At 64.3% G+C, this 55,120-nt stretch carries 56 protein-coding genes and 1 pseudogene (2 of these 57 cut by a window edge); 28 read left to right on the top strand and 29 right to left on the bottom strand.

The window, feature by feature from the left end:
* The 5 genes from V6M89_RS16640 to V6M89_RS16620 all read right to left on the bottom strand — a co-directional run.
* A protein-coding gene (locus V6M89_RS16640; RefSeq protein ID WP_332854206.1) for a sulfatase family protein crosses the window boundary here: on the bottom strand, nt 1-205 show its 5' end (the start). 1,211 nt of this gene lie to the left of the window's left edge; only the first 205 of its 1,416 coding nucleotides appear in the window; it begins with the start codon at nt 203-205; its stop codon lies beyond the left edge, outside the window.
* Nucleotides 206-218: 13 nt separating this feature from the next.
* A complete protein-coding gene (locus V6M89_RS16635) occupies nt 219-2,666 on the bottom strand; it encodes a TonB-dependent receptor (RefSeq protein WP_332854205.1) in 2,448 nt (815 codons plus the stop codon).
* A 126-nt stretch (nt 2,667-2,792) separates the two neighbouring features.
* Nucleotides 2,793-4,202, bottom strand: coding sequence for an aryl-sulfate sulfotransferase (locus V6M89_RS16630; protein ID WP_332854204.1), 1,410 nt, complete (start codon nt 4,200-4,202; stop codon nt 2,793-2,795).
* A gap of 188 nt (nt 4,203-4,390) precedes the next feature.
* Nucleotides 4,391-4,729: a P-II family nitrogen regulator gene (locus V6M89_RS16625; RefSeq protein WP_020705920.1), complete on the bottom strand. Its 339-nt coding sequence runs from the start codon at nt 4,727-4,729 to the stop codon at nt 4,391-4,393.
* A gap of 112 nt (nt 4,730-4,841) precedes the next feature.
* Nucleotides 4,842-6,905, bottom strand: a complete 2,064-nt coding sequence (locus V6M89_RS16620) for an NAD(+) synthase (RefSeq protein ID WP_332854203.1) — start codon at nt 6,903-6,905, stop codon at nt 4,842-4,844.
* Nucleotides 6,906-7,032: 127 nt separating this feature from the next.
* On the opposite strand from V6M89_RS16620, the gene V6M89_RS16615 reads away from it, so the two are divergent.
* Nucleotides 7,033-8,160 (top strand): GNAT family N-acetyltransferase, encoded by a 1,128-nt coding sequence (locus V6M89_RS16615; protein ID WP_332854202.1) that lies wholly within the window; start codon nt 7,033-7,035, stop codon nt 8,158-8,160.
* 9 nt (nt 8,161-8,169) lie between these two features.
* On the opposite strand, the gene V6M89_RS16610 is transcribed toward V6M89_RS16615, so the two are convergent.
* Entirely contained in the window at nt 8,170-8,802 is a 633-nt protein-coding gene (locus V6M89_RS16610; protein WP_332854201.1) for an HdeD family acid-resistance protein, read from the bottom strand.
* Nucleotides 8,803-9,049: 247 nt separating this feature from the next.
* Between V6M89_RS16610 and V6M89_RS16605 the strand changes: the two genes are divergently transcribed.
* Nucleotides 9,050-9,640 (top strand): Crp/Fnr family transcriptional regulator, encoded by a 591-nt coding sequence (locus V6M89_RS16605; RefSeq protein WP_116989620.1) that lies wholly within the window; start codon nt 9,050-9,052, stop codon nt 9,638-9,640.
* A gap of 53 nt (nt 9,641-9,693) precedes the next feature.
* Here V6M89_RS16605 and ppa read toward each other — a convergent pair whose 3' ends face one another.
* Entirely contained in the window at nt 9,694-10,236 is a 543-nt protein-coding gene (gene ppa, locus V6M89_RS16600; protein WP_008447002.1) for an inorganic diphosphatase, read from the bottom strand.
* Nucleotides 10,237-10,788: 552 nt separating this feature from the next.
* Here ppa and V6M89_RS16595 point away from each other — a divergent pair.
* Nucleotides 10,789-11,553 carry a DUF899 domain-containing protein gene (locus V6M89_RS16595; RefSeq protein WP_332854200.1) on the top strand — a complete coding sequence of 255 codons (765 nt, stop codon included), beginning with the start codon at nt 10,789-10,791 and terminating at the stop codon, nt 11,551-11,553.
* The gene (locus tag V6M89_RS16590; protein WP_332854199.1) at nt 11,540-11,809 is read left to right on the top strand and encodes a hypothetical protein; all 270 of its coding nucleotides are present in this window, start codon (nt 11,540-11,542) and stop codon (nt 11,807-11,809) included. Before V6M89_RS16595 ends, V6M89_RS16590 begins: the two co-directional genes overlap by 14 nt.
* Nucleotides 11,810-11,838: 29 nt before the next feature.
* Here the strand turns inward: V6M89_RS16590 and V6M89_RS16585 are convergent, their stop codons facing one another.
* The 4 genes from V6M89_RS16585 to hemC are packed head-to-tail and all read right to left on the bottom strand — an operon-like array spanning nt 11,839 to nt 16,019.
* Complete coding sequence (locus V6M89_RS16585; RefSeq protein ID WP_332854198.1) at nt 11,839-13,035, bottom strand: heme biosynthesis protein HemY; 1,197 nt, start codon at nt 13,033-13,035, stop codon at nt 11,839-11,841.
* A gap of 2 nt (nt 13,036-13,037) precedes the next feature.
* On the bottom strand, nt 13,038-14,183 hold the full coding sequence (locus tag V6M89_RS16580) for a uroporphyrinogen-III C-methyltransferase (RefSeq protein ID WP_332854197.1): 1,146 nt from the start codon (nt 14,181-14,183) through the stop codon (nt 13,038-13,040).
* Nucleotides 14,180-14,983, bottom strand: coding sequence for a uroporphyrinogen-III synthase (locus tag V6M89_RS16575; RefSeq protein WP_332854196.1), 804 nt, complete (start codon nt 14,981-14,983; stop codon nt 14,180-14,182). The genes V6M89_RS16580 and V6M89_RS16575 overlap by 4 nt, the downstream gene beginning before the upstream one ends.
* A gap of 7 nt (nt 14,984-14,990) precedes the next feature.
* Nucleotides 14,991-16,019, bottom strand: coding sequence for a hydroxymethylbilane synthase (gene hemC / locus V6M89_RS16570; protein ID WP_442881979.1), 1,029 nt, complete (start codon nt 16,017-16,019; stop codon nt 14,991-14,993).
* 148 nt (nt 16,020-16,167) lie between these two features.
* Here hemC and ppc point away from each other — a divergent pair, with 148 nt between their 5' ends.
* From ppc to V6M89_RS16530, 8 genes are all read left to right on the top strand, one after another.
* On the top strand, nt 16,168-18,996 hold the full coding sequence (gene ppc / locus V6M89_RS16565) for a phosphoenolpyruvate carboxylase (protein WP_332854195.1): 2,829 nt from the start codon (nt 16,168-16,170) through the stop codon (nt 18,994-18,996).
* A 563-nt stretch (nt 18,997-19,559) separates the two neighbouring features.
* Nucleotides 19,560-20,492: a hypothetical protein gene (locus V6M89_RS16560; protein WP_332854194.1), complete on the top strand. Its 933-nt coding sequence runs from the start codon at nt 19,560-19,562 to the stop codon at nt 20,490-20,492.
* Between the two features lie 79 nt (nt 20,493-20,571).
* Nucleotides 20,572-21,087, top strand: a complete 516-nt coding sequence (locus V6M89_RS16555; RefSeq protein WP_332854193.1) for a nuclear transport factor 2 family protein — start codon at nt 20,572-20,574, stop codon at nt 21,085-21,087.
* An 8-nt stretch (nt 21,088-21,095) separates the two neighbouring features.
* The gene (locus V6M89_RS16550) at nt 21,096-22,052 is read left to right on the top strand and encodes a hypothetical protein (RefSeq protein WP_332854192.1); all 957 of its coding nucleotides are present in this window, start codon (nt 21,096-21,098) and stop codon (nt 22,050-22,052) included.
* Nucleotides 22,053-22,071: 19 nt separating this feature from the next.
* Nucleotides 22,072-22,797 carry a DsbC family protein gene (locus tag V6M89_RS16545; RefSeq protein WP_332854191.1) on the top strand — a complete coding sequence of 242 codons (726 nt, stop codon included), beginning with the start codon at nt 22,072-22,074 and terminating at the stop codon, nt 22,795-22,797.
* 99 nt (nt 22,798-22,896) lie between these two features.
* Entirely contained in the window at nt 22,897-24,018 is a 1,122-nt protein-coding gene (locus V6M89_RS16540; protein ID WP_332854190.1) for a PAS domain-containing sensor histidine kinase, read from the top strand.
* A 40-nt stretch (nt 24,019-24,058) separates the two neighbouring features.
* Nucleotides 24,059-27,025 (top strand): sensor histidine kinase, encoded by a 2,967-nt coding sequence (locus tag V6M89_RS16535; RefSeq protein ID WP_332854189.1) that lies wholly within the window; start codon nt 24,059-24,061, stop codon nt 27,023-27,025.
* Nucleotides 27,026-27,088: 63 nt separating this feature from the next.
* Nucleotides 27,089-27,868, top strand: coding sequence for a 3-hydroxybutyrate dehydrogenase (locus V6M89_RS16530; RefSeq protein WP_332854188.1), 780 nt, complete (start codon nt 27,089-27,091; stop codon nt 27,866-27,868).
* Between the two features lie 75 nt (nt 27,869-27,943).
* Here the strand turns inward: V6M89_RS16530 and V6M89_RS16525 are convergent, their stop codons facing one another.
* Complete coding sequence (locus V6M89_RS16525) at nt 27,944-28,363, bottom strand: hypothetical protein (RefSeq protein ID WP_332854187.1); 420 nt, start codon at nt 28,361-28,363, stop codon at nt 27,944-27,946.
* Between the two features lie 176 nt (nt 28,364-28,539).
* On the opposite strand from V6M89_RS16525, the gene V6M89_RS16520 reads away from it, so the two are divergent.
* Nucleotides 28,540-29,229 (top strand): hypothetical protein, encoded by a 690-nt coding sequence (locus V6M89_RS16520; protein WP_332854186.1) that lies wholly within the window; start codon nt 28,540-28,542, stop codon nt 29,227-29,229.
* A gap of 66 nt (nt 29,230-29,295) precedes the next feature.
* On the opposite strand, the gene rpoD is transcribed toward V6M89_RS16520, so the two are convergent.
* On the bottom strand, nt 29,296-31,788 hold the full coding sequence (gene rpoD / locus V6M89_RS16515) for an RNA polymerase sigma factor RpoD (protein WP_332854185.1): 2,493 nt from the start codon (nt 31,786-31,788) through the stop codon (nt 29,296-29,298).
* A 472-nt stretch (nt 31,789-32,260) separates the two neighbouring features.
* Between rpoD and V6M89_RS16510 the strand changes: the two genes are divergently transcribed.
* The 5 genes from V6M89_RS16510 to arr are packed head-to-tail and all read left to right on the top strand — an operon-like array spanning nt 32,261 to nt 35,889.
* A complete protein-coding gene (locus tag V6M89_RS16510) occupies nt 32,261-32,740 on the top strand; it encodes a ProQ/FINO family protein (protein ID WP_116989601.1) in 480 nt (159 codons plus the stop codon).
* Between the two features lie 10 nt (nt 32,741-32,750).
* On the top strand, nt 32,751-33,407 hold the full coding sequence (locus V6M89_RS16505; protein WP_332854184.1) for a 3'-5' exonuclease: 657 nt from the start codon (nt 32,751-32,753) through the stop codon (nt 33,405-33,407).
* Nucleotides 33,408-33,455: 48 nt separating this feature from the next.
* Nucleotides 33,456-34,172, top strand: a complete 717-nt coding sequence (locus tag V6M89_RS16500; RefSeq protein WP_332854183.1) for a c-type cytochrome — start codon at nt 33,456-33,458, stop codon at nt 34,170-34,172.
* A 10-nt stretch (nt 34,173-34,182) separates the two neighbouring features.
* Entirely contained in the window at nt 34,183-35,457 is a 1,275-nt protein-coding gene (locus tag V6M89_RS16495; RefSeq protein ID WP_332854182.1) for a cytochrome c, read from the top strand.
* 15 nt (nt 35,458-35,472) lie between these two features.
* Nucleotides 35,473-35,889, top strand: a complete 417-nt coding sequence (arr, locus tag V6M89_RS16490) for an NAD(+)--rifampin ADP-ribosyltransferase (RefSeq protein ID WP_332854181.1) — start codon at nt 35,473-35,475, stop codon at nt 35,887-35,889.
* A gap of 27 nt (nt 35,890-35,916) precedes the next feature.
* Here arr and V6M89_RS16485 read toward each other — a convergent pair whose 3' ends face one another.
* The 5 genes from V6M89_RS16485 to V6M89_RS16465 form a co-directional block, all read right to left on the bottom strand.
* Nucleotides 35,917-36,627: a hypothetical protein gene (locus V6M89_RS16485; RefSeq protein ID WP_332854180.1), complete on the bottom strand. Its 711-nt coding sequence runs from the start codon at nt 36,625-36,627 to the stop codon at nt 35,917-35,919.
* Nucleotides 36,628-36,658: 31 nt separating this feature from the next.
* Nucleotides 36,659-37,360 (bottom strand): YjjG family noncanonical pyrimidine nucleotidase, encoded by a 702-nt coding sequence (locus V6M89_RS16480; protein ID WP_332854179.1) that lies wholly within the window; start codon nt 37,358-37,360, stop codon nt 36,659-36,661.
* Nucleotides 37,357-37,755: a VOC family protein gene (locus V6M89_RS16475; protein ID WP_332854178.1), complete on the bottom strand. Its 399-nt coding sequence runs from the start codon at nt 37,753-37,755 to the stop codon at nt 37,357-37,359. Before V6M89_RS16475 ends, V6M89_RS16480 begins: the two co-directional genes overlap by 4 nt.
* Nucleotides 37,756-37,781: 26 nt before the next feature.
* Complete coding sequence (locus tag V6M89_RS16470) at nt 37,782-38,903, bottom strand: type IV pilus twitching motility protein PilT (RefSeq protein ID WP_332854177.1); 1,122 nt, start codon at nt 38,901-38,903, stop codon at nt 37,782-37,784.
* A gap of 76 nt (nt 38,904-38,979) precedes the next feature.
* On the bottom strand, nt 38,980-39,624 hold the full coding sequence (locus V6M89_RS16465) for an SAM-dependent methyltransferase (protein ID WP_332854176.1): 645 nt from the start codon (nt 39,622-39,624) through the stop codon (nt 38,980-38,982).
* Nucleotides 39,625-39,844: 220 nt separating this feature from the next.
* Between V6M89_RS16465 and V6M89_RS16460 the strand changes: the two genes are divergently transcribed.
* Nucleotides 39,845-40,624: a head GIN domain-containing protein gene (locus V6M89_RS16460; RefSeq protein WP_332854175.1), complete on the top strand. Its 780-nt coding sequence runs from the start codon at nt 39,845-39,847 to the stop codon at nt 40,622-40,624.
* On the opposite strand, the gene V6M89_RS16455 is transcribed toward V6M89_RS16460, so the two are convergent.
* Nucleotides 40,596-41,633 (bottom strand): Rpn family recombination-promoting nuclease/putative transposase, encoded by a 1,038-nt coding sequence (locus V6M89_RS16455; protein ID WP_332854174.1) that lies wholly within the window; start codon nt 41,631-41,633, stop codon nt 40,596-40,598. The genes V6M89_RS16460 and V6M89_RS16455 overlap by 29 nt on opposite strands.
* Nucleotides 41,634-41,747: 114 nt before the next feature.
* On the opposite strand from V6M89_RS16455, the gene V6M89_RS16450 reads away from it, so the two are divergent.
* Nucleotides 41,748-43,034 (top strand): Xaa-Pro dipeptidase, encoded by a 1,287-nt coding sequence (locus tag V6M89_RS16450; protein WP_332854173.1) that lies wholly within the window; start codon nt 41,748-41,750, stop codon nt 43,032-43,034.
* A gap of 30 nt (nt 43,035-43,064) precedes the next feature.
* Here V6M89_RS16450 and V6M89_RS16445 read toward each other — a convergent pair whose 3' ends face one another.
* Genes V6M89_RS16445 through purU form a run of 4 tightly spaced genes read right to left on the bottom strand, consistent with a single transcriptional unit; the run spans nt 43,065 to nt 45,455 of the window.
* Nucleotides 43,065-43,556, bottom strand: coding sequence for a YcnI family copper-binding membrane protein (locus V6M89_RS16445; protein ID WP_332854172.1), 492 nt, complete (start codon nt 43,554-43,556; stop codon nt 43,065-43,067).
* Complete coding sequence (locus V6M89_RS16440) at nt 43,556-44,002, bottom strand: copper chaperone PCu(A)C (protein WP_332854171.1); 447 nt, start codon at nt 44,000-44,002, stop codon at nt 43,556-43,558. Before V6M89_RS16440 ends, V6M89_RS16445 begins: the two co-directional genes overlap by 1 nt.
* 23 nt (nt 44,003-44,025) lie before the next feature.
* Nucleotides 44,026-44,568: a YaeQ family protein gene (locus V6M89_RS16435; RefSeq protein WP_332854170.1), complete on the bottom strand. Its 543-nt coding sequence runs from the start codon at nt 44,566-44,568 to the stop codon at nt 44,026-44,028.
* 17 nt (nt 44,569-44,585) lie between these two features.
* The gene (gene purU / locus V6M89_RS16430) at nt 44,586-45,455 is read right to left on the bottom strand and encodes a formyltetrahydrofolate deformylase (RefSeq protein ID WP_332854169.1); all 870 of its coding nucleotides are present in this window, start codon (nt 45,453-45,455) and stop codon (nt 44,586-44,588) included.
* A 124-nt stretch (nt 45,456-45,579) separates the two neighbouring features.
* Between purU and V6M89_RS16425 the strand changes: the two genes are divergently transcribed.
* The 3 genes from V6M89_RS16425 (at nt 45,580) to V6M89_RS16415 (ending at nt 47,640) form a co-directional block, all read left to right on the top strand.
* Nucleotides 45,580-46,608 (top strand): NADP-dependent oxidoreductase, encoded by a 1,029-nt coding sequence (locus tag V6M89_RS16425; protein ID WP_332854168.1) that lies wholly within the window; start codon nt 45,580-45,582, stop codon nt 46,606-46,608.
* Between the two features lie 105 nt (nt 46,609-46,713).
* Nucleotides 46,714-47,157 (top strand): TIGR01841 family phasin, encoded by a 444-nt coding sequence (phaP, locus tag V6M89_RS16420; RefSeq protein WP_332854167.1) that lies wholly within the window; start codon nt 46,714-46,716, stop codon nt 47,155-47,157.
* A gap of 120 nt (nt 47,158-47,277) precedes the next feature.
* Nucleotides 47,278-47,640, top strand: coding sequence for a KGG domain-containing protein (locus tag V6M89_RS16415; protein WP_332854166.1), 363 nt, complete (start codon nt 47,278-47,280; stop codon nt 47,638-47,640).
* A gap of 22 nt (nt 47,641-47,662) precedes the next feature.
* Here V6M89_RS16415 and V6M89_RS16410 read toward each other — a convergent pair whose 3' ends face one another.
* Nucleotides 47,663-48,487, bottom strand: a complete 825-nt coding sequence (locus V6M89_RS16410; RefSeq protein WP_332854165.1) for an inositol monophosphatase family protein — start codon at nt 48,485-48,487, stop codon at nt 47,663-47,665.
* Between the two features lie 97 nt (nt 48,488-48,584).
* Here V6M89_RS16410 and V6M89_RS16405 point away from each other — a divergent pair, with 97 nt between their 5' ends.
* Nucleotides 48,585-49,382 (top strand): helix-turn-helix domain-containing protein, encoded by a 798-nt coding sequence (locus tag V6M89_RS16405; RefSeq protein ID WP_332854164.1) that lies wholly within the window; start codon nt 48,585-48,587, stop codon nt 49,380-49,382.
* Here the strand turns inward: V6M89_RS16405 and V6M89_RS16400 are convergent.
* From V6M89_RS16400 to modA, 4 genes and pseudogenes are all read right to left on the bottom strand, one after another.
* Nucleotides 49,383-50,196, bottom strand: a pseudogene (locus V6M89_RS16400) (TOBE domain-containing protein).
* Nucleotides 50,186-50,887 carry an ABC transporter ATP-binding protein gene (locus V6M89_RS16395; protein WP_332854163.1) on the bottom strand — a complete coding sequence of 234 codons (702 nt, stop codon included), beginning with the start codon at nt 50,885-50,887 and terminating at the stop codon, nt 50,186-50,188. The pseudogene V6M89_RS16400 and the gene V6M89_RS16395 overlap by 11 nt, the downstream one beginning before the upstream one ends.
* 2 nt (nt 50,888-50,889) lie before the next feature.
* Nucleotides 50,890-51,576, bottom strand: a complete 687-nt coding sequence (modB, locus tag V6M89_RS16390) for a molybdate ABC transporter permease subunit (protein WP_332854162.1) — start codon at nt 51,574-51,576, stop codon at nt 50,890-50,892.
* Nucleotides 51,577-51,579: 3 nt separating this feature from the next.
* Nucleotides 51,580-52,323 carry a molybdate ABC transporter substrate-binding protein gene (modA, locus tag V6M89_RS16385; protein WP_332854161.1) on the bottom strand — a complete coding sequence of 248 codons (744 nt, stop codon included), beginning with the start codon at nt 52,321-52,323 and terminating at the stop codon, nt 51,580-51,582.
* A 146-nt stretch (nt 52,324-52,469) separates the two neighbouring features.
* Here modA and V6M89_RS16380 point away from each other — a divergent pair, with 146 nt between their 5' ends.
* The 3 genes from V6M89_RS16380 to V6M89_RS16370 all read left to right on the top strand — a co-directional run bounded on the left by V6M89_RS16380 (nt 52,470) and on the right by V6M89_RS16370 (nt 54,662).
* Nucleotides 52,470-53,273 (top strand): AraC family transcriptional regulator, encoded by an 804-nt coding sequence (locus V6M89_RS16380; protein WP_332854160.1) that lies wholly within the window; start codon nt 52,470-52,472, stop codon nt 53,271-53,273.
* A gap of 58 nt (nt 53,274-53,331) precedes the next feature.
* A complete protein-coding gene (locus V6M89_RS16375) occupies nt 53,332-54,225 on the top strand; it encodes a TIGR02285 family protein (RefSeq protein ID WP_332854159.1) in 894 nt (297 codons plus the stop codon).
* Between the two features lie 71 nt (nt 54,226-54,296).
* A complete protein-coding gene (locus V6M89_RS16370; protein WP_332854158.1) occupies nt 54,297-54,662 on the top strand; it encodes a cupin domain-containing protein in 366 nt (121 codons plus the stop codon).
* On the opposite strand, the gene V6M89_RS16365 is transcribed toward V6M89_RS16370, so the two are convergent.
* Nucleotides 54,659-55,009, bottom strand: coding sequence for a VOC family protein (locus V6M89_RS16365; RefSeq protein WP_332854157.1), 351 nt, complete (start codon nt 55,007-55,009; stop codon nt 54,659-54,661). The genes V6M89_RS16370 and V6M89_RS16365 overlap by 4 nt on opposite strands.
* 77 nt (nt 55,010-55,086) lie before the next feature.
* On the opposite strand from V6M89_RS16365, the gene V6M89_RS16360 reads away from it, so the two are divergent.
* On the top strand, nt 55,087-55,120 hold the 5' end (the start) of the coding sequence (locus tag V6M89_RS16360) for a M48 family metallopeptidase (protein WP_332854156.1). The gene runs 476 nt beyond the window's last position; 34 of the gene's 510 nt are visible here — the first part of the coding sequence; the start codon lies at nt 55,087-55,089; the stop codon falls past the right edge of the window.

Below are 55,120 nucleotides of genomic sequence, written 5' to 3'. Positions count from 1 at the left end.
TACCCTGCCCGGCCAGCCTGTCCAGGTTGGGCGTGCGGAAATCGGTCTGGCCGTAGACGCCCAGGTCGGCGTGCCCCAGGTCATCGGCCAGGATGAAGATGATGTTCGGCTGCTCCTTGCCGGCGGCCAGGCCATTCGGCAGAACGCCGGCCAGCGCCAGCGCAGGCAGGGATTTAAGTACGCGGCGGCGGGTGTTATTCGTCATGCATGGTCTCCAATCAGAAATCCGCGCGGGCGGTCACGCCAACCTGGCGGGGCGTTCCGATCACGGCGTTATAGGCACTCGGGCTGGTGTTCCAGGTGCTGGTGTAATAGGTCTTGTCGAACACGTTCTTGGCCCAGACCGAGATATCCCAGCGGGTCTGGCCGTTCTTCACTTTCACGCCGGCCGACAGATTGGTCAGGCTGTAGGCAGGAATGCGCGAGTACTCCGAAGCATCCAGCGTACCGTAAGTCCCGCTGCGGTAGGCGTAATTGATGTTGCTGTAGCCTTCGACATTGGCCTCCAGCGTAGTCGCGTATTGCGCGCTGAGGTTGCCGATCCAGCGCGGCGCATTGACCAGCGCGGCGCGGCCCGACAGATCGCACGATGCGCCGGGACGCTCGCTCGGGCACGGCGCGTTCTTGTACTCCTTGTACTTGACGTCGTTGAACGAACCGTTGGCGCCCAGCGTGAAACCACGCACCACGACAAAGCTGGTGTCCAGCTCCAGGCCGCGGCTGCGCACGTTGCCGGCGTTGGTCAGGTAGGACGTGGCGCTGACCGGATCGTAGGCATTGCTCTGGTAGCCCTTGACCTCGTTCCAGAACAGGCTGGCGTTGACTTGCGCGCGGCGCTCCAGCAGGTTGCTCTTGATGCCCAGCTCCAGGTTGTTGGCCTTTTCGTTGTTGACCCTGAGCGAGGACACACCCGCCGCGCCCGGCACCGACAGGTTGATGCCACCCGATTTCTCGCCGTGCGACAGACTGCCGAAGGCCAGTACGTCGGTATCGACCTTGTAGGCCAGCGTGAGCAGCGCCGATGGGCTCAGGTTGTTGAGGTGGACGTCGCCGGAGTTGTAAACGCCGTAGCGGGCGTTGCGCGATGCCAGCGCCGGGCCGGTGACGACGGCGCCGCCGATCGGCGCATCGCGCGTCACCTGGGCGATCTTGTCTTCGTAGGTGGCGCGCAGGCCGCCGGTCAAATCCCACTTCGGATCGATGTGCCAGATCGACTGGCCGAACAAGGCGTAGCTGTTGACGCGCAGGTGGCCGTTGCCGATGCTGGTGACATTGCTCCAGGCGCCGGCCGGCGTGGCGTTGAACTTGTCGGCCAGCGGCCCGTTGTAGGTGAAGTTGACGTTGTCCAGGTTCTGGTAATAGTAGTACGCGCCGAGCACCGATTCCACCGGCCGGCCCAGTGGCGTTGCAAGGCGCAGCTCCTGTGTGAATTGGCGATGGCGCGCGGACGAACCGACGTTCAGCACGACCGGCACGTCGAGGCCGTCGTCATTGTGCGGCGTGAAGTTCCAGAATCGGTAGGCGCTGATGGAGGTGAATTTGTAGTCGTTGTCCAGCTTCCAGTTGACCTCGCCCGAGACGCCGCCCTGGTGAACGTCCACATGCGAGCCGCTGTCCAGGTTGACCTGGCGCTTGGTCGGATCGGTGATCGGGTGGCCGCCGACGGCAGCGGCCTGCGACAGGAACTTGCCGCCAGGGCCGGCGCTGTAGAAGATCAGCGTGCCGTTGTTGGAATCCTCGACGTTGTAGTCGGCGATCAGGCGGGCGCTGACTTTGCTGTTCGGTTCCAGCAGCAACTGGGCGCGCACGCCTTCGCGGTCGCCGCCCTGCACTTTGCTGCTGTTGTAGACGTTGGTGATGTAGCCGCCCTCATGCGTCTTGTAGACGGCGATGCGGCCGGCCGCCGTGTCCGAGAAGGCGCCCGACAGCACGGCCTTGGCCTGAACGTAGTCCTGCTGGCCGAGCGACAGCTGGGCGCTGTTCTCGCTGCGGAAGGTCGGCTGCTTGGTGGTGATGTTGAGCACGCCGGCGGTGGTGTTCTTGCCGAACAGCGTGCCTTGCGGACCGCGCAACAGTTCCAGCTGCTGGATGTCCAGCGCATCGAAGGCGGCCATGCCGGGACGGGCCAGGTACACGTTGTCGAGATAGACGCCGACGCTGCCTTCCAGGCCGTCGCTGGCCGGGTTGTTGCCGAGGCCGCGGACGGCAAAGCTCATCTGGCGCGCGTGGACGTAATTGACGGTGGTGCTGGGCAGCAGTTGCTGCAAGTCCTGCACGCGGTAGACGCGGTTGCCTTCCAGCGCGCTGCTATCGAGCACGCTCATCGACGTTGGCACGCTTTGCGACGTCTCGTTGCGGCGGCGCGTGGAGACGGTGACGCGGGCCACCACTTCCAGCGAAGCGTCGGCGGCGGCGGTGGCGCTCGTGGCAGCGGCCGACGGCTCGGCGCCTTCAGCGGCAGCCTCCGCGCCGGCAGCAGCGCCGTTCGCGGCGGCAGTCCCGGTTGCGCCGGCGGCGGCTTCGGCGGTTGCACCGGCGGCGGCAGCAGCGACGGAGGCCGCCGATAAGCCCAGCGCCGCGGCGTTCTGCGCCTGCACCGGCGCAGCGGCGACCAGCAGGAGTCCATATGCCGCAGCGACGGCGGCGGCCAATTTATTCTGTTGCATAGCAGTCTTCCATTCAAATTAACGGGCGTGAACCGCCCCGCACCCCGGCTTGGCGGCCGGCGCGTTCTGTTGTTGTAGGTAGGTGATGGCGCCGCAACGATGCGCGGCGCGGGGGCGTGTTCGCGCTTAGTTCGTGACTACGCGGAACTTGCCTGGCTCCGGCGGCGTGACCGCTTTTTCGGAACGCGGAGTGCCTTCCGGCACCCAGTTGTACGGCACCGGTTGGGCGCGGTACAACCAATTACTCAACACCGGCTTGCCCGCGCCGGCTACCGGCGTCGGCGCGAAGTACGGGCTGACGTATTCCCAGGCGATGTCGCCCTTGCTCGTGACCTGGAAGATGCGGCCGTTCATGCCTTCATCGATCAGGGTATTCCCGTTCGGCAGGCGGCGCGCGCTGCTGATGAAAGAACTGTAGAAACTCCACTCCGGTCCGTTCGAATCGCCGCCCGTGTATTCCCACACGATCTGCTTGGTGACAGGATCGATCTCCAGCACCCGTGAGCGCGGCTGCACGCCAACGCTGACGCGCGGATAGCCCGCCTCGCCTTGGTTGTCGAACACGAGGATGTTGCCGGCGCCAGGCAAGCCCGGCTCGATCAGGTGCGCATCATGCTGGCCGATGATCTGGTCCACCGGGCGCGGCAGCACGCGCGGACCGCGCACCTGCGCCGGATAGTCCGGCCCCAGCGACCACACCACTTTGCCGGTCTGCTTGTCGAGGATGACGATGAAGTTGGCCTCGCGCGAATCGATCAGGATGTTATCGGGATTGAAGCGCTTATCGCCCGCATCGAACCAGCGGTTCGGCCCCAGCACCGACATGTTGTTGACGTGTAGGTAGTCGAACGGCGCAGCCTTGCCACGCGGCGAGTAGCCGTTCTTCACCAGCTTCAGCGATTCCGGCTTGAAGCCGAATTCATCCAGGTGATCGGAGGCCAGCCACTTCCAGACGATGTCGCCGCCCGGCGTGACCTCGTAGATCACATCGTCCAGCACCTGCGGCGCGGCGAAGCCTGCCAGCGGATGCACCAGGTTGGCCAGCACCAGCGTATTGCCGTTCGGCAGACGGCGCCAGTCGTGGTGCTGCTTGGCGCTGCCGCCGGGTACTTGCGAAGAAGCCTTGCCTTCCACCGGCGCGGCATACGCATCCCGCGCGCCGCCGGCCGCGCCCCATTGCCAGACGACCTTGCTGTTCCAGTCCAGTTCACCGATGGCCTGGTTGCGCAGGCCGTTGCCCTCGTTGGAGGTGCCGGTGGTGCTGGCCAGCTGCACCAGCACGTGGCCGCGCTTGCCGCCGGTCAGCGCAGGGTTCAGCAGCACCGGCGGGAAGCCTTCGGCGTTCCAGCGGTGTACCTCGTTGCCGTTCATGTCGATCAGATGGGTGTTCTTGTCCTGGCCGCTGAAGATCACGTAGCTGTTGTACGCGGTGGCAGTGTCGTAGCGGGTGACGCCGGTAGGATAGACGCTGGGCGCGGCGCCCAGGTTGGCTGCAACGGTGAACAGCGACAGTGCGGCGAGTGTACGAGTAGTCATGACACGAGTTCCCAGTGAGTGGACAGTGTGTCTATATTACTAATCCACGTAGAAAACTCGAACTAATATAACCAAACATCGATATACAAAAAATGCCGAAGAACCCCGCATGCGTTTAGCGATACGCTGACTGCGCCGCTTAGGGGTCAGACCCCGTCCGGGGTCTGACCCCGCTTGGCCGTGCGGGTTTAAACGGCTTCGGCGCCGGTCTCGCCAGTGCGGATGCGGATGACCTGCTCAACGTTCTGCACGAAGATCTTGCCGTCGCCGATCTTGCCGGTGCGGGCGGCTTTGATGATGGCATCCACCACCTGCTCGGCCACGCCGTCGTCGACCACGACTTCGACTTTAACTTTCGGCAGGAAATCGACCACGTATTCCGCGCCACGATACAGTTCGGTGTGGCCTTTCTGGCGGCCGAAACCTTTAACTTCGGTAACGGTCAGGCCGGTGACATTAACTTCGGCCAGTGCTTCGCGCACCTCGTCCAATTTGAACGGCTTGATCACAGCGGTAATCTGTTTCATGACTTCTCCTTATTTTGTTTCAACGAAAATCTGGTGCCGGGCGTGCCGCGAGCGATTACTTTGTATTGTAATCGACGCGCACACGCTGTCCATCAACGTATGCGAATACCTGTCAATTCCCTGCTTCTTGCACCGGAATGGAGCGTAATTCCTCCAGCCATACAACGCTTTGCGCGTCGCTCGGCGCGCGCCAGTCGCCGCGCGGCGACAGCGAACCGCCGCTGCCCACCTTCGGTGCATTCGGCACGCAGCTGCGCTTGAACTGGCTGGTGCGGAAGAAGCGGTCCAGGAAGATGCCCAGGTTTTTCTTGATCTCGGCCAGTCCGTACTGGTTGCGGGTGACGTGGTCGCCATCCGGCCAGCGGCCCTTCTCCTTGTCCTGCCAAGCCGCCAGCGACAGGAAGGCGACCTTGGACGGACGGAAACCAAAGCGCAGCACGTAGTACAGGTTGAAGTCTTGCAGCTCGTAAGGACCGATGGTGCTTTCGGTGCGCTGCTCCGGCTGGCCGTCCGCCGTGCCCGGCACCAGCTCGGGACTGATCTCGGTGCCCAGGATGTCGAGCAGCACCTGCGCATCGTTGCGGCCGATCACGCCGGACTCGGCGACCCAGCGCACCAGGTGCGAGATCAGCGTCTTCGGCACGCTGGCGTTGACGTTGTAGTGCGACATGTGGTCGCCCACGCCGTAGGTGCACCAGCCCAGCGCCAGCTCGCTCAAGTCGCCGGTGCCGCAGACGATGGCGTTGTGGTGGTTGGCCAGGCGGAACAGGTGGTTGGTGCGCTCGCCGGCCTGCACGTTTTCAAACGTGATGTCGTACTGTGCCTGCCCTTCCGAATACGGATGGTTCAAGTCTTTCAGCATCTGGATGCAGCTTGGGCGGATGTCGATTTCCTGCGCCGAGCAGCCGACCAGCTTCATCAGCGCATGCGCCTGCGTCAGCGTGCGTTCGCTGGTGGCGAAGCCGGGCATGGTGTAGGCCAGGATGTTGGTGCGCGGCAGGTTCAGCTTGTCCATCACGCGCGCGCACACCAGCAGCGCATGGGTCGAGTCGAGGCCGCCGGAGACGCCGATGACGATCTTCTTGATGTTGCTGGAGTTCAGACGCTGCGCCAGCGCCTGTACTTGTATGTTGTAGACCTCGTTGCAACGCTCGTCGCGGCGGCGCGCATCGGCCGGCACGTAGGGGAAGCGTTCGACGCAGCGCTTCAGCGCCAGCGGTTCTTGGCGGTCGATCTCCAGTTCGAAGAACACGGTGCGGAATTTGTTCACTTCGGCCGCATGGCGCTGCACCGATTGCGCGAAGGTGTTCATGCGCATGCGCTCGCGCGACAGGCGCTCCAGGTCAATGTCGGCAAAGGTCAGCGTGGCTTCGTCGCTGAAACGCTTGGACTCGGCCAGCATTTCGCCGTTCTCGCAGATCACGCCCTGCCCGTCCCAGGCCAGGTCGGTGGTCGATTCACCGGTGCCGGCCGAGGTGTACAGGTAGGCGGAGATGCAGCGCGCCGATTGTTGCGACACCAGCTGGTTGCGGTAGCCGGCCTTGCCCACCAGCGCGTTCGACGCCGACAGGTTGACCAGCACCGTGGCGCCGGCCAGCGCCGCGAACGACGACGGCGGTATCGGCACCCACACATCCTCGCAGATCTCGACGTGGAATTTGAACAGCGGCATGTCGGCCACTTCGAACAGCAGGCCGGAACCGAACTGCACGCGCTCGCCCAGCAGGTCGATCTCGGTGGCGACCGCATAATCGCCGCTGCAGAACTGGCGCACGTCGTAGAACTCGCCGTAGTTGGGCAGGTAGCTCTTCGGCACCACGCCCTGGATCTGGCCGTTGGCGATCACCACCGCGCAGTTGTACAGTTGGTGCTCAACGCGCAGCGGCAGGCCGACCACCAGCGCCAGCTTCCATTGCACCGAGGCGGCGACGATGCTGTCGAGCGCATCGAGGCAACCATCCAGCAAGGCACGCTGGTGGAACAGGTCGTCGCAGGTGTAGGCCGACAGGCCCAGCTCCGGGAAGGCCACCAGCGCCGCGCCTTGTGCGGCGGCCTGTTCGGCCAGCGCGATGGTCTGGAGGGCGTTGTAGGCGGGGTCGGCGATCCGGCAAATGGGCGAGGCGATGGCGACGCGGGCGAAATCGTGGGTGTACAGATTCAGGAAATTCGAGGTCATGTGTAGTCTTTCGCGAGCACAAGGGACATGCAAAATCGAATTATCGCACGGGGACAGCCGTGCCGCCGCCAACAGATCGGCTTCAGATAGGCTAGACTTGCGCCAACATCAAAGGCCGGAGGCAAGCGTGGCAGTAGCAGTATTTACGATCATCGACTCACTGGACGGCGTGGACCCGGCGCAATGGCAGGCGCTGGCCGGCGACAATCCGACGCTCAGCCACAGCTTCCTGCATGCGCTGCACGAGAGCGGCTGCGCCGCGCCCGACACCGGCTGGTCCCCGCGCTACCTGGTGCTGCATCGCGACGATGTGCTGGCCGGGGCCATGCCGCTGTACCTGAAGGACCACAGCCGCGGCGAGTATGTGTTCGATCACGCCTGGGCCGACGCCTTCCACCGCAACGGCATCGAGTACTACCCCAAGCTACTGTCGGCGGTGCCGTTCACGCCGGTGACCGGCAGCCGCTTGCTGGCGCATACGCAGGAAGACCGCCAGTTGCTGGCGCGCGCCGCCGTGCAGGTGGCGCGTCAGCTGGGCACCTCGTCGCTGCACATCCTGTTTCCCGACCAGCTGGACAAGCAGGCGCTGGCCGACGCCGGCTTCATGCTGCGCGAAGGCGTGCAATTCCACTGGGATAATCCAGGCTATGCGGATTTCGAGGCCTTCCTGGCCAGCATGAAGATGGAGAAGCGCAAGAAGATCCGCCAGGACCGGCGCCGCGTGCTGGATGCGGGCATCGCCTTCGAGCACCTGGCCGGCGAGCAGATCACCGCCGAGGTGCTGGGCTTCTTCTACGACTGCTACGTGTCGACCTACCACGCGCACTATTCCAAGCCGTACCTGTCACTGGCATTCTTCCAACGCATCCTGCGCGAAACGCCGGACAGCATGATGATGGTGCTGGCCAAGCGCGGCGACGCGCCGGTGGCGGCCGCACTGAACCTGGTGGGCGGCGGCATCATGTACGGTCGCTACTGGGGCACGCTGGAATTCGTCTCCGGGCTGCACTTTGAAACCTGCTACGTGCAATCGATCGAATACTGCATCGGCCACGGCATCGCCCGCTTCGAGGGCGGCGCCCAGGGTGTGCACAAGATGTCGCGCGGGCTGGTGCCGACGCCGACCTGGTCGGCCCACTGGGTGGCCGACCAGCGCTTCGCCGGCGCCATCGCCGACTTCCTGCGCGAGGAAACCGCCGCCATGAACGACTACATCGACGAGCTGGCCGAGCACGTGCCGTTCAAGGCAGGCTGACGGGGCGCGTCAGTGCTGGCCCGCCGGCGTCATGCGCCGTTCGGCCACGCGCCGCTCGGCATTGACATTCCTGGCGGCCTTCGCGGGCAGCGGGCCGTAGGCGCGGTAAGCCAGCGCCAGATACAGCACGCCCGCCACAATGGCGTACACGCCGACCAGCCAGACCAGCGCCAGCACACCCATGTTCGGCATGGTCACCAGCACGGTGCCGAACATGACGGACACCAGGCCGCCAGCCAGCAGCAACCAGTCGCCGCCGCGCAGATGACTGCGCAAGCGCACCGCCAGGATGATATCCAGCACGCCGCTGATCATCGCATTGACGCCGATGACGAGCACCAGCACCAACGCCGCCAGCACCGGCTGCATGACGGCCAGCACGCCGGCGGCGATGCTCACCAGCCCCAGCACCAGCAACAACCACCAGTCGAACGCATGCGACCCGGTGGCGTGGCGCCGGTTGCGCGCCGCGCCGGTCAGGTAGACCACGCCGGCCAGCAGCGCGTACACGGCGAAGATCGCCACCAGGCTCAACACGGTCGGTCCCGGCATCGACAGCGCCAGTCCGCCGAACAGCAGCAACAGCACGCCGCGCAACGCCAGCATCCACCAGCTACGCAGCACCATCGGCCTCGCATCCATGCTCACCTCCCCTCATAAACGGTCGCTCATTGGTGTCAGACCAGAGTGACGGGCAAAGGGTTCCGCAAAACACAGGTAGAATGGTAGCGTTACCTACTATCGATACCAGTATGAAACCAGTTTGCTTCACAGCAATTTCAATCGGGCCTATACTCTGTGCCCCTTTGTAGGGTTTTATCAGGAACGTGGCAAGCCAAGCATGAATGCAGATTTTATAAGACAACGTGAGCGGTTCAAGTCCGCCACGATGAAGCGGATCGACGTCAGCGATGAATCCTATAGCAACGTAACCGAATTATTGGCGGCGATCGCCAAGCCTTTCCACGTTCGCAAGGGGGAATACATGCAGCGCGCCGGCGTGCCGGCGACCCAGGTGCACTGGATCAGCAGCGGCGTGGTGCGCAGCGGTTTCTTCAACCGCGACGGCATCGAAGTGACCTTGCGCTTCTACCGCGAGGGTGAATCTGCCACCACGCTGACCGACCTGATCAGCGGCGAAACCGGCCAGCCTGCGGTGCAGTTCCTGATCGCGGAAACGCCGATCCACGGTTTCACGCTGGACTGGAAGCGGTCCTGCGAGCTGCGGGCGCAGCACGAGGTGATGCAACATTATCATCTGAACATCGCCATGCACGGCCTGCAGACGCTGGCCCAGCGCGCCTACACCAACGGCGAAACCTCGGCCCACGAGCGGCTGGCGGCGTTCCGCGAAGAATATCCAGGGCTGGAGGCGCGCATCTCCCAGCGCGCGATCGCGTCCTACCTGGGCATCACGCCGCAGTACATGTCGCGCTTGCGGCGCGAGGCGGAAGCCGCCACCGGCGCGCCGCGCGGATAAAAAAAAGCCCCTGGCGCTAGCGCTCGGGGCTTTCTTGTTTTAGACGGCGTGAATTACGCGATGCCGTTTTCTTTCTTGTAAGCGGCGACGCCGCTCAGGATCTCTTCCTTGGCTTCGTCCGGACCATACCAGCCGTCGATCTTGACCCATTTGCCTTTTTCCAGGTCTTTGTAGTGCTCGAAGAAGTGCTGGATCTGGCGCAGGCGCAGTTCGTTCAGGTCTTCCGGCTTCTGCCAGTGGCTGTAGATCGACAGTACTTTGTCGACCGGCACGGCCAGTACTTTGGCGTCTTCACCGGCTTCGTCGGTCATCTTCAGCACGCCGACAGGACGGCAGCGCACCACCACGCCTGGGATCAGCGGGAACGGGGTGATGACCAGCACATCGACCGGGTCGCCGTCGGCGGACAGGGTGTTCGGCACATAGCCGTAGTTGCATGGGTAGTGCATGGCGGTGCCCATGAAACGATCGACGAAGATCGCGCCCGATTCCTTGTCAACTTCATACTTGATCGGATCGGCGTTCATCGGGATTTCGATGATGACGTTGAAATCGTTCGGCAGATCGCGGCCGGAAGATACTTTATTCAAGCTCATGGGGGTTTCCTCGTAAGTGCTGGCAAATGTTTAACCGCGTAATTATAGCGAACTACAGCCCGCTTGTGCGGCGCAGCACTACGAAACAGCCCGCCAGACGCTACTGTGTCGTGAGCGGACTCAATAGCAAAACCCCTCGCCCCATCTAAACTGAAGGTTTCAGGAGGCGAAAAATGAAGCCATTGAAGAGCAAGTGGATTGCCTACACGGTCGTTGTGGGACTGATCCCAATGCTGACACGCTTGCTGATATGGACGGCGACCACAGCGGGAGAAGGAGCAAGCGATGACCACAATTCTTAACATCATCACCTACATAGCGGTAGCAGTCGGATTTGGGGTCTCAATCTGGGTATATCTTCAGACCGGAGAACAAGCCCCACCAGAACGCCCGCAAGACGAAAAATCCGACCCCTCAACTATGAAATAAAAACCCGTCGCCAGTACGGGACCAAAGCCGGTTTCGCGACAATCTTGTTACTCCCTGTGGCGCTGCCAAAGGCATAAAGTTCTCCTGCAGCGCTGATCCACGGCGCATCTACAGGAGGCAGCAATGACCAATACCACTACCGAAACTTTGAACCATACCGTCGCCTCGCCCGCACTATGGCTGCAGCAACGCCTGGCCTTGCTGGCGCGCGAGAAGGAATTGACCCACCTGCACGACCAGGTCGCCCGCGAACGCCGCGCGCTGCCATGGGAGCGCGTTGAAAAAAACTATGTGTTCGACACGCCGCAAGGTAAGCGCGCGCTGGCCGATCTGTTCGAAGGCCGGCGCCAGCTGGTGGTGCAGCACTTCATGTTCACGCCCGGAGCCGAACAGGGGTGCAGCCACTGCTCTTATATGGCGGACCATACCGACGGCGCCCTCGCCCACCTGGCACAGCGCGACGTGACCTTCGTCGCCATCTCGCGCGCGGCGCTGGAGGACATCGAGCGCTTCCGACATCGCATGGGCTGGCGCTTCAATTGGGTATCGTCGGGAGAAGGTGATTTCAACTACGACTTCCACGTCAGCTTCCGGCCCGACGAGCTGGCCAGCGGCGAAGTCGATTACAACTACCAGCGCCAGCCCACAAAAAATCCCGACATGCCCGGCGTCAGCGTGTTCTACAAGGATGACGACGGCGTGGTCTACCACAGCTACTCGACCTACGGCCGCGGCGTGGAGGTGATGATGCACACCTATAACTTCCTCGACCTGACCCCGCTGGGCCGCAACGAGGAAGACCTGCCCTATACGATGGCATGGGTCCGCCACCACGACCGCTACGAGACCGCGCCGGCTGCGGCCGCGTGCTGTCATGCGCAGGCATAAGCAGGCGCTGCAGGTCATGGCGCCCATCGCGGCCGGCCATGCCGCCTCCGCCGCCTTGATGACGGCCGTTCACGGCGCCGGCCTGATGCTGGCGCCGGTGCTGGTTCCGCTGTGCAGCAGCGACGGCACCGTGCGCGAGGTGGCCATGGCGGGTTCGCAGACGCTGGTGCTGGCGGCGTCCGGCATGCACGCGGCGGCGATGCTGGGCATGACCGCCGCCGTCAATGCGCTGCTGAAACGGTACTACGCGACGTAAAAAAAACCCGTCGCAAGGACGGGTTCTGTTTAGAGGATGGTGGCCAGCGCGCACTGGCGGTAGTGGTTGGCGGCGTCTTCCGGCTGGGCCAGCGCTTCGTGCATTTGCGCCAGCTTCAGGTGGGATTCGCGCACCATGCGCGGGTCGGCGGCGTCGGACAGGGCTTGCTCCAGATAGCGCTGCGCCTTGCCCCACAATTTCTGCTTCAGGCACAAGGAACCCAGCGTCAACGCCAGCTCGGCGTCGGTCGGACGGGTGTGTATCCAGTTCTCGCAGTGTTCGATCTGCATCAGCAAGGCCGCCGAGCCGGCCGGCGCCGCCGCTTCGCGGTAGGCCCGCACCACGCGGTCGTCCCAGTCGGCGGCCAGCGATTCTTCCGCCACCAGGCGCGCTTCATCATGCAGCCCGCGCGCGTTGAGCGCGGTGGCGGCGCGGCAGGCCACGTACGGCTTGATGCGGTCGGCGCCCGGGACGGTCGACCATACCCGCTGCAGCGATTCCGCATCGTGGCTGCTGTCGGACAGCATGTCGTCATAGGCCAGCTCGCGCAGGCGTGATGACAGCGCCGGATGCAGCGCGCGGTGCTTGTCCAGCGAACGCACCAGGCGCAGTACTTCCGGCCAATTCTTGGCTTGCTGCTGGGCCTTCAAGGACCATTGCAAGGCGTGGATGTGGCGGGTGCCGCTGGCGTTCAGCTCGCGCACCGCCGCCAATGCCTGCTCCGGCTGATGGTCGTCGACCAGCAGTTCGGTCATCGTCATCAGGCGCGCGGTCTTCATCGCGTTGTCGTCGGTCAGCTTGGCCAGCCAGTTGTCGCGGCGCGGGCCCTGGCGCATGCGGTGCGCGGCGCGGGCGCCGATCAGCGCAGCCACGCCGGCGTTTTCCGGCAGCTCCGAGGCGCGCATCGCTGCCTTTTCGGCATGGCCGAAGCGGCCCTCGAACAGCGCCTTCAGCGCTTCGCGCAAACCCTTGTTGCCATCGCGTTCACGCTTGCGCTGGCGGTAGGCCGCCACCTTGCCCGGCATGCTGACGGTGGCGCGGAAGGCGCGGATCACGAAGTACAGGAAGGCGAACAGCGCCACTTCCAGCACCACGAAGAAATTCAGCGACAGGTCGATCCGGTGCGGCGGGTAGAACAGCACCACATTGCCCGGATTAAAACGCGCCGTCACGGCGATACCGATGGCGGCAGCCATCAAAGCGACTATCCAGAGAAATAAACGCATGACTATGGCTTCGCTTTGTAGTTGCGCACAGCGTTCAGGCTGTCCGACAGGGTCGGCATTTCAATCGCCAGATTGCTGGTCTGCACCTGGCGCAGCAGCATCTGCACGGTCTGCGTCGATTTGGCGCGGACATCGAAATACTTGACCAGCGCTTCCTGCGCCGCGATCAGGTCGGCGCGGAAGGCCGTCTCGTTGCGCGACAACAGCGCCATGCGCGCGTTCAGCAGGCGCAGTTTCAGGTTCTCGCGCAGGAAGTAAGCCTGGCTCGGCGACAGCATCAGCGCGTCCGGCGTGGTCACGCTGCGCACGCGGATCAGCTGGCGCACGTCGGTCCACATCTCGGTGCTCCAGCTGCTCCAGGTGTCTTGCACTGCTTGCAGCCACGGGCTGGTCTGCTCGACCGGCTCAGGCTTGCCGCCCTTGCCCAGGGCAGGCTTGGCCTTGCTCTTCTTTTCCGGCGGCGCCGGCAAGGTCGGCTTTTCGTCCGACAGCATCGGCAGCGTATCGATTTGCGCGATCACGTTGTCCAGGCGCAGCGCCATGCCCACCGAATCGACGCTCGGCAAGGCCTTCAGCTTTTCCGTGTCCTTGGCGATGGCGCGGCGGATGGTGATGAATTGCGGCTTGTCCGAACGCGACAGGCTGCGGTCGGCGTTTTGCAGCGCGATCAGCGCGCCCGGCACGTTGCCGGCCAGTTGCAGCTGCTGGCTGGCGGTCGACAGCACTTGTTCGATCTCGGTCAGCGCCCACTCGTCGCGGTTCTTGGACAGGTCCTGGTACAGCTGCTCCAGCGCCAGTTGCTGGCTCTGCGCTTCCTGCTGCTTGCTTTCCAACAGGGCAACCTTGCCTTGCAACTCCTTGCTGGTCTCCTGCACGGCGCGCGCCAGGGTGCCGGTTTCGGCATTGCTGGCGTCGCCCTTTTGCAGGCGGCGCGCCATTTCTTCGCGCAGGTTGCGCACCTGGTTGTGCGAGGACCAGGTCTGGCCGGCCAGCAAAATGGCCAGCACGACGATACCGACCAGCAGCATCTGCGGCTGTTGCACGGTTTCGAGCAGGCTGGGCTCAGGCTGCGGCTTGGCCACAGGCGGGGTCTCGGCGGCGGCGCCGGCGGAGACGACAGGATCGGGTAAGGTAGGCAAATCGTTCATAGGCGTGATTGTAACGCGGCCAGCAGGCGTTCGTCGCCTGATCCGGTGAGCGTCAGTCGGGAAAACCCTAAATTATTTGCCGTTTCGGCAATTCGGGCGTGCGGAATGATCAAATGCTGTTGTTGCATCAATACAACGCAACTCTGCTGCGTCGCATCAGCCTGTTGCGCGTCCAGTTGCGCCAGCAGTTCGCACAGTCCGCGCAGGGCTTCGGAACTGGTGATGATCCAGTCGTTTTGCTGCGACAGCAAATCGCGCAGGGTCGCGGCCAGCTGCGGCGTCAGGCGCGGCACCGAGCGGCGGTAGGCCGGCACCACGTCGACCACGGCGCCGGCGGCGCGCAGGCCGTCGGCCATCAGCTCGCGGCCGCTTTCGCCGCGCACGATCAGCACCGGCTGGTCCCGCAGCGCGGCCAGGTCCAGCGTTTGCAGCAAGTGTTCGGAATCGCTGTGGGCGCTGTCGGCCGGGCTGACGATGTCGACCGTCGCCGGCGTCACGCCGTGCGCGGCCAGGGCTGCGCGGCTGCCCTCGCCCAGCACCGCCAGCCTGACGCCGGCCGGCCACTGCTTGATATGCGCGAACGCGGCGTCGATGGCGTTGGGCGAGACGAAGGCCACCATCTTGTAGCCCGGCTGCGGCGCGCACAGCCGCTCCAGCGCGGCCAGCAGTGCGGCCGGCTCGGGCAAGGGCTCGATTTCCAGCAGCGGCAACAACGCCACCCGGCGCCCCAGTGCGCTAACACGGGCCGCCAACGGCAAGGCTTGCGCCAGGGGACGGGTGATGACGACGGCGCCGGTCATCCGCTGGTCAAGTGCCGGAGGACGGCGCGGCGGCCAGCGTGGCCGAACGGGCGTCGGCGTCGGCCTGGGCGGCTTCGCTCAGGCAGGACGCCAGGATGCCGACCGCGTCCTGCGCGCGCAGCAGCTCGGCGACCTGCTGGCCCAGCGCTTCCGGGTCGGCGGCGGCGCCGCGCACCTCGGCGCTGGCCATGCGGGCGCCGTCCGGCGTGGCGACCATGGCGCGCAGGTGCATCTGGCCGTCTGCCACGGTGGCGAAGGCAGCCAGCGGCACCTGGCAGCTGCCGCCGAATACCTTGGACACCTTGCGCTCGGCCGTGACGGCCTGGAAGGTGGCTTCATGGTTCAGTGGCGCCAGCAGCGCCATCAGGTCGATGCCGCCGGCTTCCTTGCGCACCGGGATCTCGATCGCCATCGCGCCCTGGCCGGCGGCCGGCAGGCTGTCGGCCGGGTCCAGCAGCGCGCGGATGCGTTCCGGCAGGCCCAGGCGCTTGAGGCCGGCGGCCGCCAGGATGATGGCCGCGTAGTCGCCGCGATCGAGCTTGCCCAGGCGGGTGTCGAGGTTGCCGCGCAACGGTTTGATCACCAGCTGCGGGTAGCGCGCGGCGATCAGCGACTGGCGGCGCAGGCTGCTGGTGCCGACCACGGCGCCGGCCGGCAACTCGGCCAGCGAGGCGTAATCGTTGGAGACGAAGGCGTCGCGCGGGTCTTCGCGCTCCAGCACGGCGGCCAGGGCGAATCCCTCCGGCAACTCCATCGGCACGTCCTTGAGCGAGTGCACGGCCAGGTCGGCGCGGCCTTCGGCCATGGCGACCTCAAGTTCCTTGACAAACAAGCCCTTGCCACCCACCTTTGATAAGGTTCGATCAAGAATTTGGTCGCCTTTTGTCGACATTCCTACAATTTTAATATCGCACTGCGGATATAATAATGTCAAACGTGCCCGTACATGCTCGGCCTGCCACATGGCAAGCCGACTTTCACGCGACGCGATCACCAAGGTGGACGGAGGATTTTGTAGTAATTCCGATATTTTCAAAACCAGTTCTTTCGCTGTAGCGGGCGCTAACCGGCGCAGGCCAGTCTCACGCGCGTGTTTAAGATCACAAATTTTATCACGCTCACCTTCTTGCAGAACCGGGCCACAAGCCTTTGCACCGACTTTTCACATCTTTGCGGCTTATCTCATGGCAAACCAATCTAGTGCAACGAACGATCAAACGGCTGAACAACCTGGCGTAGACAAAGACGCGCCACTTAAAGAAGACATCCGCCTGCTAGGCCGCCTGCTGGGCGACGTGCTGCGCGACCAGGAAGGCGAAGAAGTCTACGCCGTGGTCGAGACCATCCGCCAGACGGCGGTGCGGTTCCGCCGCGAAGCCGACGCCGGCGCCGCCAAGGAACTGGACGGCATGCTGAAGATCCTGACGCGCGAGCAGACCATTTCCGTGGTGCGCGCGTTCTCCTACTTCTCGCACCTGGCCAATATCGCGGAAGACCAGCACCACATCCGCCGCCGCCGCGCGCACCTGCTGGCCGGTTCCAAGCCGCAGCAAGGCAGCGTCAACTTCGCCCTGTGCAAGCTCAAGGAAGCCGGCGTCAGCCAGGAAACCGTGGCCACCTTCTTCCAGGACGCGCTGATCGCCCCGGTGCTGACGGCCCACCCGACCGAAGTGCAGCGCAAATCGATTCTTGATGCGGAACACGATATCGCCCGCCTGCTGGCCGAGCGCGACCTGCCGCTGACGCCGAAGGAACAGGCCGCCAACATGCACCTGCTGCGCGCCCGCGTCGCCACGCTGTGGCAGACCCGCATGCTGCGCTACTCCAAGCTGACCGTGGCCGACGAAATCGAAAACGCCCTGTCCTACTACCGCATCACCTTCCTGCGCGAGCTGCCGGGCCTGTACGACGACATCGAGTCCGACATCGCCGCCCACTATGGCAACGGCGACGGCGCAAGCCAGGCCATCGCCGCCCCCTACGTGCAGATGGGCAGCTGGATCGGCGGCGACCGCGACGGCAACCCCAACGTCAACGGCGGCACCATGCAGCACGCGCTGACGCGCCAGGCCACCACCATCCTCGACTTCTACCTTGAAGAAGCGCACACGCTGGGCGCCGAGCTGTCGGTGTCGACCCTGATGATCGCCTGCAGCCCGCAGTTGCAGGCGCTGGCCGACCAGTCGCCGGACCTGTCCGACCACCGCGCCGACGAACCGTACCGCCGCGCCCTGATCGGCATCTACGCCCGCCTGGCCAGCAGCGCCCGCGCGCTGGGCGCGACCAACATCCTGCGCAAGGAAGTGGGCCACGCCGAGCCGTACGCCACCGCCGCCGAATTCTCGGCCGACCTGCAAGTGCTGATCGACTCGCTCAACGCCAACCACGGCGCCGTGCTGGTGCAGCCGCGCCTGTCGACCCTGAAGCGCGCGGCCGACATCTTCGGCTTCCACCTGGCCTCGCTGGACATGCGCCAATCGTCGGACATCCACGAGCGCGTGCTGGCCGAGCTGTTCGTCAAGGCCGGCGGCCAGCCGGACTACTCGTCGCTGGACGAGGACGCCAAAGTGGCGCTGCTGCTGAGCGAGCTGTCGCAGCCGCGCCTGCTGTATTCGCCGTACATCGCCTACTCGGCCGAGACCGACTCCGAGCTGGGCGTGCTGCGCGCGGCGCGCCAGATCCGCGCGCTGTACGGCGCCCGCGCCATCCGCAACTACATCATCTCGCACACCGAAACCGTGTCCGACCTGCTGGAAGTGCTGCTGCTGCAAAAGGAAATGGGCCTGCTGCGCATCGCCGAGCAGGAACTCGACCTGATGGTGATCCCGCTGTTCGAAACCATCCCCGACCTGCAACGCGCGGCCGGCATCATGGAAGCCGTGATGGCGATCCCGCTATTTAAAGCGTTGATCGCCAGGCAGGGCCAGATCCAGGAAGTCATGCTGGGCTATTCGGACTCCAACAAGGACGGCGGTTTCCTGACCTCCAACTGGGAGCTGTACAAGGCCGAGACCCACCTGGTGACCGTGTTTGAAAAAGCCGGCGTCAAGCTGCGCCTGTTCCACGGCCGCGGCGGCACCGTCGGCCGCGGCGGCGGTCCGTCGTACGAGGCCATCCTGGCGCAGCCGCACGGCACCGTCAACGGCCAGATCCGCCTGACCGAACAGGGCGAGATCATCGCCTCCAAGTTCTCCAACAAGGACATCGGCCGCCGCAACCTGGAGCTGCTGGTCGCCGCCACGCTGGAGGCGAGCCTGATGCCGCAGTCGGCCGACAGCGCGCACCTGGCCCAGCTGCGCCAGTTCGAAGCCATCATGGCCGAGATCTCCGACCGCGCCTACCAGGCCTACCGCAACCTGGTGTATGAAACCCCAGGCTTCACCGACTACTTCTTTGCCGCCACGCCGATCGCCGAGATCGCCGAGCTGAACCTCGGTTCGCGCCCGGCCTCGCGCAAGTCGACCAAGCGCATCGAAGACTTGCGGGCGATTCCATGGGGCTTCTCGTGGGGCCAGTGCCGTCTGCTGCTGCCGGGCTGGTACGGCTTCGGCAGCGCCATCGGCGCCTGGATCGCCGACGGCAAGCAGTCCGATCGCCTGGCCCAGCTGCAAGCGATGTTCAAGCAATGGCCGTTCTTCGCCACCCTGCTGTCGAACATGGACATGGTGCTGGCCAAGACCGACCTGGCGATCGCCTCGCGCTACGCCGAGCTGGTGCAGGACAAGGAGCTGCGCGAGCGCATCTTCAAGCGCATCACCGAGGAGCATGCGAGCACCTTGGCCATCCTGCAAAGCATCACCGGCGCCACCGAGCGCCTGGCCGGCAACCCGTTGCTGGCGCGTTCCATCCAGAACCGCTTCGCCTACCTCGATCCGCTGAACCACTTGCAGGTGGAGCTGATCAAGCGCCACCGCGCGCTGTCGAGCGAACCGGGCAAGGCCGACGAGCGGGTCCATCGCGGCATCCACCTGTCGATCAACGGCGTCGCCGCCGGCCTGCGCAACACCGGTTAAACCCGTTACGCCGCCAAGAACACCCCGCGCCGCAAGGCCCGGGGTGTTTTTTTTGCACCTTTGTTATGAAACGAAAAAATTCCTACCGCCAGTAACAAGCCCGCCAAATAGCGATGGTTTTCAACATGGGACTGTTACCTATCATTTAGGAAAGGTGTATGGATTTCCAGACAGACTGGACGAAATGCTGCTGACAAAATGAAACATTTCAGTAGAATCAGGTGCAGTTGATCGACGCATCAAAACGGTATAAATAATATTTCCGTCGGCGCCAAAAGCGCGGAACGAAGCGGCAAAATCTGATCCGGAGAGTTCACATGAAGTTGCGCACACATCGCCTGCTGTACACCGACCGCCCCGCCCCGACACCGCAAGCGCGCTTGCTCTAGAGCCGCTTCTCCCGAATTTCACCCCCCTTTTTCACGCGTGCCGCCAAGGCACGTGTTGGAAGCGTGCGCGCCGCGCCTGGCTGCAGACCTGCGTAGCGACGCATACATCAGATCGTCCCCCAAGGACGACTTTACTCAGTTGAACCTTGCGACACACCTTTTGGAGAGATCAACATGACATTCAGCCGTAAACTGACCATGCTGGCAGCCTGCCTGGCCTGCGTATCCGCCGCTCACGCCGGCGCCATCAAAGAAGACAAGGACTCCCTGTTCAAGCCCAGCGGCAAAGGCTGGGGCGAGCTCGATGTCGACTCGATGAGCCGCCCCGAACGCGCCGCCACGCTGCGCGCGCAGCGCAGCGCCAACCTGACCTACCAGGGCGGCCCGGTCATGGTGGCGCCGACCAAGGTGTACTACATCTGGTACGGCTCGGCCTGGGACAGCGCATCGCAAAACGTGCTGAACAATATCGCCTCGCACATCGGCGGTTCGCCTTACTTCAACATCAACACCACCTACTACAACGCCAGCAATACTCACGTGGTGAACCAGGTGACCCTGGCCGGCAGCACCGCCAACTCCGGCACCCTGGGCACCAAGCTGACCGACGCCAACATCCAGACCGTGGTGACCAACGCCATCAGCTCGGGCGCGCTGCCGCTGGATTCCAACGCCATCTACTTCGTGATGACCGACAAGAACACCACCGCCACCTCGGGCTTCTGCACCCAGTACTGCGGCTGGCACACCAACACCAACTTCAACGGCCAGAACATCAAGTACGCCTTTGTCGGCAATCCGGAAACCCAGTGCGCATCGGCTTGCGGCGCCACCTCGCCGAGCCCGAACAACACGCCGGGCGCGGACGCCATGGCCAGCATCTTCGCCCATGAACTGGAAGAAGCGGTCACCGACCCGGACGGCAACGCCTGGTACGCGCTGTCGAACGGCATGGAGAACGGCGACAAGTGCGCATGGAACTTCGGCACCACCGCCACCGCATCGAACGGCGCCAAGTACAACCAGACCTTCGGCACCATGAAGTATCTGATCCAGCAAAACTGGGTGCTGGCCCCGTCCCAGGCGTGCGCGCAGCACTATCCTTGAGCAGGCTAGTACAATCAGTTTGAACTGATCCGGGCCGCCGCGGCGCATCGCGGCGGCCTCCCACCCTCCTGGAATGTTCATGCAAAAAATTTCTTTGATCGGGCTGGCGCTGCTGGCCCTGGCCCACACCGCGACGCAAGCCGCGCCGCCGCGCACGGTGCCGACCGTCACCCGCACGGTGCAACTGTTCAGCACCCTGGAAAACGACTGGCTGGACGCGGTGCACAAGCGCGACACCAAAGCCCTGAAGAAAATCGTCGCGGATGAATTCGAACTGCGCAGCGCCAGCGTGCCCGGCCGCCCCACCGCGCGCGCCGAATGGCAGCAGCAGGCGTTTGCCGCGCCGGCGCCGGAGTCGAGCATCGAGCAAATGGCGGTGCACGAATATGGCGAGCTGGCGGTGGTCAGCTTCATGTGGAAAATCGCCGCGCCGAAAAACAGCGCTCTGCCCACCCAGGTGTTCGTGGTCGATACATGGAAACAGATGGACGGCGGCTGGAAGGCGGTTGCCCGCTACGCCGCCACCGTGGACGGCGCCAGCAAGGCGGTGCCCGGCTCCGACCTGGCCGCGCCGGCCATCCATAAAAAATACTGACCCCGGCCATGACGACCTTGCTGTACCGGGAACGCTACTGGATAGGCGCCGCCGCGCTGGCCGGCGTGGCGCTGGCGTGGTACTGGCCATCCGCCGATGCGCCGGCCGTCCCGGCGCACACCGCCGCCGCGCCCGCGTGGTACGACCGCATCACCTCCAGCAAGATGGTCGCCGACCTGCGCCAACCGAGCGAGCTGCCGCTCGACGACCAGCTCGCCCCCTCCTCGCTGTCGACCGACGCCGCCGGCAACCTGGTGGTGGACGCGCCGCTGCGGATGCTGTTCGAATTCTTCCTGGTACGCGGTGACGGCGCCGACCTGAATGCACGCGCCGATCAACTGCGCGACCATCTGGACCGGCAAGTCAGCGGCCCCGCCGCCACCCAGGCCAAGACGCTGGCCACCCGCTACGCCGCCTACGTGCGTGCGCACGACGAGCTGCTGGCAAGCCAGCGCATCGCGCTGCCCTCCGGCGCCGCCCCCTCGCCGCAGCAGGTGGAACAGCTGGCGACCTGGCAACAGCAGCGCGCGCGCCTGCGCCTGAGCAGCTTCGGACCGGCCACGGCCAATCTCTGGTTCGGCGCCGACGATGCCGGGCTGGCGCAAGCGGTGGCCGAGCTGCGCGAGCAGGCCGCCACCGGTGCGAACTCAAACGCCGCCGATGCAGGTGGGGCCGAGCCCGACTCCAATACGCTGCGCGAGCGCCGCCTGCACGGCGCCACCCGGGACGCGGTACGCGACAGCGACACCAGTGAACTGCTGGCCGGCGCCACGCAAAGCTATGAGGCCGTCGCCGGCGAGGAGCGCGCATGGCGCGCCCACTATCTGCGCTACCGGGCCGACGCCGGCCGGCTGGCCGCCGCCCCCGGCAGCGAAGCGCGCCGGCTCCAGCTGGAAGCACTACAGCGACAGAATTTCCCCTCCGAGCGCGAGCGCATCCGCGCGCGCGCCAGCGGCATCGAATAATCCACCAGGAACACACCGCATGAAGCACACCACCAAGCTGCTGCTGGCAGCCAGCCTGCTGACCTTGCCCGCAGCCCACGCTGAAACGCCCGAGGAAGCCCGCATCAAAGCGCTGATCACGCCCCGCCTGGGCGTCAACATCAAAGTCGATTCGGTGACTAAGACGCCGTACGGCGGCCTGTACGAAATCAGCACCAACGGCGACATCTTCTACACCGATGAAAGCGCGCGCTATCTGTTCGTCGGCAAGGTGGTCGACACCGGCGACAACTATCAGGACCTGACGCGGGCCCGGGCCGACCAGCTGGCCGCGATCCGTTTTGCCGACCTGCCGCTGGAAAACGCGATCAAGACCGTCAGGGGTGACGGCAAGCGCGTGATGGCGGTGTTCGAGGATCCAAACTGCCCTTACTGCCGCAAGCTGCACCAGACGCTGGAAGGGATAGACAACGTCACCATCTACACCTTCCTGCTGAATATCCTGTCGGACGACTCGTCGCTCAAATCCAGGGACATCTGGTGCGCCCCCAACCGGGCGCAGGCATGGCGCGACTGGATCGTCAACGCCAGGGCCGCACCGGCCGCGCCGCCCGCCTGCCCGACACCGAACGAGCAGGTGCTGGCGCTGGGCAAGAAACTGCACGTGGCCGGCACGCCGACCGTCTACTTCGCCGACGGCTCGCGCACCGGCACCTCGTTCGACCGGCAGGCGCTGGAGGCCAAGCTGAGTGCGACGACCAGGTAGGTCCGCGCCGTTTGCGGGAGAATTTTTTATTTCCTTGAAGATTACTCAATTTGGTTATTTTGGCATTAGAATGTCAAAAAACCACTATTGTCCGCAAACATGAAGAACTTGATTGAATCGCTGGGCAAATCGGAAATCGAAAGCGTCGTCACCCGTCTTCAGGCCGGCATCGGCGGCACAGCGCCCGTCACAGGCGAACTGCACAACATCATCGCGGTCATGCCGCTGGCCCTGTTCATCAAGGATGCGCAATCCCGGGTCGTGCTGATGAATCCGGCCTGCGAGGCCCTGTGGGGCATCGCCTTCGCCGACATCCGCGGCACCGACGGCGCCGCCTTTTTCCCGCCCGAGCAAACCGCCTACTTCCTCGAGCACGACCGCATCGCCTTCGACAGCGGCCAGAACACGGTGTACGAAGAACAGCTGTGGCATGCCGGCCGGGCCGAAAACCGCTGGATGCAAACCCACAAGCAGCCCACCTACGACGAGCTCGGCCAGCCCAAGCTGCTGATCGCCATGTGCATCGACATCACCGAGCGCAAGCTGGCGGAATCGGCTTTGCAGTCCTCGCTGCAAGAGATGAGGACCCTGTCCCGGCACCACCACACCACCAAGGAAAGCGAGCGCCGCCGCATCGCCCAGGACATCCACGACGACCTGGCGCAAAACCTGCTCGCGCTCAAGCTGGACGTGGCCACCCTGCACAAGCGCACCACCGCGCGCCAGCCGCTGCTGCACCAGCGCGCCGCGCAGGCGCTGCATACGCTCGACGCCAGCATCCTCGCGGTGCGTGAACTGATCAACGAACTGCATCCCCGCACGCTGGAGCTGGGCCTGTCGGCCGCCATCGAATGGCAGATGCAGCAACTGGAGCGCCACCACGGCCTGCATTGCCGGCTGGAGCTGATCGAAGACAACGCCACGCTGGACCAGCGCCAGGTGACGGCGATCTACGGCATCATGCTGTCGGCGCTGAGCTATCTGTGCAGCCAGAGCGGCACGCGCACCGTGCAAGCGACGCTGAACCTGCGGCCGGAGCAGCTGTCGATCGTGGTCAGCGGCGACGGCCTGCCCGAGCAGCAATCGCCGCGCGACGTGCTCGACCTGGGCGCCATCCGCGCCCGCCTGGCCGACTTCGGCGGCGATCTGGCGGTGGCGCAGCTGCCCGGCGCCGGCACCGTGCTGCGCATGAACTTGCCGGGCCAGCCTTCCGCCAGCTAGCGGATGCACGGCCTTGCCCCCTGAATGTTAAGCTTCACCCATGACTCTTACCCTGCGCAGCCGCTGGCTGCTGGCCGGCGCCTTGCTGCTGGCGCTGTGGCGCCCGGCCGCCGCGGCTGAACACGCACGCCTGCTGAGCGATTACAGCCATCGCGCCTGGACCGCCGCCCAAGGCGCGCCGGCGCAAATCCAGGCCATCACCCAGACCCGCGACGGCTGGCTGTGGCTGTCGACGCCGACCGGCCTGTACCGCTTTGACGGCCTGAGCTTCGAACGGCGCGACCAGGTCGGCGGCCACAAGCTGCTGTCGACCATCGTGCTGCCCTTGTACACCGCGCCGGACGGCGCCTTGTGGGTCGGCTACCGTTTCGGCGGCGCCAGCGTGTTCAAGGACGGCCAGGTGCGCCACTACAGCGCCGCCGACGGCTTCCCGCCCGGCGCCACCTACAGCTTCGGCCGCGCGCCGGACGGCACCATGTGGGTCACCACCTCCAACGGCCTGGCCTGGCTGAACGGCGGGCGCTGGGTGCGGATCGGCGCCGACAGCGGCTTCGATCCCGGCGCCAAGTCGGTCTGGGGCGTGTTGTTCGACCGCGCCGGCACGCAGTGGGTGTCGAGCGACCGCGCGATCTACTACCGCCGCCAGGGCGAAAGCCGCTACCACGTCGCCAGCCCCGCCAATATCCGGCTGTCGTCGCTGGCGGCCGCGCCGGACGGCACCGTGTGGGCCTCCAACGGCAGCGACGCCAACTACAAGCTGTCGCAGAGCGCGCCGGCCGGCGGCCCGCCGCCCCGCCCCGACCTGCCCGGCAGCGGCATGTGGTTCGACCGCGCCGGCACCATGTGGCTGCTGAGCGAAGACCGGGTCGAGCGCATGCTGCCGGACGTGTTTCCCGATCCGCGCCAGCGCGTCACGCAGGAACAAGGCTTGAGCGGCATGAACCCGCAGACCTTTTTCGAAGACCGCGACGGCACCATCTGGATCGGCACCGTCAACGGCCTGGACCAGTTCCGCCGCAACCGCGTGACGCCGCTGCCCAGCCATCTGGAAGTCGCCACGCCGGCGCTGTGGCCCGACCGCGACGGCAAGGTCAGGATCAGCAGCTACAGCGGGGATTCCTGGCTGATGGATGCCGGCGGCCGGCGGTACGAACACTCGCCGCTCGCCTTCCGTTCGGCCACCGCCACCACGGACGGCCGGCCGGCGCTGGGCACCGCCGCAGGGATCTGGCTGCCGGGGCCCAATGGCGGCGCCATGATCGCCTCGCCGCCGGAAGCGCTGAAGGACGCCATGCCGGCCCGTGCGCTGGCCCAGGACCGCAGCGGCGACTGGTGGGCCAGCTATGTGAACCTGGGCATTTACCGCCGCCACGACGGCACCTGGCGGCGGTTGGACGATTCCCGGCTGCCGGCCGCGCGCGCTCTGATTATGCTGGGAGACCATAGCGGCAGGGTCTGGATAGGCTACCAGGGCAACCGCATCGCCGTCGTCGGTGGCGCTGGCGATGGCGTCCGCGTGCTGGGCGCGGCCCAGGGCCTGAACATCGGCAACGTGCTGAGCCTATACGAACGCAACGGCCACCTGTGGGTCGCGGGCGAACTGGGCGCCGCGCTGTACGACGGCCAGCGCTTCGTGCCGCTGCGCCTGGCCGACGGCCATGAGCTGCGCGGCATCAGCGGCCTGGTGGAAACGGCGGCCGGCGAGCTGTGGCTGCACGGCCATGACGGCGCCTTCCGCATCCCGGCCGCGCAGCTGGCCAGCTTCCTGCACAACGGCGCCGCGGTCGACTACGAACTGCTGGGCATAGCCGACGGCCTGACCGGCGCGGTCCAGCCGACCGGCCCGTTCCCGTCGATGATCGAGGCCAGCGACGGCAAGCTCTGGCTGTCGAGCCACAGCGGCGCCGTGCTGATCACACCCAATCAGATCAGCCGCGACGCCACGCCGCCGCCGGTGGAGCTTCGCGCCGTGGAGAGCAACGGCAAATCCTATCCGGTGGGCGCGCCGCTGACGCTGCCGCAAGGCGCGAACAATCTGCACCTGACCTTCAGCGCGCTCGGCCTGGCCATGCCGGGACGGATCGCCTTCCGCTACCGGTTGGAAGGCCTGGACCGCGACTGGCAGGCGGCCGGCGGCCGGCGCGAAGCCTTCTACACCAACCTGGGGCCGGGCCAGTACCGCTTCCAGGTGATCGCCGCCAACAAGGACGGCGTCTGGAACAACGACGGCGCAACGCTGGAGGTGACGATCCCGCCGACCTTCTTGCAAAGCCTGTGGTTCAAGCTGCTATGCGCGCTGGCGCTGGCAGCGGTGCTGGTGCTGGCCTGGCGCTGGCGGCTGGCGCAGATGGCGCGCCTGATCGAAGCGCGCCACGTCGAGCGCCTGGGCGAGCGCGAGCGCATCGCCCGCGCGCTGCACGACACCTTCCTGCAAGAGGCGCAAGGCACCATCCTGATGATGCAGCTGGCGATGGAACAGGTGCCGCCGGCGCTGCCGGCGCGCGCCGCCATGGAGCGCGGCATCGGCTACATCGAGCAGGCGCTGATCGAGGGCCGCGACGAAGTGCGCGGCCTGCGCTCGCCGCTGCGCGACGATGAAACGCTGGGGCAATCGCTGGAACGCTTCGGCCAGCGGCTGGCGGCTGGACTTTCGGCCAGTTTCCGGCTGGAGCAAAAAGGCGCACCATACGCCCTGCCCGTCATCGCCGCCGACGAAGTGTTTTCCATCGGCCGCGAAGCCATCTGCAACGCCTTCCGCCATGCACAGGCGAGCGAGATCGTGGTGGAGCTGGACTACGGCGCCAAACGGCTGACGCTGCTGGTGCGCGACAACGGCAAGGGCATCGCGGCGGATACGCTGGCGCAAGGCGGGCGCAGCGGCCATTGGGGCCTGGTCGGCATGCGCGAACGCGCGGCGCGCATCGGCGCGATGATGGAGGTCGGCAACCAGGATGAAGGCGGCGCGTTTATGCGTCTGACCTTGCCCGCTATGTACGCCAACGCATAGACGGCGCGGCGCGGCATTGATGTAATCACGAAGTTGCATTCCCACCCAACGAGGAGCGAACTAATGAAGCTGAAAGACAAAGTCTGTATCGTCACCGGCGCCGCCAGCGGCATCGGCAAGGAAATCGCCCTGGTGTATGCGCGCGAAGGCGGCAAGGTCGTCATCGCCGACCTGAACCTGGAGGCGGCGCAAGCCACCGCCGATGAAATGAAGGCCGGCGGCCACCAGGCCATGGCCATCGCCATGAACGTGGTCGACGAAGCCCAGGTCAACGCCGGCATCGCCAACGTGATCGAGGCCTGGGGCCAGATCGACGTACTGGTCAGCAACGCCGGCATCCAGATCATCCATCCGGTCGAGGACTTCCCGTTCGAAGATTGGAAGAAGCTGCTGTCCATCCATCTGGACGGCGCCTTCCTGACCACCAAGGCCTGCCTGCCGCATATGTACAAGGCCGGCAGCGGCAGCGTGATCTACATGGGCTCGGTGCATTCGAAGGAAGCGTCCAAGCTCAAGTCGGCCTATGTGACGGCCAAGCACGGCCTGATCGGGCTGGCCAAGGCGGTGTCGAAGGAAGGCGCCGAGCATGGCGTGCGCGCCAACGTGATCTGCCCCGGCTTCGTGCGCACGCCGCTGGTGGACAAGCAGATCCCCGAGCAGGCCAAGACGCTGGGCATCTCCGAGGAAGACGTCATCAAAAAAGTGATGCTGGCCGATACCGTGGACGGCAAGTTCACCACGGTGGAGGACGTGGCCGAAGTGGCGCTGCTGTTCGCCAGCTTCCCGTCGAACGCGCTGACCGGGCAATCGCTGGTGGTCAGCCACGGCTGGTTCATGCAGTAACGAGCACGCGGCCACGCAGGGCGCACAACGCCACCAACGACCAAAGCCGCAACAGAACATTGATATAAACAGTTTTCATTCTTTATCAGTGAAAATCTGGGGCCGCCCTTCGGAGAACTCCAGCGGCCCGTATTGCCAGCCGCCGGTGTCGCGCTGGCGATATGGCAGGACCACGTAGGCGCGCATGCGGCGCCGGTCCTCAATGTCGAACATGGCCGCCTGCCAGCCGTCGCCGCTGCCGGGATCGACCGGCATCGACGAGCCAATCAGCGTGGCCGCCACATCGCCCTCCCCGACCATCGGCAGTATCTGCTTCAGCAGCCCGCCTATCGCCGCCCGCAGTTCGTCAAACCCGTCCGCCAGCAGCCCCACGGATTCGCCATCGTCCTTCAACACCAGCGCGAACACCGGAAAACCGTTTTCGTTTTTCAGGGACTTGCGGACGGCCGTCTCGGCCTGCTCCAGCAACAAGTCCATTTCTTCAGTGAGTTCCATATTCCTCCCGCGCGCATCGATGTTTGATTTGATCATCCGAAAGACTTGTTTTGGAGATGCCGCCAGTGTATTGCAATTCGGTCAAAAAAGCGTGTTTGACAACAGATTCCAGACCTTGCTACACTAAAATTGCAATTATTATATTTTTACCGAAAATTAACATCTACGGGACCGTCATGAACCGACAATTACTGGCTGCGCTGTTCGCCACCACCACCCTGGCCGGCGCCGCGCACGCCGCTGACATACCGAAATCGCTGGAAACCATGGGCATCAAGATCGGCGATACCCAGCAACAGGTTGAAAAGGTGCTGTTTGCCGGCGGCTACAAGCCCTCCCGCACGCATGTGCGCCCGGCGGACTCGGTCTATGCGGCTCGCCCCGACAGCATCGATTACACCATCCCGGACTCCCCCAAGCGTTCGCGCGTCACTGTCGCCTACGGCCCCATGGATGGCCGCGCGGTGCAGATCGAGCGTACCGCCGAGGTGTTCGAGCAAAAAGTCTTGAACGAAGAGCTGCGCAAGCAGCTGCAGGAAAAATATGGCCAGTTGCCGCCTAACGAAGGCAAGTACGGCGACATGCACTGGGTCCACACCAAGACCGGCAAGCCCGAATACGAATGCTTCGCGCGCAACGCCAGCCTGACGTTCGCCCATGCCCTGCTGATGGACCGCATGCTCAAATGCGACAAGTCCGTCACGGTGACCATCGTCGGCGACTCCACCTGGGCCACGTCCATCAGCGTGTCGATCATCGACTTCGACGCCGCCGTCAAGAACCTGATGCCGATCGCCGCCGCTGCCGCGAAGGCGAAACAGGACGCCATCGACGCCGCAAAAAAAGCCCCGATACCAAAGCTCTAAGCTTTACGCTCGCTGCCAAAAAAAAAGGGAGGCGCATGGCCTCCCTTCTTTTTATCTCGCTGACGCTTAGTTCTGCGTCAGGAAAGTCTTCAGCTTGTCCGAGCGCGACGGCTGGCGCAGCTTGCTCATGGCCTTGGCTTCGATCTGACGAATACGCTCGCGGGTCACGTCGAACTGCTTGCCCACTTCTTCCAGCGTGTGGTCGTTCGACATTTCCACGCCGTAGCGCATGCGCAGAACCTTGGCTTCGCGCGGAGTCAGCGAGTCCAGCACTTCCTTGATGACGTTGCGCATCGAGGCGTGCAGCGCGGCGTCCAGCGGCGCCAGCGTGGTGTTGTCTTCGATGAAGTCGCCCAGCTGCGAATCGCCGTCCTCGCCCATCGGCGTTTCCATCGAGATCGGCTCTTTGGCGATCTTCATGATTTCGCGGACTTTGTTTTCCGGCATTTCCATCTTGACCGCCAAGGTCGCCAGGTCCGGCTCGCTGCCGGTTTCCTGCATGATCTGGCGCGAGATGCGGTTCATCTTGTTGATCGTTTCGATCATGTGCACCGGCACGCGGATGGTGCGGGCCATATCGGCGATCGAACGGGTGATGGCCTGGCGAATCCACCAGGTTGCATAGGTCGAGAACTTGTAGCCGCGACGGTATTCGAACTTGTCCACCGCCTTCAGCAGGCCGATGTTGCCTTCCTGGATCAGATCGAGGAACTGCAGGCCGCGGTTGATGTACTTCTTGGCGATCGAAATCACCAGACGCAAGTTGGCGACCGTCATTTCACGCTTGGCCTGGCGCGCGCGTTTTTCGCCGGCGGCCATCTGCTTGTTAATCTTGCGCAGGTCGGCCAGCGGCAGCGCCACGCGGGCTTGCAGGTCGATCATTTTCTTTTGCAGTTCTTTCACCGCAGGCACGTTACGGCCCAGGATGGCGCTGTACGGATAGGCGCTGTCGACTTCGCCGTCAACCCAGTCCAGGTCGCATTCATTGCCAGGGAAGACCTTGATGAAGTGGGCGCGCGGCATGCCGCATTTGTTCACGCACAGTTCCAGCACGGCGCGCTCGATGTGGCGCACTTCTTCCATCTGGCCGCGCAGCGTGTCGCACAGCTTCTCGACCACCTTGGCGGTGAAGCGGATGCCCAGCAGTTCGGCCGAAATCGCTTCCTGCGCCGACACATAAGCCTTGGAGCCGTAGCCGCCGGCGGCTTTGCGCATCTTGTCGTACTGGGTCGAGATGACGTCGAACTTTTCCAGCGCGGCTTTCTTCAGCTGCGCCAGTTGCTCGGTCGAGAAGCCTGCCGCGCCGCCGTTGGCGTCGCCGTCTTCTTCCTCGACTTCCTCTTCCTCTTCTTCTTCGTCGTCCGAGGCGGCGGCAGGCGCGGCCGCGACGGCCGGCGTGTTGTTCGCTTCGTTCAGGTCGACGAAGCCGTCCACCACTTCATCCACTTTCAGTTCGTCGGCTTCGATCTTGGTGGCCAGCGCGACGATCTCGGCGATCGTGGTCGGGCAAGCGGAGATGGCCTGGATCATGTCCTTCAGGCCGCCTTCGATACGCTTGGCGATCTCGATCTCGCCTTCGCGCGTCAGCAGCGCCACGGCGCCCATTTCACGCATGTACATGCGGACCGGGTCGGTGGTGCGGCCGAAGTCGGAGTCGACCGTCGACAGCGCGGTCGCGGCGGCCGCTTCCACTTCGTCGTCGGAGGTCACGGTGGCGACGCTGTCGGTCAGCAGCAGCGAATCGGCTTCCGGCGCGCGCTCGTAGATGGCGATGCCCATGTCGTTGAAGGTCGCGATGATGCCTTCGATCGCTTCAGGGTCGACAATGTTTTCCGGCAGTTGGTCATTGATCTCGGCGTAGGTCAGGAAGCCGCGCTCCTTGCCCATGTTGATCAGGTTCTTGATCTGGGTGCGGCGGCGTTCCAGTTCCTCGGCAGTGCTCTTCGAGTCCACGCCCAGCATGTCGGCGGCGCCGCCCTTGGCTTTGCGCTCGCGGGCCTTGGACACGGCCTTCAGTTCGGCGCGCTCGACCGCGTTCAGTGCCGCGACTTCGTCGTTTTCCGGCGTGAATTCGGACGGCTTGCGGCCGCGGCGGCCTGGCACCTTGACGCTAGGCAGCAGGTAGCCGGAGGTGTCGATCGAAGCCAGCGTGGCGGCGTCGGTCACCTGGCTGACGGCCGGACCGGCGGTCACGATGACGACCGGCGCAGGCTCGGCCTTGGCGGCCTTGACCAGCTTGGATTTCGGCGCGGCCTTGACCACCACCGCAGGCGCGCCGGTCTCGGCGGCCGGGACCGCGGCGCTCTTGCGCGCCACCTTGACGGTCTTGATCGGGGTGTCGGACGCGTCAGCGTGCTGCACCGCGACTTGCGCTTCCGCCTGGGCCGCTTCGGCCGCGGCGCTCAGACGCGTTTTCTTTTTGACTACCGTTACTTTGCTCGCTGCCTCTTGCGCATTATCGATCACATAAGATAGAGTCGTCTTTGGCACCACCAGCGGAGCGGAGCTGGTACGGGCGGCCTTGACGGACAACGTTAAAGTTTTCGGCGTTTTTGTCATTAAATATCTCTCAATGCGTATTCGTCGGAAAATACAAAATGCCACAGCCGGCGCCGACCGTTACCAGTGCGCTCAGATGGAAATGTTGTAATTTAGCTGACGATTATCTGCGGAATAAAAAAAGCCCGCATCCAACAACGGGCTTGTTTCTCTTTTCAGTGAAGAATAGGGAGAGGGCAAAGTATGCCGTATAGCGAGACATCAGGATAATTGATAGTACCTATATCCGACATCTTAAAACCATATAACAAGGGCGTCACACTCTTGTCAGACCGTCCAAATCGCATCCTGTACCAAACTGAAACGCACCGTCCTGCAAAGGTGCGTCTCGCATTATACATGTTTTGGCGTGCGAGCGCACCTCCCGCGCCCAAGGGGCGTATGATGTCGATATGGTCATTTATACATCATGGCCTAAAAGGCACTGCAATCCCGTAGTGCCCATGATATGCTGACGCCTCTTGCTTAAACTATGAAGTCGATGAACACTAGCCTCACCCCTCAGGCGCCGGCAATCGAGCCCGCAGCCTCCGCCGCTACCGCGGCACCTGCGGCTCTGACCCCGCGCAGCTTGCTGAAACAATTGCAAACCCAATTCCCGGCCTTCCGCGATTTCCTGCCCCTGTCGATCGGTATCGACAAGCAGATCCTCGCCGTCATGCCTGAACTGGACCGCAAGACCATGCGTACCGCGCTCGGCATCCATACCGGCTCGCTGCGCTACCTGAAAGTCATGGAAAAAGCCAAGGTGCGTCACGATCTGGACGGCACCCCCGGCGCCGAAGTGACCGACACCCACCGCGCCCACGCCACCCAGGTGTTGCAGGACCGTTTCAAGAAAGAAGCCGAACGCAAGAAAGCGGAACGCGACGCGGCTGCGGCCGAAGAAGCGGCCCGCGTGCGCGCCGACAAGCTGAACCAGCTGACCGCGAAGTTCTCGCGCAAGGGCTGAGTTGGCTCAGTTGGATACCCAGCAGCTAGCGACACAGGCGGAGGCCGAGCTTCCGCCCTACGTGGGGATACGCATCGCCGATGTCCGGCTGGTCACCACGACCGAGCAAGCCGTCGCCGCGCGCGACGCCCTGCTGGCCACCGACGCCATCGGCTTCGATACCGAATCGAAGCCGACCTTCACCAAGGGCGAGACCTCGACCGGTCCGCACCTGATCCAGTTCGCCACCGATCACCAGGCCTATCTGTTCCAGATCGGCAGCAGCACGTCCGCGGCCATCCTCGAGGTGCTGCAGGCGGTGCTGGAAACGCCGGCTTTGCTGAAGGTGGGCTTCGGCCTGTCCGACGACGTCAAGCGCCTGCACGCCAAGCTGGCGATACGGGCGGCCGGCGTGGTCGACCTGTCGGTGGCGCTGCGCACGCCGGGACAGCGCAACGACCTCGGCGCCAAGACCGCCGTCGCCAAGTTCTTCGGCCAGAAGCTGCAGAAATCCAAGAAGATCTCCACCACCAATTGGGCGCTGCCGCGCCTGAACGAAAAGCAGATCCTGTACGCGGCCGACGACGCCCAGGTGGCGTTGCGCGTCTACCGCCATTACATCGGCGCCGGCAACAAGCTGCCGCCGGTGAAAGCCGTCAAACTTCCTCGTCCGCCCAAGCCGTTGTAGAGGTTGATCTGGTATCCTTGCTGGATAGCTACGACCTCAAGGAATGGCATGTCTACCTCTTACGTCGTGCGCGCGTGCGCCGCGCTGGCTTTGGCCGGCTGCGGCCTGCCATCGCTGGCCGCCACGCCCGCCACCCTGCCCGACACGCTGGAACAACGCGTGGCCGCCTGCACCGCCTGCCACGCCGTCAAGGAGCGCGGCGACGCCTTCTTCCCGCGCATCGCCGGCAAGCCGGCCGGCTACCTGTACAACCAGCTGGTCAATTTCCGCGAAGGCCGGCGCCATTACCCGATGATGACCTATATGGTCGACCACCTGCCGGACGCCTACCTGCGCGAGATCGCCGACTACTTCTCGCAGCAGCATCCGCCCTACCCGCCGACGCAGGCCGGCAGCGGCGCCAGCGCCAGCGCGGCCTCATTGGCGCGCGGCCAGACGCTGATGCAGCAAGGCGATCCGGCCAAGAAGATCCCCGCCTGCGTGGCCTGCCACGGCAGCGCGCTGACCGGCGTGGCGCCGGCGATACCCGGCCTGATCGGACTGCCCAGCGATTACGTCAACGCCCAGTTCGGCGCATGGAAGAACAAGGTGCGCCGCGCCGCCGCGCCGGACTGCATGGCGGAGATCGCCAACCGGCTGTCCGAGGCCGACGTCGCCGCCGTCTCCGGCTGGCTCAGCAAGCAAACGCCGGACGCCGCCGCCCGCCCCGCCGACAGCATCGCCATGCCCCTGCCGCTGAACTGCGGCAGCGCGCCAGCACCTTGAGGGGCCGCACATGAAGAAAATTATTTATACCGTTATCGCGCTGCTGCTGGCCGGCATCCTGTTCGTGCTGTTCGGCGGTTCCGACGATGCCGGACCGGCGCCGACCACCACCGCAAAGCTGGCGCCGGCGGAGAAGATCGCGCGCGGCGCCTATCTGGCCAAGGCCGGCGACTGCATGGCCTGCCATACCGTGCGCGGCGGAGCGCAATATGCGGGCGGACGCGCGCTGCAAACCCCGTTCGGCAACGTCATCTCGCCCAACATCACCTCCGACAAGGCCAGTGGCATCGGCAGCTGGAGCGCGGACGATTTCTGGCAGGCGCTGCACAACGGCAAATCGAAGGATGGCCGTCTGCTGTACCCGGCCTTCCCCTACACCAACTACACCCGCATCACGCGCGACGATGCGGACGCGCTGTACGCCTACTTCCAGTCGGTGCCGGCGGTGGCGCAGGCCAACCAGTCGCATGATCTGCGCTTCCCGTACAACCAGCAATTCATGCTGGCCGCGTGGCGCGCGCTGTACTTCAAGCCCGCCGTGTTCCGCGAAGACAGCAAGCAATCGGTGGACTGGAATCGCGGCGCCTATCTGGTGCAGGGCCTGGGCCATTGCAGCGCCTGCCACAGCGCGCGCAACACGCTGGGCGCGACCGATGGCGAAGGCCTGTCCGGCGGCCTGATCCCGGTGCTTGGCTGGTACGCGCCGTCGCTCAATTCCGGCGCCGAGGCGGGACTGGGGGAATGGATGCAGCCGCATATCGCGCAACTGCTGAAGACCGGCGTGTCGCCGCGCGCGACGGTGTTCGGGCCGATGGCGGAAGTGGTGCAGCAAAGCCTGCAATACCTGAGCGACAGCGACATCAACGCCATGGCGGTCTACCTGAAAGCGCTGCCGGGCGACGGCAAGAAATCCGAGTTCGAGCGCGACAAGGGCGACGAAGCGGTGGCCTACCTGTCGGCCGGCGCCAAGCTGTACGAGAAGCACTGCGCGGATTGCCACGGCGCCGGCGGCGCAGGCCTGCCGCCCGGCTACCCGCCGCTGGCCGGCAACCGCGCGCTGACGATGGAGCAGGCGGTCAATCCTATCCGCATCGTGCTCAACGGGGGCTTCGCACCGGGCACGGGAGGCAATCCACGGCCATATGGCATGCCGCCGTTCGGCCATGTGTTGAGCGATACCGAAGTGGCGCAGGTCGTATCCTATCTGCGCAGCGCCTGGGGCAATAACGCGCCACCGGTCAACGGCAACGACGTCAACCGCTACCGCGCGATTCCGCTGGATTAATGAAGAGAGGTATGCATGACGACTGAAAAAGACTTGACCGCGCAACAGCTCTACCACGGCACGCGGGCCGACCTGAAAACCGGCGACCTGATCGAGCCTGGCTATTCTTCCAACTACGGCAGCCGGCGCAAGGCCAACCACGTCTACCTGAGCGCAACGCTGGAGGCCGCGACGTGGGGCGCGGAACTGGCTCAGGGCGACGCTCCCGGCAGGATCTACATCGTGGAACCGACCGGCCCAATCGCCGACGATCCGAATCTGACGGATAAAAAGTTCCCCGGCAACCCGACCAAGTCCTACCGCTCCCGGGAACCGCTACGAGTCATCGGCGAGGTCAAGGATTGGCAAGGCCATGCGCCCGAAGTACTCCAAGCCATGAAGGACCACGTCGAGAAAATCAGGTTGCAGGGCATTGAGGCAGTCGACGACTGAGTTGTCGTGTCCGCATCATCGCGCGGGCTAATGGCTGGAAAGGCGTCCGCCAGTAACCCAGCCATCGACGCGATGACCATTTTTAGGATTGGTATAGGTGACAAAAACAAAATCTTCATGCATCAACGACGTGAGGAGCCGGTCACCAGGAACGACAAATACACCCTTGTTCGCACATGCTTCGCTCGGAGCCGAGAAGAACTGCAATCGCCCCTCCCCTGTGACGAATCTTTCCAGATTCTGAACTTTCTTCGCCGGTGTTTTGACAGTCAACGCTAGCGAAGCGCATATGTCGGCGGTTTCAAGTTGCGTCATTTCGCCATTCCGCCAGACATAGCTCACCGAACTGCCGAGGTGGACGACCGGCTCCTTTCCAACGATCCCGGCGCCGCTCAGTTCCCCGCATTCGCCAAAGTCTTTGGAGACCAGCACAACGCCATCTGCCGCCAAGTCAATGAGGTGGAAAAAGTAATGACAATTCAGGCCTGGATGCCAGGCCCTTACTACGACATATTCATGGCCTGCGCTTGTCGTAATTCGATGCAGCGACGCCCAGTCCGCCTCCAGAGTCAGAATGGCATTTCCTCGATAGCGAACGACCGTGGTGTCAGAGGCAGAGAGGGTATCAATGCTGCCGTAGCGTGTTTCGAGACGTGCATTTTCCGCTGCGAGCACAGCGCTTCCTGGCAAAATCAGCAGGAGAAAATTAAAAAACAGTCCGAAAAACTGGGATTTCAACTGAACTCACTCCTCCGAAATCGGGTGCGAGTCAAGCGACCGCGAGCCCGCTCAGTGATGATACGACGTCGCTCAAGCTTGCGACCTCGCAGGTTGGCGCTGCCGCCGATTTGTTCGTCAGGCGATCGGGATTGAACCAGCAACTTTCGATGCCGTATCGATTCGCGCCGAGGATGTCGGCGTCCAGGCGGTCGCCGATGATGATCGCTTCTTCCTTGGCAAACGGCTTCGCCATTCTGGCGGCATATTCGAAGAAGCGCACATCCGGCTTGGCGTAACCGCACGCTTCGGAGGTGGCGACGAAGGAAATGTACCCGGCCAACCCCGAGCTGGCAATGCGGCGATTCTGGATGGCTTCGACACCGTTGGTGATGATGCCCACCTCGCCAATTGCGGACAGCGTCTCGCACACCAGTTTGGCGCCCTCGATGAGGACCACGGTATCCGGCAGCGACTCAAGATAAAGGCTGCTTGCCGCCTCCGGGTCGAGCTCGATGCCATTCGCCAGGAAGGTCTGGCGGAAGCGCTCCACCTTCAAGAAGTCCTTGGTGACAGCACCCGTCTCGAAGCGCCGCCACAATTCCACATTGATCGCCTGGTACTGGAGAAAAATTCCATCCACGCTGTCGCGCAGCCCCAGTTCCTGCATGGTGCGTACGAAAGAAAGCTTTTCGGACGCTTTAAAATCCAACAGCGTATCGTCCAGGTCAAAAAGGAATAATCTGTGCTTCATAACTTCTCATTAAAATTGTACTCACTGACCATCACGTAATACCCATCGAGGTCGCGCAGCGCGAATTCCCTGGTGCCTGTCGCCGGATTCACATTCGGCTCCTCGGCCAGCCCCGCGACCAGCCCGCGTGCGCGCAGCAGCGCCTCATCGAAGTCATCCACCCGGAAGAACAGCAGCAAGCCATTGCCAGGCTGCGCGTGTTCAGGACTGGTCAAGGTCGGATGATCGTGCGCGCCCCACTGGTGCAGGCAAAGCAGGACCGTGCCATCGGCGTCCAGGATTTGACCGAAGTACTCGTGAGCGGGCCCCGTTGCCGCTTGACCGAACAACGATTGATACCACTTGAAGCTTTGGGCGACATCCGCGACGCCGATGATGGTCCACGTCCGTTTCATGTCATCCTCCTACATTCAGGAATCTGCTAGTAGTGCTCGGCGAAACCGATGCGGTCGGTCGTGGCGTTGCGGGCGTCGTCCACGCTGACCTTGCCGTCCGCCAGCAACGCGCGCAGCGAAGCGTTCATCGTGTGACAGCCCTCACCCGGCTTGGTTTCCATCCAATTGCGCAGCGCCGACACCTGGCCGGTGGCGATCATCGACACCACCTCCGGATTCGAGGTCAGGCACTCGGTGGCCAGGTGGTAGCGGTCGCCGTCCACCGACGGCAGCAACGCCTGGCACAGCACGCCGCGCAGCGCATGCGCCAAGGCTTGCGATTGCGGCTCGGCGTTGCCCAGCAGGCGCACCATCTTCTGCAAGCCCAGCTCGGTCGAGCGCGCGTGCAGCGAGGCCAGCACCAGCGGCCCGGATTCGGCCAGCGCCAGCGCTTCCTGCGCCGTCTGGGCGTCGCGGATCTCGCCGATGACGATCACGTCCGGCCGTTCGCGCAGCGCGTCCAGCGCGCCCAGGTAGAAGCTCTCGACGTCGCCGTCGAAGCCCACTTCGCGCTGCGTGATGACGCACTGGCGCTGCGGGATCAGCGTTTCCACCGGATCTTCAATCGTGATGATGTGGCCGGAGCGGTGCTTGTTGATCTCGTCGAGCATGGCGGCGATGGTGGTCGACTTGCCCTGGCAGGTGTCGCCAATAATCAACACCAACCCGCTGGTGAGCTTGGCGAAATTCTGCTCGGCCTGGCGCAGGCCCAGCTGGCTGAGCACCATCGGCTCCTTCGGGAAACGGCGGATCACGCAGCCCAGCCGCTTCTTGCCCTGGAAGCTGAAGCAGTTGGCGCGGATGCGCGCCGTGTGCAGGTCCACCGCGCGGTCGAAGGCGCGGTCCTGGATGCGCTCGGCCCAGTTCGGCTCGACCACTTCGAAGAACTCTTGCAGCTCCTCGCGCGTGATCGGCGAATCGGTCACCGCCACCAGCCCTTTCGGCTGGCGCAGCAACAGCGGGCTGTTCTGGTGGATCAGGATGTCGCTGAAGATCAGCTTGGAATTCAGCAGATGCAGGATCTGCTCGACTAGCGTGCCGAAGACCGGGTGGTCTTCGTTTTCGATGTAAGTCAGGGTGCGAATTTGCGACGACTGGTAATTTTCCATCTGTACTCTGATCTCCGTGGGGTCGGTGTTGCTCCGCGAACGATTATAAGAGAAAAATTGCAGCATCGAAATTTTTTCAGCTGCGGACCTTCGGATATTTGAAGCCGGTGCGCAAGTCCATGCTGAAGCGTTGTTTGCCTTCGGTGACCACCACGTGGTCGGGCGGTTCCTCGCCGGCCAGCGCGCGATAGAAGATCGGCAAGCCCTCGCCTTTGCGGATCAGGTCGTCGCAGCGTTCGTAGACATTCGGACAACCGGTCTCGGCCAGCAGCGCCTGCACGATGGCCACTTTCCAGGCCTCGACGCCGGCCGACTGGAACTGGCAGATCAGGTAGCCCTGGACGCCGCCCCAGCTGTCGACCAGCAAGCCGGACAAGCCGTCCTCGTCGCCGCGCACCACCGGCACCAGGTCGTTGGGACCGGCCGCGCGCACGCTGGCGGCGCGCTTGGCGATGGCGGCCTTGACGCGGCGCTTGATCAGCGCGTGGTCGACCGGCTCGTCTTCCTTGTAGGTCCAGATGCGGGCGCAGATCTGCGACTTGGCGTTGTAGGCGGCGCGGCCGATGAACTGGCGCGACGACGTCTGCACCGTGGCGGTGGCGCCCGGCTTGTTCTTTTCCTGCGGCTTGCCCTCGATTTTTTCTACCGCGGAGGCGTAAATCCAGGGGTCGCCGGCCAGCAGGCTCTTTTCCTTGCCCTGTTTGATGGTGATGATAAGCATGTAAGTCCAATAAGTGCTGCATTGCAGCGTACGGTGTTGCGGGATAGCCCGAATGATACCTCATGCCGGCCTTGCCCCCGCCGCCGGACGCGGTCTGGTCCCCGGCAGCTGCATTCTATGCCGCGCTGGCTGCAATCTGTCGCAGCCGGGTTTCGTGCGCGGGGGCGAGTCCGTAGTATCCAACCTCAAGAGCAGTACCCACCATCCCGAGGAGATCATCATGGCAAATCCATCCGTCCGTAGCGCGCTGCGCATCCTGTTCCTGTCCGCCGGGCTGCTGGCCGTCGCCGCGCCGGCCGGCGTGGCCGTGGCCGGCCCGCTCAGTTGGTTCCATGGCGAGCGCGTGCAGGGCAGCGGCAAGATCGTCAAGCAGAACCGTGAGATCGGCCATTTCACCTCGCTGGCGACCAGTCTCAGCGGCAACGTCGAAATCCGCATCGGCAATACCGAAGGCATCAGCATCGAGACCGACGACAATTTGCAGGCGCTGATCGAGACCGTGGTCGACAACGGCACGCTGCGCATCCGGACCACCCGCAAGGACATCAACCTGGAGTCGCGCACCATGAAGATCGTGGTGCAGGCGCGTTCGATCGAGAAAATCGCGGTGGCCGGTTCCGGCTCGGTCGAGGCCGACAAGCTGCGCGGCGAGAGCCTGACGTTTGACGTCGGCGGCTCCGGCTCGATCAATGTGCGCAACCTGGAGAGCGAATCGGTGGCGATCGCGCTGGGCGGCAGCGGCAACCTGAAGGCCAGCGGCAACGTCGAACGCTTGCAGGTATCGATCGGCGGTTCGGGACGGGTGCAGGCCGGGCAGCTGGCGGCGCGCGACGTCACGGTCAGCATCGGCGGCTCGGGCCAGGCGACGGTGTGGGCCAAACAGACGCTGAACCTGAGCGTGGCCGGTTCGGGCGACATCACCTACTACGGCGATCCGCAGCTGAGCAAGAGCGTGATGGGTTCGGGCACCATCAAGCGGCTGGGTGGTTCGCCGCAGTAAAGACCTCGGCGGGGTTGCCGCCCTCGGCCAGCGCCTGTATCCAGGTACTGAGCTGGGCGGCATCGGCATGGTCCATTTTTTCGGCAACTCCCACCGGCAGTGGCGCGTTTCGGCGATCCAGCAACTCCTGCAAAATGCCTTTCAGCGCCGTGCGTTCACCCTCTTGCAGCCCTTGTTGCATGCCTTGTTGCATGCCTTGTTGCATGCCTTTGCGACGTCCCTCTTTCAATCCCTGGAGGCGGCCACGCTTGACGGCCTCATATTCCAGCAAGGCTTCATAAGTCTTGAATCGCCGATTAAATAGCATCACTGGCTCCTCCCCTGAGCTCATAATAGCTTCGTCAAATTCGTCCTGCAAGGTCGTGCATACCCAGCGCTTCAGACTATCCCGGGCTCTTGCGACATCCGGCGCTTTCATGCGCTCGGCAAAATCGCCCAACGCAGACAGCATTTCCTTATTGGTCTTCGAACGCAACAATCGGAACACGATACCCAGAATATTGGCCGGGTCATCCGGGTTCATATGGCGATGCTGGTCTATCAGCATGTATTGCTGCTGCGGCTGATAGACTTCTAATCCCATTGGCGGCGGCAGCATCAGGTCGGTCAAATCCCTGCTGGCGCGCCACAGGCCTCGACCGTGGTACAGCACAATCGGCAGCACCGGCGGCAACTTGTCACACCGCGTCAGGCAATGCCGGGCAACCAGGTCCTGCAGCAGCAGCCCCACATAAACCTGCATGCGCAAGGCCATCCAGCGATCGGAGCGGGCCTGAAATTCCAGCAGGATGTAGACGTAGATCCACTCCCCTCCCACCATGGCGCGCCACACCATGTCCTGGTGGCGCTGCTTGCCGCGGTCGCTGGCGTAGCTGGCGTTGACGCGCTCGAAGACGCTCACGTCCAGCGTCCTGGCCCAGTCGGCAGGCAAAAACCCGGCCAGCAAATCCCGTACGATTTCGGGATGCGCGAAGAGTTGGCGGTAAAGCGTGTCGCTGCGGGTGTTCATCCAAAAAATTGTAGCGCCCGCCTGAAGACGCGGGTACGCTAGGCGGGCGCCGTTTGGCCCGCATCAATCCGGTGCACATAAAACGAATAAGAACCTCACCACAAGGAGATCCGCTTGAACGTTATCGCCATGTCCGTCCGCCGCGCCTGCACGCTGCCGTTGTTGCTGCTGGCCTGCTCCGCCGCCTTCGCCGCCCCATCCACCGTCACCGCCATCAAAGCCGCCCACATGCTCGACGTGCGCAGCGGCGCGTTGATCGACAACGCGGTGGTGCTGGTCAGCGGCGAACGCATCACCGCCGCCGGCAGCAAGCTGGCGATCCCGGACGGCGCCCAGGTCATCGACCTCGGCAACAAGACCCTGCTGCCCGGCCTGATCGACATGCACACCCACCTGACCGGCGACCCGCAGGACGCCGGCTATTCCATCATCGCAAAATCCATCCCCCGCGTCACGCTGACCGGCGCCAAGAACGCCCGCCTGACGCTGCAAGCCGGCTTCACCACCGTGCGCGACGTCGGCGCCGATGGCTATGCCGACATCGGCCTGCGCGACGCCATCAACGACGGCGACGTGCCCGGTCCGCGCATTGCCGCCTCCGGCCCGCCACTCAGCATCACCGGCGGCCACTGCGACGACACCATGCACGCGCCCGAATACAAGCAGACCGCGCTCGGCGTGGCCGACGGTGTCGACGAAGCGCTCAAGGTCACGCGCCGCAACATCAAGTACGGCGCCGACGTCATCAAGATCTGCGCCACCGGCGGCGTGCTGTCTTTCGGCGACGATCCGCGCACCTCGCAATACACGCTGGAAGAATTGAAGGCCATCATCAGCGACGCCCACCGCCTCGGCCGCAAAGCCGCCGCCCACGCGCACGGCGGCGACGGCATCAAGCTGGCGGTGCTGGCCGGCATCGATTCAATCGAGCACGGTTCCTACATCGACGACGAAGGCATCAAGCTGATGAAGGAGCACAAGACCTGGCTGGTGCCGACGGTCTATCTGGGCGACTGGTTGATCGACAACGCCGAGGCCATCAAGCTGCCGCCGCCGCTGCTGGACAAAGCCAAGGTGGTGTTGCCGACCGCGCGCCTGAACATCGCCCGCGCCATCAAGGCCGGCGTGCCGCTAGCCTTCGGCACCGACGCCGGCGTCTACCCGCACGGCCTGAACGCGCGCGAGTTCGGCATCCTGGTCAAGCTGGGCATGACGCCGATCCAGGCGATCCGCGCGGCGACGCTCAACGCCAGCGAGCTGCTGGGCTGGACCGACAAGGTGGGCACTATCGAAGCCGGCAAGTTCGCCGACCTGATCGCGGTCGACGGCGAGCCGTTGAAAGATGTGAAGACGCTGGAGAGCGTCCAGTGGGTGATGAAGGGCGGCGCGGTCGTCAAATAATATAAACGATAAACCGCGCGCGGCCTCAGGTCAATGCTGGTGCTGCGCCGTTCCGGCCGGCGCCGGCAGGACTTCCAGCACCGGCGCCGGCGCCTTCAGTTTGACGCCGCTGTCGCCGGGGATCTCGTCCCAGGCCACGCTGACCTTGTCGCACTGCTGCACGATGCGGAAGTACAGCTTGCCCGGTTGCGCGGTCAGCTTGACCTGCACCACGAACTCGTCGAAATAAGCGTCCGGCAGCGGACCGCCCTTCCAGCTGATTTCCTGCACGCCGCCGTTGGTGCCGACGTTGATCTTCCAGCCCGCCTTGGGCATAGGCTTGGCGTTGGTCGCGCCCTCCGGCAGCGATACCGTCAAGCCCTTGGTGGCCGTGCCGTCGCAGCCGTGGCCGACGCGGAAGGTCAGTTTCTGGAAACTGCCGGCCACGCCGGTAGTTTGTTCCAGCGTCACGTGCGCCTGCGCCGCAGGCGCCAGCATCGCAGCAGAGAAAGCCAGCGCCAGCATGGTGGAAGTCGTTTTCATCACTGCCCTTTCGGTGGTGTGTACGTCAGCGGTTTGACCGTCACGTCGATGGCGACGGTTTCGGCCGGCTTGCCCTTCTTGCGGATCACCAGCGTGACCGGCACGGTCTCGCCTTCCTTCAACTGCCGCTTCAAATCCATCAGCATCACATGATAGCCGCCGGTCGCCAGGTCCACGTTCTGCCCGGCCGGCAAGTCCAGCGACGGCACGGCGTGCATCTTCATCATCTGGCCATCCATCTCCATGTGATGAATCTCCGCCACACCCGCCACGCTGGAACGCACTTCCACCAGCTGCCCCGCCTGCTTGGACTTGAGCTGCATGAACACGCCGGTGGACTTGGCCGACGGCACGGTGGCGCGTATCCACGCGTCGCGCACTTCAACCTGGGCCAGGGCCAGCGGACTGGCGGCCGCCAGCAGCAATGCGTAAAGGATTTTTTTCATCGAAGGATTATATCAACGTTGAATTAACGTTCGCCCTTGAAGGTCTCACGGCCGACTTCAACCGTGGTGGTGCCGTCGGTCAGCCAGATCTGGCCGTCCTGGATCGTGCATTGCAGCTGCATGCTGCGCTGGGCCATTTTGGACAGCTGCTCGGCGGCGTCGGCGTCGAGGTTGATCACGGTCAGGTTCTTGCAGCGCTCAACCTTGTTGGCCAAAGCCTTCCACCAGATGTGGCTGGTCGCGGCGTAGCTGTAGACGTAGACGTGTTCCGAACGGCCGCTGGCCTTCAGGATCACCTTCTCGTCCGGCTGGCCCACTTCGATCCACAGCTGGATCGCGCCGGTCAGGTCCTTCTGCCACAGGTCCGGCTCTTCGACGTCGAACAGGCCCTTGGTGAAGGTCAGCGCTTCGTTGGCGTGGATCGCGAAGGCGATCAGGCGCACCATCATGCGCTCGTCGGTTTCGGACGGGTGGCGCGCCAGCGTCAGCGACTGGGTCTCGTAGAAGTTGCGGTCCATGTCCGCGATCTGCAAGTCGGCTTTGTAAATTGTTGCTTTGAGGGCCATCGGTGAATCTCTTTAGTTTATTTGAAGACGACAGTCTTGTCGCCGTTCTGCAAAATGCGGTGTTCGACAAACCATTTCACGGCGCGCGCCAGCACCACGCACTCGACGTCGCGGCCAATCGCGGACAGCGTGTCCGCATCCATCGAATGATCGACGCGCTCAACGTCCTGCTCGATGATCGGACCTTCGTCCAGATCGCCGGTGACGAAGTGCGCGGTCGCACCAATCAGCTTGACGCCGCGATGGTGCGCCTGCGCATACGGCTTGGCTCCCTTGAAGCTCGGCAGGAAGGAATGGTGAATATTGATCGCCTTCCCTTTCAACGCCGTGCACAGGCCTGGCGACAGGATCTGCATGTAGCGCGCCAGCACCACCAGGTCGATGTTGTGCGAGTTCATCAGCTCGATGATCTTGGTCTCTTGCGCCAGCTTGGCTTCCTGCGGCGCGCCGGTCGCCAGCGGCAGGTGGTGGAACGGAATATTGTAGCTGGCCGCCAGCTGGTAGAAGTCCATGTGGTTGGACACGATGGCCGGAATTTCCACCGGCAGCAGACCGCTCTTGTAGCGGAACAGCAAATCGTTGAGGCAATGGCCGATCTTCGACACCATCAACATCACGCGCGGCTTGTAGTGGGCGTCGCGCAGTTCCCAGTCCAGCTTCATCTCGGCGCCCAGCAGGCCGAAGTCGGCGCGCAGCAGGTCGTCGTTGACGTTGCGGTCTTCCAACGCGAAATGCACGCGCATGAAGAACAGCTTCGACTCGCTGTCGCCGAACTGGGCCGAGTCGATGATGTTGCAGCCGTGATCGGCCAGGAAGCCCGACACGCGATGAACAATACCGCGCTGGTCCAGGCAAGAGAGTGTCAAAATGTATTCGGGATTGCTCATATCCACCATCGTTATAGGTCTAACAAGGCCAGTATTGTCGCACGGCTGGCCACACACCGTAAAAATAGCACGATCGTTCAATTTGCGGTATATTCGTCGTCACACTCCACTTTGAGGATACAAAATGACTATCAACGAGACAAATCTTCAATTCCGCCTGGCGGCCCGTCCGGTCGGCATGGTCAAGGACAGCGACTGGCAACAAGTCAGCGAACCGGTGCGCGAGCCGGCCGAGGGCGAAGTCGTGGTCAAAGTGTTGTACATCTCGCTCGATCCGGCCATGCGCGGCTGGATGAACGAAGGCAAATCCTACATCGCGCCGGTCGCCATCGGCGAGGTGATGCGGGCCGGTGGCGTGGGCGTGGTGGTGGCGTCGAAGTCGCCGGACTTCGCGGTCGGCGACCACGTGCAGGGCGGCACCGGCGTGCAGCGCTACTGGGTCGGCCCGGCCGGCGACAAGCGCCACGGCTTCCGCAAGGTCGACGCCAAACTGGCGCCGCTGCCCACCTACCTCAACACGCTGGGCATGCCCGGCATGACGGCCTACTTCGGCCTGATCGAATCGGGCCAGCCGAAAGCCGGCGAGACGGTGGTGGTGTCCGGCGCGGCCGGCGCGGTCGGCCAGACCGTCGGCCAGGTTGCCAAGCAACTGGGTTGCCGCGTGGTCGGCATCGCCGGCGGCAAGGACAAGTGCGACTTCGTGGTCAACCAGCTGGGCTTTGACGCCTGCATCGACTACAAGGGCGGCTCGGTCAAGGATGGCCTGAAGGAACACTGCCCGAACGGCGTCGACGTCTACTTCGACAACGTCGGCGGCGACATCCTCGACACCGTGCTGACCCGCATCAACCTGAAGGCGCGCATCGTCATCTGCGGCGCCATCTCGCAGTACAACAACACCACGCCGGTCAAGGGCCCGGCCAACTATATGTCGCTGCTGGTGAACCGCGCGCGCATGGAAGGCATCGTCGTGTTCGACTACGCCGACCGCTACCACCTGGGCATCGCCGCGCTGGGCAAGTGGATGAAGGAAGGCAAGGTCAAGAGCAAGGAAGACATCGTGCAAGGCCTGGAGCAGTTCCCGCAAGCACTGAACATGCTGTTCGAAGGGAAGAACTTCGGCAAACTGGTGCTGCAGGTGGCCGCCGAATAAATTCGGGGAACTTTTTAACGTAGGCCGCGTCTATCCTTCGGCTGCACACACCGCCGGGCCGCAAGCCCGGCGTTTTTCATTGAAGGATCACGACGAGGACGCATCATGTTCGCCCAACCCATCCCCCCCGCGATCAAATCGCACATCGACATCCAGATTACGCTGTACACCGACCTGACCCAGCGCGCGCTCGAAACCCTGCAAAGCTTGAGCGAGCTCAACCTGCAGCTGGGCCGCGACCTGATCGCCGAGTTCGGCGCCAACATCCAACGCATCATGGCCAGCAAGGACGCGGCGCAACTGGGCTCCGCCGTCGGCGCCCAGTTCACGCCGGGCTGGGGCGCGCTGCAAAACTACCAGCACCACCTGGTCGAGATCCTCAGCCGCGCCAACTCCAGCCTGGCGCAAACGGCCGCCACCCACATGCCGGCCGTGCGCCGCGCCGCCAGCGACGCGGCCGAGGAAATCATGCACCAGGCCTCGGAACAGACGGCCCGCACCGCCGAGCAGATGTCCAAATATCAAATGGCGAGCGAACTGCGCCATTAATTGCCCTTCTTTGTGGAACTTTCGTCAACCTTGAATCTCTAACCATGCAGAGCAGCCGGCTTCAGGGCTGGCTGCTCGGGGAACCCTGACGGAATTTCATAACACTCATGAGGAGGTCTTATGGCCAGTAATTCAGGTAACGATCAAAGCAAGCCGAAAGGCACGGCCAAGCGCGGCTTTGCGGCGATGGACGAAGCAACCCAGCGCGCCATTGCCAGCAAGGGCGGACAGGCGGCCCACCAAAAAGGCACGGCCCATGAATTCGATTCGGAAGAAGCGCGCCGAGCCGGCCAGAAAGGCGGCGAGGCGGTCAGCCGCGACCGCGAGCACATGGCGCAGATCGGCCGCAAAGGTGGGGAAAGCCGACAGTCCGCAGCCCGCGCCAACGCCGAGAAAAACGCCGCCAACGGCACGCGCGGCGCCGCGTCCGAACAATCTTCCAAGGGAGGCAGCCAGCAAGGCGGCAAAGTCGCCGAGCGCTAAGCTAAACAGCGCGCCCGCCTGCCTATGCCTCCAGCGCTTGCTGCAAGCGCAGCAGCATGGAGGCATGCGCACCGGGCGCCGCTGCGGCCATGCTGAGCGCGCCCAGGCCGTAGGGCTTGCCATCGACCTGGGTCGCCTGGCCGCCGGCTTCGCGCACCAGCAGCGCGCCGCCGATGCAATTGAAACCGTCATCGCCGAATTGCCAGTAGCCGTCGAGGCGGCCACATGCGACGTAAGCCAGTTGCAGCGAGGTCGCGCCCGGGCCGCGCACCGCCGCCACGTCGGGCAGCATGGCGCTCAGCGCGACGCCGGCCTGGCGCACCGCGCGCCGGTCGCGGCCGGCAAACGGCGGCTGGCTGGTGGCGACGATGCCCTGGTAATGGCTGGCGCGGCCGTTGACGCGGATGCGCTCGCCGTTACGGTAGGCGCCATGGCCCCAGACCGCATGGAACATCTCGTCATGCACGGCGTCGAAGATGGCGCTGAACACCGGCACGCCCTCGCGCATCAGCGTCAGCGACATGGACCAGTTCGGTATCGCGCGCAGGAAGTGCGCCGCGCCATCGATGGCGTCACAGATCCAGTACTCGCCGCGCTCGGCCAGGGCGGCGGTTTCGGCGTCCTCCGCCACGGTGTCGCCCAGCTCGTCCTCCAGCCAGCCGATGGCGGGATGCAGGCGGCCCAGCGCCAGCTTCAGCCTGGCGTTGGCGGCGCCGTCGATGCGGCGAAACGCCGTCATCATGTCATCCACTTCCATCACCGGCTCATGGCGCCAAAAGGTCTCGCACAGATCGGCGCCGGCCTCGCGCAGCAGCCCCAGCACTTCTTCCGTATCGATTGCAGTCATGCCGATTCCTTGCTATAAACTAAAGTCCTAGATTGCCAGAGAACTCAACTCCTGACTAACTGGCGACAGACAAGTAATATCGCAATCGGGCCAAAATATGGGTAGCAACTACTACGGCGACAAGCGGCTGACGGACGAGATGCCGATCATGGTGGCCGCGCAGCACGCCGACCACACCACCAGCAACATCAAGCATGTGCACCACCATCCGGAAGGCCAGCTGTACATTCCGCTGCAAGGCGTGATCGTGGTCGAGGCCGGCGACGTGCGGCAGGTGCTGCCGCGCGGCCGGCTGGGCTGGATACCGCCGAATATGCCGCATGGCGCCAGCGCCTACGCCAGCACCTTCAAGCCGGGCCTGGCCGGCTACACCATCCACCTGGCGCCCTCGCTGTGCGCCGAGCTGCCGCCGCAGTCGCGGGTGATGCGCATGTCGGCGCTGGCCGCGTCGCTGCTGGAACGCATGGTCGCGTGGCCCGGCGGCATGCCGGCCGACGCCGCCGGACGGCGGCTGATGACGGTGTTCCTGGACGAGGTTCGCGCGGCCGACGAAGAGCCGCTGCACCTGACCATGCCCAGCCATCCGCGCTTGCAGGCGATGGCGGCGGCGATCGCCGACAATCCGGCCGATGAGACCGATCTCGACCAATGGGCCGCCAAACTGGGCTGGTCGCGCCGCAGCCTGACGCGCCACTTCCGCCACCAGACCGGCATGTCGCTGGTGGAGTGGCGCCAGGTGGCGCGGCTGCAAAAAGGCATGGAGTTGCTGAACGGCGGCGCCTCGGTGACGACGGTGGCGCTCAGCCTGGGTTATGACAGCGTCAGCAGTTTCATCGCGCTGTTCCGCCGCATCCTGGGCGTCACGCCGGCGCGCTTCGCCCAGTTCGATACCTGATCAGGCCGGCGTGCCGAGGATGACGCTGGACGCCTTGAAGATGGCGGTGGCGGCCATGCCCACTTCCAGCGCCAGCGTCTCACCGCTGTCGCGGGTGACGATGGCGGCGATCGCGCCACCGCCCGGCAGCTCGATGCTGACCTCGGTGTTAACCGCGCCCACCTGCACCCGCGTGATCTTGCCGGACAAGCGGTTACGCGCGGAAAATTTGGCCCCGCCCATTTCCGTCACCACGATCACCGCCGAGGCCTTGATCAGCGCGAAGGCTTCGGCGCCGACCACCAGGCTCAAGCTGTCGCAGCTGTCGCGCGTGATGGTGGCGACAATGTGTTCGCCGCCGACGATTTCCAGCGTCACCTCGTCGTTCACCGCGCCCTCTTTCACCGCCACCACTTTGCCGCTGAACTGATTGCGCGCGCTGGTCTTCATCTTCATCCTTTGTATCAACAAAAAATCGTCGGCCAGCGCGTGCGACTGGCTGCTCAGGTGCGCCACGAACTTGCGGTGCTCCTCGTCGATCTTACGGAAGTTTTCCACCAGCTGCGCGCCGCGCGCCGTCAGCCGTGTGCCGCCGCCGCCCTTGCCGCCCGCCGCGCGTTCCAGCAGCGGCTCGCCGGCCAGGTTGTTCATCGCCTCGATGGCGTCCCATGCGCCCTTGTAGCTCATGCCGACCGCCTTGGCCGCGGCCGTGATCGAGCCCTGTTCGGCGATGGCCGCCAGCAGCGCCATCCGGTCCTGCCCCCCCCAGCTTCTGACCGCCGACGGTCAGCCATACATTGCCCTGCAATGCCATTGCGTGTTCTTCAGGCTTCATTGCGCTCCACTAGCTCCAGGTCCTTGACGTCGGCCATGCTACCATTTTCCATGCGCAGCACGTGCTCGCCGAAAGCGCGCACGTCTTCCGGATCGTGGGTGATCAGCATCATCGGAATGTTGAGGCGGCGTTGCAGCGCATCCAGCTCGGCGCGCATGCGTTCGCGCAAGCCCGGGTCCAGCGCGGCGAACGGCTCGTCCAGCAGCAGCGCCGCCGGCTCCGGCGCCAGCGCGCGCGCCAGCGCCACCCGCTGGCGCTGGCCGCCGGAGAGTTGATGTGGAAACTGCTGCGCCACATGCTCCAGTTCGAACGCCTGCAACCAGTAGCGGACCGCCTCGCCATCCACGCGCGCCAGCGGATTGCGCCAGCCGCGCTGCAAGCCGAAGGCGATGTTCTGCCGCACGTTCAGGTGCGGGAACAGCGCGTAATCCTGGAACAGATACGCCAGCTGCCGCCGCCGCGCCGGCAGGTCGACGCCCTTGCCGCTGTCGAACAGGCTGCGCCCCGCCACCTCGATGCGGCCGCTGTCCGGCGTCATCAGGCCGGCCACCGCCTTCAGCAGCAAGCTCTTGCCCGCGCCCGACGGGCCGTAGACGACGATGCGCCGGCTGTCCGACGCCAGCCGCGCGCGCAGTTCAAAGGCGCGCGAACCGGAACGCAAAGTCTTGACGATGTCGATATTAATTTGCATGCTCAGGCCTGCGGATTGCGGTTGGGCGTCAGTTTGTTCGCCGCGATCAGCACCACGATGCAGACCACGGAAGTAATGATCACCAACAGGTTGGCGCTGTCGTCCTGCCCGGCCTGCACGGCTTCGTACACGGCGATCGACAGCGTCTGCGTCTTGCCGGGGATGCTGCCGGCCACCATCAGCGTCGCGCCGAACTCGCCCATCGAGCGCGCGAACGCCAGCAAGGTGCCGCCCAGCACGCCGCGCCAGGCCAGCGGCAGGGTCACGCGCAGGAACACGCCGAACGGCGATATGCCCAGCACCCTGGCGGCCTGTTCCAGTTGCGTGTCGACCGTTTCAAACGCCGCCCGCGCGCCCTTGAGCACCAGCGGAAACGCCACCACGGCCGCCGCGATCACCGCCGCCTGCCAGGTGAAAATCAGGTTGATGCCGAACGCCTGCTGCAACCACGCGCCGATCACGCCATGCCGGCCGATCACCACCAGCAGGTAGTAGCCAAGCACGGTGGGCGGCATCACCATCGGCAAGGTCAGCAGCGCATCCAGCAGCTCGCGCCCCGGAAAGCGCTTGCGCGCCAGCAGATAGCCCAGCGCCACGCCGAACACCAGGTCCACCAGCGTCGCCCAGCACGCCACCTTCAGCGACAGGCGCAGCGCGATCCAGGCCGGTTCGGCAAGCAGCACGCCCACCGCTTACGGACGGCCGAAACCGTACTTGGCCAGGATCGCCTGGCCGGTGGACGAGCGCACGTAGTCGGCGAACCGGTGGCCGGCGGCCGCTTGCGGACCGGCCGCGATCACCGCGATCGGGTAGCTGACCGGGGTTTCGGTCGGCACGGTGGCGATCACCTTGACCTTGTCCTTCATCACGGCGGCATCGGTGGCGTAGACGAAGCCGGCATCGACTTCGCCGCGCGCCACATAGTCCAGGCTCTGGCGCACCGAGGTGCCGAAGATGGCCTTGGGCTCGACGGCGGCCCACAGCTTGGCCTGCTCCAGCGCATGCCTGGTGTAGCGGCCCACCGGCACACTGGCCGGATTGCCCATCGTCACGCGGGTGACGGCGGCCTGCTGCAAGTCGGCGATGCCCTTGATTGGCAAGCTGCCGGCGATCGGCGTGATCAGCACCAGGCTGTTGCTGGCGAAATTCTTGCGGCTGCCGGCGGCCAGCAATTTCAGGCTGTCGGCCTTGTCCATCGCATCCTGGTCGGCGGAGGCGAACACGTCGACCGGCGCGCCCTTGGCGATTTGCTGCACCAGCGGATCGGAAGCGGCGAAGTTGAACTGCACCTTGTCGCCCGCATGCTCTTTCTCGTAGGCGGCGCCGATTTCCTTGAATGCATTGGTCAGGCTGGCCGCGGCCGACACCGTGATATCCGTCGCCGACGCCGAAACGCCCACCGCCGCCAACACCAGCGCCACCCCAAGTTTCAACATCGTTTTTCCTTTAAGTAAGAGAATCGCAATAAACTCGATTATATAGCGATGTACGGGATACTGCGCTATGCCGTAATGACTATACGGTCTATGGCCGTCGTCCTCAGTTACACTGGCTGGCTGTATCGCGTTTGAAAGGAATCGACATGGGGCGTCAGGGCACGGATTGGTTGCGGCACGGCCCACAATCCGAAGGTATCGACCTGGTCGAAGCCTACTTTCAAGGCGCGGCGTATGGCGCGCACCGGCATGACAGCTACGCCATCGGCCTGACGATGGCTGGCGTGCAATCGTTCCGTTACCGCTCGGCGATGCGACACAGCCTGTCCGGGCAGGCGCTGGTGCTGCATCCCGACGAAGTCCACGACGGCCAGGCCGGCACCGAGGACGGCTTCCACTACCGCATCGCCTATCTGGCGCCGGCCTTGCTGCAACAAGTGCTGGGCGGTGCGCCGTTGCCGTTTGTCGACGGCGGCGTGTCCGGCGACAAACGGCTGGTCAAGGCGGCGCGCGGACTGCTGGACAATTTCGACGCCGCGCCCGGCTCGCTGGAGCGCGACGACGCACTGGTCGACATCGCCACCGCGCTGCGCCAGGTGGCCGGCAAGCCCGACCTGCCGGGCGGCGACTTCCGCGCCGCCCGGATCGCCCGCGAATACATCGACGACGCCCTGCTCTCGCCGCTGACGCTGGATGAACTGGCGCAAGCCAGCGGCCGCGACCGCTGGAGCCTGTCGCGCGATTTCCGGCGGTTTTTCGGCACCAGCCCGCACCGCTACCTGACGCTGCGCCGGCTGGAGCTGGCGCGCCGGCTCATGCTGCACGGCCTGCCGCTGGCCGACAGCGCGGCCCACGCCGGCTTCGCCGACCAGCCCCACCTGACACGCCACTTCGTCGCCGCCTACGGCATCTCGCCGGCCCGCTGGCTGCGGCTGAACCGGCAGCCTTAGCCTGTGTTACTGTTACAGCCATCGAAGCTGCTTCTCTCCCAACGCGTGGAGGTCCGACTTGCGCAGTTCATTTCCGAGTTCCCGGCTTGTCGGGCTGCTGACCGCCGGGCTGCTCCTGGCCGGCCCGGCGCAGGCGGGCGACACCATGACCTGGCTGATGCCGGACTTTCCGCCCATCGGCATACCGGTCCACGGCCAGCCGACCGACGGCATGGCCGACCAGCTCGTCAAATACATCGTCGCCAAGTGGCCGGAAGCCAGCCACCGCTTCCTGTACGCCAACCCCAACCGCGTCTGGTCCATGCTCGCCTCGGGCGAACAGGTGTGCTTTACCGGCGCCCTGCGCACGCCGGAACGCGACCGGTTTGCCTACTTCCGCAACACCTACCTGCTGCCGCCGCCACAGCTCATCATCCGGCCCGAGATCCAGGCCGCCATCCCGCTGAATGCCAAAGGCGAGGCCGAGCCTGGCCCCCTGATGAACAACCCCGCCTTGCACGGCCTGGTGATCGAAAAACGGGCTTATGGCCCTGCAGTCGATGCGCTGCTGGCGCAGCCCACCGCCAGTCCCCATATCAAGCGCCTGGCCGCCAGCAACTACGGCAAGACCATCTTCACGATGATGACGATGCAACGTGGCGACTACACCATCGACTACGATTTCGTCCTGGCCCACGCCGCGGCAACCGACGCACAATTGGCCAAGCTCAAAGCGATTCCCCTGGCCGGCGCCGACAACCTGATCGTCGGCGGCATCGCCTGTCCGCGCACGGCGTGGGGCCGGACCACCGTGCAGAAAATCGACGCCCTGCTGGCCTCGCACGAAGGCTCGGCGGCCTTGCTGCAGGCGCAGGCGCGTTGGATCAGCAAGGAATCCGCCCTGCGCTACGAAGAACCGATGAAGGAGTTTTTCAGGCGCCTGGAAACGCCGCAACAATACGAGCACCCTTGACGCACAAACGTTCAAGACCGGCAGCCCGCAAGCCGCTACAGTGAGGACTCCATCGCCCCACAGGAGCAGCCATGAAATTAGCCATATCCCCCGCCGCCAGCGCCGCCGCGCTGACCGAACACTGGTCGCCGCGCGTGATCGCCGAACTGGACGACAGCTATGTCAAGGTCGCCAAAGTACTGGGCTCGCTGGCCTGGCACAGCCACGACGCCGAGGACGAGCTGTTCTTCATCCTCAAAGGCAGCCTGCGCATCGAACTGGAGGACGGCGCGGTGGAACTGTCCGAAGGCCAGGCCTACGTCGTGCCGAAAGGCGTGCGCCACAACCCGGTGGCGGAGCAGGAATGCCTGCTCATGCTGATCGAGAAAAAAGCCACGCTGCACACCGGCGCCACGATTACCGCCAAAACCCGCTCCATCGAGGAACAGCTCGGCTAATCGTGCGACAGGATATTCAGCAGGCGCCCGAACGGATCGCGCACGAACAAGCGCCGCACGCCCCATGGCTCGCTGACGGGACCGTATTCGAGCGCCAGGCGCGCGGCGACCAGGCGGCGATGGACTTCATCCAGGTCGTCCACCTCGATCGACAGGTCGGGCACCGGCGTGCCCGATCCGCCTTCGGACGCAAAACTGATCTGCGGCACGGCCTGCCCGGCGCCCGCCAGCGTCACGATCCAGCCGTGGTCCATCACCACCGACAAACCCAGCACGCCGCCGTAGAAAGCCTTGGCGGCCTCGATGTCCACCGTGGCGATATTGGTCACGATACGTGTTACCTGCATATGAACTCCCTCCAAAGATGGGAAGGACGGCCGGGTGTGGTACATTCACGCCTCGATTCTTTCCAGCCGTGCCCAACATGTCCTCCCTGAAGTACCTCAGCGCCTATTCCG

The sequence above is a fragment of the Duganella sp. S19_KUP01_CR8 genome (assembly GCF_036688705.1).
GTDB lineage: Bacteria > Pseudomonadota > Gammaproteobacteria > Burkholderiales > Burkholderiaceae_D > Rugamonas.
This window is presented reverse-complemented; position numbering and strand designations above follow the sequence as displayed.

What these genes read in the sequence shown, in the direction of transcription:
- V6M89_RS16635 (WP_332854205.1), bottom strand. Translation starts at nt 2,666, where the DNA reads ATGCAACAGAATAAATTGGCCGCCGCCGTCGCTGCGGCATATGGACTC.
- V6M89_RS16630 (WP_332854204.1), bottom strand. Translation starts at nt 4,202, where the DNA reads ATGACTACTCGTACACTCGCCGCACTGTCGCTGTTCACCGTTGCAGCC.
- V6M89_RS16625 (WP_020705920.1), bottom strand. Translation starts at nt 4,729, where the DNA reads ATGAAACAGATTACCGCTGTGATCAAGCCGTTCAAATTGGACGAGGTG.
- V6M89_RS16620 (WP_332854203.1), bottom strand. Translation starts at nt 6,905, where the DNA reads ATGACCTCGAATTTCCTGAATCTGTACACCCACGATTTCGCCCGCGTC.
- V6M89_RS16610 (WP_332854201.1), bottom strand. Translation starts at nt 8,802, where the DNA reads ATGGATGCGAGGCCGATGGTGCTGCGTAGCTGGTGGATGCTGGCGTTG.
- V6M89_RS16605 (WP_116989620.1), top strand. Translation starts at nt 9,050, where the DNA reads ATGAAGCGGATCGACGTCAGCGATGAATCCTATAGCAACGTAACCGAA.
- ppa (WP_008447002.1), bottom strand. Translation starts at nt 10,236, where the DNA reads ATGAGCTTGAATAAAGTATCTTCCGGCCGCGATCTGCCGAACGATTTC.
- V6M89_RS16595 (WP_332854200.1), top strand. Translation starts at nt 10,789, where the DNA reads ATGACCAATACCACTACCGAAACTTTGAACCATACCGTCGCCTCGCCC.
- V6M89_RS16590 (WP_332854199.1), top strand. Translation starts at nt 11,540, where the DNA reads ATGCGCAGGCATAAGCAGGCGCTGCAGGTCATGGCGCCCATCGCGGCC.
- V6M89_RS16585 (WP_332854198.1), bottom strand. Translation starts at nt 13,035, where the DNA reads ATGCGTTTATTTCTCTGGATAGTCGCTTTGATGGCTGCCGCCATCGGT.
- V6M89_RS16580 (WP_332854197.1), bottom strand. Translation starts at nt 14,183, where the DNA reads ATGAACGATTTGCCTACCTTACCCGATCCTGTCGTCTCCGCCGGCGCC.
- V6M89_RS16575 (WP_332854196.1), bottom strand. Translation starts at nt 14,983, where the DNA reads ATGACCGGCGCCGTCGTCATCACCCGTCCCCTGGCGCAAGCCTTGCCG.
- ppc (WP_332854195.1), top strand. Translation starts at nt 16,168, where the DNA reads ATGGCAAACCAATCTAGTGCAACGAACGATCAAACGGCTGAACAACCT.
- V6M89_RS16560 (WP_332854194.1), top strand. Translation starts at nt 19,560, where the DNA reads ATGACATTCAGCCGTAAACTGACCATGCTGGCAGCCTGCCTGGCCTGC.
- V6M89_RS16555 (WP_332854193.1), top strand. Translation starts at nt 20,572, where the DNA reads ATGCAAAAAATTTCTTTGATCGGGCTGGCGCTGCTGGCCCTGGCCCAC.
- V6M89_RS16550 (WP_332854192.1), top strand. Translation starts at nt 21,096, where the DNA reads ATGACGACCTTGCTGTACCGGGAACGCTACTGGATAGGCGCCGCCGCG.
- V6M89_RS16545 (WP_332854191.1), top strand. Translation starts at nt 22,072, where the DNA reads ATGAAGCACACCACCAAGCTGCTGCTGGCAGCCAGCCTGCTGACCTTG.
- V6M89_RS16540 (WP_332854190.1), top strand. Translation starts at nt 22,897, where the DNA reads ATGAAGAACTTGATTGAATCGCTGGGCAAATCGGAAATCGAAAGCGTC.
- V6M89_RS16535 (WP_332854189.1), top strand. Translation starts at nt 24,059, where the DNA reads ATGACTCTTACCCTGCGCAGCCGCTGGCTGCTGGCCGGCGCCTTGCTG.
- V6M89_RS16530 (WP_332854188.1), top strand. Translation starts at nt 27,089, where the DNA reads ATGAAGCTGAAAGACAAAGTCTGTATCGTCACCGGCGCCGCCAGCGGC.
- V6M89_RS16525 (WP_332854187.1), bottom strand. Translation starts at nt 28,363, where the DNA reads ATGGAACTCACTGAAGAAATGGACTTGTTGCTGGAGCAGGCCGAGACG.
- V6M89_RS16520 (WP_332854186.1), top strand. Translation starts at nt 28,540, where the DNA reads ATGAACCGACAATTACTGGCTGCGCTGTTCGCCACCACCACCCTGGCC.
- rpoD (WP_332854185.1), bottom strand. Translation starts at nt 31,788, where the DNA reads ATGACAAAAACGCCGAAAACTTTAACGTTGTCCGTCAAGGCCGCCCGT.
- V6M89_RS16510 (WP_116989601.1), top strand. Translation starts at nt 32,261, where the DNA reads ATGAAGTCGATGAACACTAGCCTCACCCCTCAGGCGCCGGCAATCGAG.
- V6M89_RS16500 (WP_332854183.1), top strand. Translation starts at nt 33,456, where the DNA reads ATGTCTACCTCTTACGTCGTGCGCGCGTGCGCCGCGCTGGCTTTGGCC.
- V6M89_RS16495 (WP_332854182.1), top strand. Translation starts at nt 34,183, where the DNA reads ATGAAGAAAATTATTTATACCGTTATCGCGCTGCTGCTGGCCGGCATC.
- arr (WP_332854181.1), top strand. Translation starts at nt 35,473, where the DNA reads ATGACGACTGAAAAAGACTTGACCGCGCAACAGCTCTACCACGGCACG.
- V6M89_RS16480 (WP_332854179.1), bottom strand. Translation starts at nt 37,360, where the DNA reads ATGAAGCACAGATTATTCCTTTTTGACCTGGACGATACGCTGTTGGAT.
- V6M89_RS16475 (WP_332854178.1), bottom strand. Translation starts at nt 37,755, where the DNA reads ATGAAACGGACGTGGACCATCATCGGCGTCGCGGATGTCGCCCAAAGC.
- V6M89_RS16470 (WP_332854177.1), bottom strand. Translation starts at nt 38,903, where the DNA reads ATGGAAAATTACCAGTCGTCGCAAATTCGCACCCTGACTTACATCGAA.
- V6M89_RS16465 (WP_332854176.1), bottom strand. Translation starts at nt 39,624, where the DNA reads ATGCTTATCATCACCATCAAACAGGGCAAGGAAAAGAGCCTGCTGGCC.
- V6M89_RS16460 (WP_332854175.1), top strand. Translation starts at nt 39,845, where the DNA reads ATGGCAAATCCATCCGTCCGTAGCGCGCTGCGCATCCTGTTCCTGTCC.
- V6M89_RS16455 (WP_332854174.1), bottom strand. Translation starts at nt 41,633, where the DNA reads ATGAACACCCGCAGCGACACGCTTTACCGCCAACTCTTCGCGCATCCC.
- V6M89_RS16445 (WP_332854172.1), bottom strand. Translation starts at nt 43,556, where the DNA reads ATGAAAACGACTTCCACCATGCTGGCGCTGGCTTTCTCTGCTGCGATG.
- V6M89_RS16440 (WP_332854171.1), bottom strand. Translation starts at nt 44,002, where the DNA reads ATGAAAAAAATCCTTTACGCATTGCTGCTGGCGGCCGCCAGTCCGCTG.
- V6M89_RS16435 (WP_332854170.1), bottom strand. Translation starts at nt 44,568, where the DNA reads ATGGCCCTCAAAGCAACAATTTACAAAGCCGACTTGCAGATCGCGGAC.
- purU (WP_332854169.1), bottom strand. Translation starts at nt 45,455, where the DNA reads ATGAGCAATCCCGAATACATTTTGACACTCTCTTGCCTGGACCAGCGC.
- V6M89_RS16425 (WP_332854168.1), top strand. Translation starts at nt 45,580, where the DNA reads ATGACTATCAACGAGACAAATCTTCAATTCCGCCTGGCGGCCCGTCCG.
- phaP (WP_332854167.1), top strand. Translation starts at nt 46,714, where the DNA reads ATGTTCGCCCAACCCATCCCCCCCGCGATCAAATCGCACATCGACATC.
- V6M89_RS16415 (WP_332854166.1), top strand. Translation starts at nt 47,278, where the DNA reads ATGGCCAGTAATTCAGGTAACGATCAAAGCAAGCCGAAAGGCACGGCC.
- V6M89_RS16410 (WP_332854165.1), bottom strand. Translation starts at nt 48,487, where the DNA reads ATGACTGCAATCGATACGGAAGAAGTGCTGGGGCTGCTGCGCGAGGCC.
- V6M89_RS16405 (WP_332854164.1), top strand. Translation starts at nt 48,585, where the DNA reads ATGGGTAGCAACTACTACGGCGACAAGCGGCTGACGGACGAGATGCCG.
- V6M89_RS16395 (WP_332854163.1), bottom strand. Translation starts at nt 50,887, where the DNA reads ATGCAAATTAATATCGACATCGTCAAGACTTTGCGTTCCGGTTCGCGC.
- modA (WP_332854161.1), bottom strand. Translation starts at nt 52,323, where the DNA reads ATGTTGAAACTTGGGGTGGCGCTGGTGTTGGCGGCGGTGGGCGTTTCG.
- V6M89_RS16380 (WP_332854160.1), top strand. Translation starts at nt 52,470, where the DNA reads ATGGGGCGTCAGGGCACGGATTGGTTGCGGCACGGCCCACAATCCGAA.
- V6M89_RS16370 (WP_332854158.1), top strand. Translation starts at nt 54,297, where the DNA reads ATGAAATTAGCCATATCCCCCGCCGCCAGCGCCGCCGCGCTGACCGAA.
- V6M89_RS16365 (WP_332854157.1), bottom strand. Translation starts at nt 55,009, where the DNA reads ATGCAGGTAACACGTATCGTGACCAATATCGCCACGGTGGACATCGAG.